This is a genomic window from Steroidobacter sp. (genome assembly GCF_036402275.1).
In the GTDB taxonomy this organism is placed as follows: domain Bacteria; phylum Pseudomonadota; class Gammaproteobacteria; order Steroidobacterales; family Steroidobacteraceae; genus Steroidobacter.
Genome location: NZ_DASWTF010000040.1, coordinates 115,343 through 160,759 on the forward strand (window position 1 = coordinate 115,343; position 45,417 = coordinate 160,759).

Consider the following 45,417-nt stretch of genomic DNA (forward strand, 5'->3'; position numbering starts at 1 on the left):
TGCTGGCCGCGGCGCAGACGGCGCAGGCACAACAGGTCGACTGTCAGTCCGTGCAGTTCAGCGACCGGGTCACTCAGAAATTCCCGCGAGTGCGCGAAGCTTGTCTCGACGTGATCGAGCGTGAAGGCCAGTTGATGGCCGTATTCAAGGCGGATCTGCTGCGAGTGCAGGGAAACAAGGTGCGCATCCGCCCGAAGTTGCCGGGCGGAGAGCAGGCCCCGGCGCAGACCGTGCAAGTCCCCCCGGAGCGACGTGTGCTGGTCGACGGTAAGAAATATCGGGTGGACGAGCTGTCGCTCGGGCAAGAGCTGACGATCTACGCGCGCGTCGACGAGCCGCTCCAGGCGCTCGCGCCAGCAGAGGAGACCGAGCCGGTCGAATTCGTCCCCGTCGAGGTCGAGCCGATGCGCATGGCGGCCGCCGCCGAGCCGGAGATGCCGACCACTGCCAGCGAGTTACCTGCGATTGGGTTGCTCGGCGTGCTGCTGGCGGCTCTCGGCGTGGCGCTCGAATTCGTGCGCCGAGTGCTCAAGCTGCGGTCCTTGATGGCTGCTGGCGTCGCTGGCCCGCGCGGTCAGACTTCCAGAGGAGAGTCTCCATGAACCGATCGCGCGCAGTGGCGTTTGCCATTCTGCTGGGTGCTGTCGGTTGCGCCAGCAAGCCGCCGGAGCCGATCTCTCGCGAGGAAAAGCTGGAGCTCACGGCGCAAGTCGAAGCAATCGACCGCGATAGCCGCATGGTGGCGTTGCGCGGCGCCGAGGGGCGCAAAGCCACTGTGTTCGCCGGACCCGACGTACGTAACTTCGATCAAATCAACGTCGGCGACGAGGTGGCGGTCACATTCTACGCAGCGATCGGCGCCGAGGTCGCGAAGCCGGAACAAGCCACGCAAGGCGTGCAGCAAGAGGGCGCGATGCTCAGGGCGGTCGAGGGCGCGCGACCGGCGGGCGCCATTGCCGAGATGATGACCACGACAGTCGAGATCGATGCGGTGGATACTTCCATGAACACCGTGACGTTTCGACGCCAGGACGGTCTGGTGCGGGTCCTGGCCATCCAGGATCCGAAGGCGCAGGCATTCATTCGCCAGCTGAAGCCGGGCGATCTGGTGAAAGTTTCTTATATGGAAGCGGTCGCGATCTCGGTCCGCCCGCTCGGCAAGTCGGGCCCCTGACGCGGATCACTGTCCGCTGTAGGCGAGCCCGAGCTGAAAGCCGACATCGGGCGTGTTGTTGTAGTTGCCGATGTTCTCGGTGATGGCGAACGTCCAGGTCCAGCGGCGCACGCTCGATTGAAGTCCCAGGCTGACCTGGTACTTGTTATCGCTGAGCTCGTCTATGCTCGTGCCGCGTACGACGCTGCGGCTCACATGGCCTTGCGCGATGATGCTTGCAGCCGGCGTCCAGGCGTAGCTGCCGGCGACGATCAGCGTGGGAATGAGCTCATCGGCGGCGGATTCGAGCCCGCCGCTGTAATGCACGGCGATGGCGCTGGCTTGCAAGGTGGCGCGGCCGAATCTGCGGCGCATCGCGGCCTGCAACCCCACGTCGATTTCCCCGGTCGATAACAGCAAACGTTCTCCGGCGACCGGCAGCTTCGCCGCGCCCTCCAATGCAAACTGCCATCGGCCCGCGAGCGACGACATATATCGCACTCCCACGATCGGATCGCCGAGCCCGCCGGTCACTTCGCGATCCAGCATCTGCAGGCGGGTGTCGCCGAAGTGATAAAGGATCTGAAAGCGATCGCGCGCCACCAGGTCGCGCCCCATCTGACTCAGCCCGGCGGCGTCGTGAAAATCCTCGATGAGCCGGTCCAGCCGACTGTGACCATAGTGAATGTAGGGCACCTCGACAAACGCGGCGAAGCGCTGCGTGAAACGTCGCTGCAGGATGAAGTCGAGCACGCCGACCTCGACATCGACGTAGTACGAATCGTGAGGAGCCATGAGCAGCGCTCGTGCATCCTCGGGTCGCAGCGGCAGCCGACCCTGGTCCCGGTCTTGCAAATAATCGTGCACGTCGTCGCTCATGACGAAGGTGTTCTGATACGCCGCTTGCAGCTCGGCCGTCCATCGGCCGATCGGCCGGTCGCTCATATCCGCCGGCCGCATATCGAGCCGTTGCAAGCCGAAAGGCGTGAGATCGCGAGCCCGCAGGACTGCAGGCTCCGGGCCGACTTGGGCGTGGGCCGTCGCGCAGATCAGAGCAGTGCAGGCGAACACTGGTGCGCGCATCATGAGCCTGGCGAGTGGCATCTGGGGCGGCCAGCGTGCCGCGCGCTATGCGATCGCACTATCTAATATGCGCAGGCCATCGCTGCCGCGGCGGTCCGCTGTTGCTGCTGCGGAATCTTGATAGCGGTGACTCTCGCTCCGTCGGACGATGTCCACCGGCCTGGGTTCGTTTTTTCAGGTCGTGGGAGATGGCGATGAACGAGCGAATGCACATTCTGGCGCAATGGATGCTGTTCTCCCTGATCGTCGCGCTGTCGCCCCCGGCGCTGGCCGAGGAGAACGAAGGCGCTTTCCTGCGCGACTATTCGAAACTCGCGCCGGCCCCGGACAATCCATTCGAGGAGCTGTACATCGCGCCGGACGCCATGAAGCGCGCCGCCCAATACACGGCTGTCATGATCGATCAGCCGGAGATTTTCGTGCATCCGGACTCGAAGTATCAGGGCATCAAGCCGGATGACATGAAGGCGATCGCCGACAGCTTGCGCGAGGCGGTCGCCAACGAGCTGAAGAGCGGCTATCAAGTGGTCGATCAGCCGGCGACCAACGTGCTCTACGTGCGCCTGGCGATCGGCGACGTCATGCTGCAGAAGAAGAAGCGGCCCATTCTCGCCTACACACCCATCGGCGCGGTGGTGCACGCCGGGAAAAACATGGCCAAGGAAGTGACCGAGAAAATCGATCTCAACGACTTCAAGATCGAAGGAGAAGTGCTCGACAGCGGGTCGCTCGAGCAACTCGGCGCCATGACCGCGAGCCGCGGCAGCCTCACCGCCGAGACCGACAAGCCCGTGTCATGGGAGCGGCTGCACGACTTGTTTGCAACGGTGGGCAAACGTCTGCGCTGCCGCCTGGACAACTCGAAAGTGTCCGAAGAGCAATGGACCCATTGCGGCAAGATCGGCCTGTCGAGCTCCGCCGACCTGCAATCCGCCGCCCGATGAGCTATGTGAGAAAGCGAGGCGATCATGACTACTTCCAACTTGGCTCAGCGCGCGGGCGCGTTCGTCGCTCTCGGAGTCATGGCTTTCGCATCGTTGGCGCAGGCGCCGCCGCCGAGCGGTGGGAAATCGCTCGCGGCCTCCGCCGGCGTGTTCGCATATCCCGCCAAAGGCCAGAAGCCCGATAAGCAGGCGCAGGACGAGGGGGAATGTTACAACTGGTCGAAACAACAATCGGGCTACGACCCCATGCAGCCGCCGCCGGCGGCAACGCCGGCTCAGGAGACAGGGCCCGTCCGCGACGGCTCTCGTGCGCGTAGCGCGGCGCGGGGCGCAGTGGCTGGCGCTGTGATCGGCGAAGTGGCGGGAGATGACGCAGGCAAGGGCGCCGCCGTCGGAGCGGTCGCCGGAACTCTGGCTGGGGGACGCCAGAGCCGCATGGCGCAATCACAAAGACAGCAACAAGCGGAACAGGACGCGCGAGCGCAGGAACAGGCATTGAAAGATGCTTTCAAGCGCGGCATGGCGGTTTGTCTGGAGGCGCGCGGCTACACCGTCAAATAAACGGCCGATGACGACTCTATGAGGCGAGGCCGTGACACAGCACGACAGCCGGTCAGTCGCTTCGATCTTGGTGGTGCTTCTCGCATCGTGGGTCGCGACGTTGCATGCAGAGGAAGCACCCGCGACTGCCTCCGCCGATCGTGTCCGGGTCGGTCTGGTGCTCGGTGGCGGTGGAGCACGCGGAGCGGCGCATGTCGGCGTGTTGCGCGTCCTGGAAGAATTTCGTGTCCCGATCGATTGCGTTGCCGGCACCAGCATGGGGGCGCTGGTCGGCGCCGCTTACGCCAGTGGCATGAGCAGCGAGCAGATCGAGGAAGTGATCGTCGACATCGACTGGACCGAAACCTTCGGCGGCAGCGGCATGCGCGAGCTGTTGCCGGTGCATTTGAAGAGCGGGCGCGCGACTTACAGTAACAAGCTCGAGTTCGGCATCGGCCGGCGCGGCTTGCTGGTGCCTGGCGGGCTGGTGCAGAGTCAACAGATCGATTCGCTGTTACGAACCATCGTCGGCCAGGCGCGCTATCACGACAGCTTCGATGAGCTGCCCATTCCATTTCGCGCGGTGGCCACCGACGTGGGATCCGGTGAGATGCTGGTCCTCGGCGGAGGCGATTTGTCCGTGGCGATGCGAGCGAGCATGGCTGTGCCGGGCGCATTCGCGCCGGTGCGAGTGGACGATCGCGTGCTGGTCGATGGGGGGCTGGTGCGCAACCTGCCCGTCGATATCGCCCGGGATATGTGCGCCGACGTGGTCATCGCATCGTCGCTGGTCGAGCCACAACCGACGGTCGAGAATCTGCAGTCGGCGTTGGCCATCGTCGGCCAGATGATCGACGTGATGATCAAGAACAACGAGCGTGCGCAGCTCGCCTCCTTGAACGACGATGACGTGGCCATCCTCATTTCGCTGCCCGGCATGACCTCGGCAGATTTCGAGAAAGCGCCGACGGCGATTCCGCTCGGCGATCGGGCGGCGCGCGAGGTGGCATCGCGACTTGCCCGGTACAGTGTGTCGCCGGAGGAATATGCCCGATGGCGCGACGGGGTTGCTCGCGCAGCTACCGGCGCGCCGAAGATCGTCGCGGTCGACGAGATTCGCGTCGAGGGCTTGCAACGAACCAACGCGGACGTGGTCCGCCGTCATATCAGCAGCCGCGTCGGTGAGCCGCTGAGCGAACAACAGATCGTTGCCGACGCACAGCGGATTTTCGCGCGCGGCGATTACGAGAAGGTCGATTACAACCTGGAGCGGACGGAACAGGGCGCCGTGCTGCAATTTCTCCCGACCGAGAAACCCTGGGGCCCGAACTATCTGCGCTTCGACCTCGGCCTCATGTCCTCGACCGGCGGCGATACTGCATACATATTGCGCGCCGATCACTCGCGAGAGTGGCTCAACTCGCTCGGCGCACGCTGGAGCAACGCGTTGCAGATCGGGCGCACGGCGTTGCTGGAGACCCGGCTGTTTCAGCCGCTGGATCGAGGTGAGTGGCTGTTCGTCGAGCCCAGATTGAGCTGGAGCCGTGAGCAGCAGAACGTGTATCGAGGCAGTGACCGGGTGGCGCGTTACGATCTGAAAGATATCACCGGCGGTCTCGATGTGGGCCTGTCGCTCGGCACCTGGGGCGAGTGGCGCTTTGGCATCGAGCGCTCAGTGACGGATTACACGGTCGATACCGGTACCCTGTTGCTGTCCGAGTTCGAGAACGTCGGGCGCGGCGCCTGGACTTCGCGCTTCACGATCGATACACGCGACTCGGGCTACGTCCCCTCGAAGGGACTGTATGCGAGACTGGATGTGTTGGCCGCCGACGCGGCGCTGGGATCGGATGACGAATACGAGCGCGTCGAGCTGTTCGTGCAACACCCCCGTCAGTTCGGCAACGATCTCATTTATTTCGAAGCGGGCGCGGGCACGGACTTCGATGGCAGCGCGCCCGATTACGATTTGTTTACTCTCGGCGGAGCGGGTCAGCTCTCGGCTTTCCAGGAACAGGAGCTGCGCGGACACGAGTATGCGTACGGGCGCGTCGGCTATCTGCGCAAGGTCACGGATCTGAAGACGCTGCTCGGGCAATCGCTGTATGCGGGTATGAGCATCGAAGCCGGCAACATGTTCGATCGGTTCGATGGCTCGGCGGGCCGGGGCGCCATCCTCGGCGCCAGCATTTTTTTCGGCGGGCGCACGCCGCTCGGGCCGCTGTTGATCTCGCTGGGACACGCCGAGAGCGGACACCAGGCGGCTTACCTGCAACTCGGCCGGCCGATCAAGGAGCGCTGATCGCTGCGGGAATTTGATAGCGCGTCGGAGTACGGTCCGTGACGATTCTCATGACGCAACCGATTGCAAGGTGATGCCATGTCGTTACCCCCGGCTGGAGCGCTGCTCGCGATATTGATGTGCTCGGCGGTGTCGTTTCCAGCCGCGCTGGCCAGGGACCAGCCACCTGCGGTGAGCCATGACGGGCTGAAGCTTGCGAGCAGCAAGAACGTCGCGCTCCTATATATACGCGAGGGCGCGACTCTGGCCGGTTACCGGAAGGTGATCCTCGATCCGGTGCACGTGGCGTTCGACAAGGACTGGAGCAAGGACCGCCGCGATATCGATGCGGACGATCGCGAGCGCATCCTCAACGGCCTGGCGGAGGAGTTTCGCGAGGTGTTCACTGAAGAGCTCGAGCGAAGCGGTGACTATGAAGTCGTGACCGATGCCGCGCCGGATGTGCTGCGGGTGACGGCGGCGATTGTGGACCTGTATGTCACGGCGCCCGATGTCGCCAGGCCCGGCCGAACCTATACGTACACCGTGTCCAGCGGGCGCATGACGCTGATCGCCGAGCTGCGGGACAGTGAGACCCGCGCGATCCTCGCGCGGGTCGCCGACCGCAAAGAAGCTTCGAACCACGTGAACTTCCAATGGAGCAATCGGGCCACCAACACCGCCGATGCCCGGCGCATTCTGAGGTCCTGGGCCGGCGCGCTTCGTAAGGGACTCGATTCCGCGCGTGGCACGTAGGCCGGAGCTTGCGAGACGTCGGTGAACGCCGCTTCCTATCGGCGACCATGGAAACAAGGTGCGTCATTTGTTACGGGACCATACGGACTTTGCATGCGGAGGGACGGGTGCTACGGTGCTTCGGTTTCTCCGGACATCCACGACCAGGGACGATAGCCAGGCCGAACAGGTCGGTGGGGAGCAGGGGGGCTGAGATGGCTGCGACGCCAAGCCGTCAGACCGGCGACGCGACACTGCGCGCCGCCATCTGCGACCAGGCCCCCGTGATGATCTGGCAAGCTCAGCCTGACGGTCTGCTGGATTATTTCAACGAACGGGTCTTTGAATATTCCGGCAACACCTATGAGCAACTCGTGGGTTCGGGCTGGTTGCGCCTGCTGCATCCCGACGATCGGCAGCGAGTCGTGCACCGCTGGGCGTACTCTCTGGCCACTCGCGCCCCCTACGAAATCGAGTTCCGCATTCGCAAGCGTGACAAGGCTTATCGCTGGTTTCTGGCGCAGGCCGTGCCGACGATCTCGGCGGATAAACGGCACTTGCAATGGGTCGGCGCCTGCACCGAAGTGCAAAGATATGTGGCGAGCCTGCCGGGCGCGGACCGCGCGGATTCAAACGCGACGAGAATGTTACATGAGACCACGTGGGCGCCGTGGTTGCACCAGCGGGCGCTCGAAGGTGTCGCACGAAAAGCCACCGCGCGCGAGGCGTCGCGTGCAATCGCCCACCTTCTCAATCAGCCATTGACCGCGATCCTGAGCAATGCTCAGGCTTTGCAGGGAATGCTCAACGGCGCCACGGAGCCCGACGAGCTGAATCATGCAGTGGCGGACATCGTTACCGAGGTACGCCGCGCCATCCAGGTGCTGCGCGACTGGCGTGTGACATTGCAGGGAGCCTCGTTACAGCTCTCCAACGTCCGCATCGACGACCTCGTTCGAGATGCAGCGGCATTGATTCTCGGCGACCTGATCGCCAATCGCTGCGAGCTCGAGTTGCGACTATCGCCGCACTCGCCGGAGGTGAGCGCCGACGCAGGGCAGATGCAGTATGCACTCGCGATGTTGATCATGAATGCCTGCGAGGCGATGACGGACCTGCCGGTGGAAGCCCGCCGCATCCGGGTGCGGACATTCCAGGATTCGGTCCAGCATGCTTGCATCGAAGTCGCCGATCACGGCCCGGGTGTCCGCAGCGCCGTGCTGAGAGTGTTCGAAGCGCCACCGAGCATGCGCCTGCCGGGATCGGGCATGGGAATGTCCATTTGCAAGGGAATCGTGGAAGCGCACGGCGGACGCTTGCAGCTCGCCCGCGGGCTGGCGCCGGAGGAAGCGGTGCTGCGCGTCGAATTGCCTGTCGCAAACTGAAGTGGCCTGGGGGAGCGAGGGCGGGAGGAATCGCCATGAGTACAACAATCTCGACTGTGCACGTCGTGGAGGATGAGCCTGCGGTACTACGCTCGCTAACGCGCCTGTTATCGAACGCCGGACTGCGGGTTCGCGGCTATCAGTCTCCTCACGAGTTTCTGTCGCAATTCGATCGCGAGGCGAGCGGCTGCGTCGTGCTCGATCTGTGCCTGCCGGGCATGACCGGGCTCGACCTTCAGGAGCAACTGACGCGCAAAGGCTGCGTGCAGCCGGTCGTGTTCGTCACGGGTAACGCCGATGTTTCGGCAAGCGTACGTGCGATGCGCGCGGGAGCACTGCATTTCCTCATCAAACCCGTCGAGGCGCAAGCGTTACTCGATTGCGTGCATGAGGCGCTTCGGCGCAGCGCCGTGGACCTGCGCAAACGTATCGATCGGTCGCTCGTGCAGCAGCGTGCCGCCACGTTGACCCCGCGCGAGCGGCAGGTGTTCGAGGGCGTCGTCAACGGCATGATGAACAAGCAGATCGCCGCGAACTTCGGCGTCAGCGAGAAAACCATCAAAGTGCATCGCGGACGGGTCATGCACAAGATGGGAGCGCAGACGGTGGCGCAACTCGTGCGCATGTCGGATCAGATGAGCTCGCCAGCGCCGGAATCGTTAAACGGCTGACTGCGTCCGGTTGAAGCGCAACACCCCTCGACCTCCGGGGCCGGGGTGCATATGGAATTGTCCCTGCAGCCGTGCAGCCAGGTGTTCCACCAGCCTCAGCCCGGAGTGGCGCCCACCGATCTGGCACGGGCGGATGCCCGGGCCATTGTCTTCCACGCGCAGCTCCAGCGCGTCGCCGCTCGTTTTGAGGCTGACGCGGACGCAGCCGCGTTGGGCTGTGACGCCGTGCTTGATGGCGTTGGTGAGCAACTCGTTGACGATCAATCCCAGCGGCAAGGCGGCCGAGCTGGGCAGCTCCACGGGATCGCTGTCGACGATGAGAGCAAAGTTGCAGGGCGAGGCCGCCTGGATGTTCCGGCTCAGCTCGCGTAACAGATCGTCGCAGCGCACCGTCTGCCCGTGTCCAGCCCGTTGCAAGATCGATTGGATCTGCGCGGCGGCATTGAGCTTGCTCGCGACGGCATCGAGCGCGAAGCGCGCCTCCTGGTTGACCGCGCTACGGCGGGCCATGCTGAGCACGCTCAACATCATTTGCGTATTGTTCTTGACCCGATGATCGTATTCTTCGAAGCGTAGCTCGAGCTCCTGGAAACGACGGCAGAGGTCCTCGACGCCGTCTGCCTGGAGCTGAGACTGCTGCCGCCCGCCCGGGCGCATCCGCTTCAACATGGCCAGCATCGTTCGTGGTCTCGTAGTGAATGTTTGCATCGGAGAATCCATGAACACGGCAGCGCCGCCAATGCGACCTTGGTCTCACGGGCAGCGACGAAGCATGCCGATCGCGATCGGGGCGCTGCTGCTCGCCGTGAGTTACTTCCTCGGCGTGCACGCGGGATTCGCGTTGACATCGGATCATGCGCCGGTGGCGCTGCTCTGGCCGCCCAATGCAGTGCTGCTGTCCGCGCTGCTGCTTTCGCCGAAGCGCGCCTGGCCCATTCTCATTGCCGTCACGTTACCTGCCCATCTGCTCGCCGAAATGTCGGCGCAGGTGCCGATGTCGATGGTGTTGCTATGGTTCGTCAGCAATGTCACGGAGGCGCTGATCGGAGCGTTCGTCATCCGTGGTTACTTGCATCGCGCCCCGCAATTCGATCGCTTCCACGACTTGATCGTGTTTCTGATCGGCGCAGTGTTGCTGGGCGCGGTGCTCTCGTCCTTTCTGGACACGGCTTTCGTCGCTGCGATCGGCTGGCGTTACAGCGATTTCTGGACGGTGTATCGCACGCGCCTGCTATCGAACGTTCTTGCGACCTTGACGCTGGCGCCGCTAATTTTGCACCTGGCGCAGGCCGGAGGCCGTTTTACTCGCCGCCGTGGCGTGCGAGACCAGATCGAGATCGCCGTGCTCCTGATCGGTTTGTGGGGCGCCTGCGCGTTGGTTTTTCTACAGCCACATCCCGACGCGAACGACTTCATGCGTCCGTACATGATACTGCCGTTGCTGGTTTGGGCGGCCATGCGGCTAAGTGTCAGCGGCCTGTGCCTGTGCATGCTCAGTGTCGCGGCGTTCGCGATCAGCGGCCTGCTGGACGGGCGCGGCCCGTTCGCCGCCAGCGATCCAGCCGCCGGTGTCGTCGGGTTGCAGTTGTTTCTCATTATCTCGGCGGTGTCGCTGTTATTACATTGCGTCTCCCTGGGCGAGTTGCGTAATGCACAGCAGGTCGCGGTCCAGCATGGCGAGCGGCTGCAACTCGCCCTGAGCGCCGCGCGGATGGGTATTTGGGACTGGGAAGTCGGCTCGCAGCGGCTCATGTGGTCGAATCCTGCATATAACCTCGCCGGACAGGCGCTGCAGTACGAGACCAGCATGACGCGCATGCTCGAACGTATCCATCCGGACGATCGTGCGGCCGTGAGCGCGGCATTCGCCGACGTGGCGAACGGCGCCGATCACCTGGAGGTGGAGTTTCGCTGGTCGGGCGCCGACGATCGCGGCAGCGATTCCGGCTGGGCCTCGGCGATCGGCAAGGTGAGCGAGCGCGACGGCGGGCGGCGCCTGCTCGGCGTGCACGTGAATGTCAGCGAACGCAAGAATCAGGAATTCCAGGTGCAGCAGCAACTCAACCAGATCTCTCACTTGAGCCGCGTGGCGATGCTCGGCGAGCTTTCCGGTGCGCTGGCGCACGAGCTCAGTCAACCTCTGACGGCCATTCTGGCAAATGCGCAGGCGGCTCGCCGCTGGTTGCAGCAGGGCGCGGTCGGTGAAATCCACGAGGTCGTCGACGACATCATCGCGGAAAACAAACGCGCCTCTGAAGTGATCCGGCGGCTGCGCGCGCTGTTCGCACGCGGTACCGCCGATTCAGGGCCCGTGGACGTCAACGAATGTGTGCGCGACGTGCTCTCGCTCGCTCACAGCGATCTGGTTGCTCGAAACATCATGGCGGAGGTGCGGCTCGCAGCGAACCTGCCGGACGTGTGGGCGGACCGGATTCAGTTGCAGCAGGTGCTGCTCAATCTGATACTCAATGCCTGCGATGCGATGCGCGAGAACAATCCGGGAGAGCGTTATCTGCGTATCAGCACACGGCTGACGGAGGAGGGAGAAATCGGCATCGAAGTGTGCGACCGGGGGACTGGCATCGGCGATCTCGAAAAAATCTTCGAGCCGTTCTATACGACCAAGCAGCACGGCTTGGGCTTGGGGCTCGCGATCTGCCAGACCATCGTAGGCGCGCACCGCGGGCGCCTCTGGGCTTCGAACAATAGCGATCGAGGCGCGACCATCCACATCATTCTGCCATTGCTGACATCGATCTCCGATCGCCGGATTGCAGCGGGTAGCGACCATCCTGCGACCTGAAGAGGATTCGTGGCGGGACCAATGTCTAATCGTTGCGCGGCCCCCTTTGTGATATCACAATCGTTGCATCGCTCGACCCATCTTGCATTTATCGGAGCGGCTTACCGAAATGAAGCGTCTGTCTGTCGCGGTGATCGACGATGAGCCGGCAGTGCGCAAAGGATTGTCGCGCCTGCTGAGGACGGCCGAATTCGAGGCGCGGACCTATGAATCCGCACAGCAGTTCCTGGATCGCTTGCCCGCCGAGCGTCCCGACTGTTTGATCATGGACTTGCAGATGCCAGGCGTCTCCGGCATGGAGCTGCAAGCAATTCTCCGGCGCGACGATGTGCGGCTTCCCGTGATCATCATGACGGCGCGCGATGACCCGGAATCCCACGACAAATGCGTGGCGTTAGGCGCCGCGGCGTGCCTCTGCAAACCGTTGGACTGCGACACGCTGGTCGATGTAATCCATTCCGTGACGGCATCGCAGAATTAGAAACCGCTGGCAGACCGGGCTTCCCGCGGCTGCAGCGACGTTTCAGAAAGCGCTCGCCGACGTGTGATCGAGGGGCTTTCGCCAAAAAACTTCTGATAGTCCGCCGCGAACTGGCTGAGGTGCCAGAAGCCGGTGTCCAGCGCGATGGCTGTGATGGTGCGCCGGGCGGCGGCGGACGAACATAACAAACGCCGTACACGATTCAATCGCAACGCTTTGATGTACGACACCGGCGATACGCCGAACAGCTCCCGAAAGCCATATTCCAGGGTTCGCGAGCGGATGCCGGCGGCTTCGCACACGCTCGCGATGCGCAGCGCACCGCCCAGGTTCGCGTGGATATATTGCCGTCCCCGTTCGACACATAGAGCACGATGGTTGCTGGAGGAGCTTTCGGACGGATGTGAGACGAGCGACAGCCCGGTCAGACTGTCGCGCAGCTCGAGGCAGGTGGCATTGTGTGACAGCAGCGCGGAGGGCAGCGTCGCACACTTGTCGAGCGGATCGTGCAAGGATGAGATCATTGCGCGTATTCGCGAGAGCGCGTCCGCGTTACCGGCGAGACGATATGTTCCGCGAGGGGCATGACTCGCAGTGGCTGCTCTCGCGTCGATCCGACACAGGATCGCTTCAGCGGGCGCTCGACAGATCAATGTCAGGTCGGCGTCGCCGGTCACGAGACAGTGCTCCGGGCCGCAGTGGACACCGCTGCAATAGATGGACTCGGCGGTGTTCGACAGTACGAAACATGCACTGCCACGCAGACCGCGCACCCGTATCAAGGCCGGTAAATTACTGCCGATCCGGCACGTCAGCACCGAGTCGAAAGCGACGCTGCTGTCCGAACCGTCCAGCCGGCCCGGCGCCAATTGTTCGATGTCGACGATCTGCTGGTCCATGCCGCACGATAGTGGCAGCGGTTCGACGGCGGGAAGCGTGCGAGCGCGACGCGGGCTTGCCTCTCGTACGGATGGGATGACGTGCTGCCTTGCTGAATATTACCCACGAGGCAACATCACAATCGTGGTGGATGAATCATGCAAGCCGCACGCGCAAGAATTCTCGGCATCGCTCTTCTGATTCTCGCGGCGTGCACGACGGGACCCACAATTCGCAGCCACACGGACCCGTCGGCCAATCTGTCACAATTCCGTTCCTTCGGTTTCATTTCTCAAGGGCAGTCCTATGCGAGTTTCGTGTCCCGGTACATCGAGTCCGCCGTCGCCGATGAAATGGTCGCGCGCGGCTACGTACGCTCCGACACGCCGGACTTGCTGATCAACTTCCACGTGCAGACCCAGGACAAGCTGCAGGTCACACAGACGCCGACGCATTACTACGGCTGGCGCCGCGGTTATACCTGGGCCGGCCCGCACGGCGGATATGAAACAGACGTTCGCCAGTACAAGGAAGGCACGCTGAACATCGACATCGTGGATCGCACGCGCAATCAGCTCGTCTGGGAGGGCATCGCCGTCGGCCGCATCCAGACCAAATCCATGGACGATCCAGAGCCGGCGATCAAGGCGGTGGTCGCGCAGGTCTTCGCGAAATACCCGGGCAGAGCGGCGCCGGGCGGCGCCTGAAGAAAGTCACAAGAACATCCTCGAAGATCATCCTCGCAGGTCATCGCCATGAGCGCGAATGGCGGGACCGAAAAATTCCAGGCCGATCCGCACTGGCGCGATCATCTGCTGTTCTTCGAATACTTCGCCGCGCCGCGACGCTGAGCCGAAACTTCCTCGCGCTGTTGCTTTCTCGTCGAAACGTTCGGGCGGGTGTCGGCGCTTCTGCCCTTCGCGCGGATGGTTTGAGCGCAGACGCAGCGTACCGTTTCAGCCATCGCGGAGCGCGACACGGGAGTAAACATGAGCTGGCAAATCAAAGCGGCAGTTGCTGTCGCAACCGGTCTTGCGTTGGGCAGCCCGGCTGCATTCGCGCAAGAGACTCCATGGGGTTTCGAGGTCACGCCCTATCTGTGGGGTGGAGGCATCGATGGCGATGTGACGCTGCGCGGTCACAAGGTCGAGGTGGATCGCGGCTTCGACGATCTGGTCGATCGGCTCGACTTCAGCGGCTCGTTGCTGAGCATCGGGTATCGCGATCATTTCGTCGTCTATACGCAGCTCGACTACATCTCCACCGACACCGACGAGCTCGATGCGGACGAGCAACCCGCCAGCGGCCAGGTGCGCCTGGAATCGGATTTCTTCGCCGGCACGCTCGGGCTCGGTTATATCTTCGGCGACGCCAACTCGCGTCGCCACTTCGACCTGCTGCTGGGCGCGAAGTATCTCAGCGTGGAGAACGATCTCACGCTGGGCAACATCGGTCAGTTCAAGCGTGACAAGGATTATCTGGACCCGGTGCTGATCGGCCGTCCGAGCTTTCGTCTCACGGAGCGCTGGCTGTTCAATCCGACGTTCCAGATCGGCGGCGGCGTGGATGCGGACCTGATCTGGGAGTTGCAGCCGCAGTTCCAGTTCCAGATCAACGACAACGTCGGTCTGCGCATCGGCTATCGCAACATGTACTACGATCTGGAATCCGAGAACGGGGCGAACAAGTTCGACGGCTCGTATCGAGGGTTTGTCATCGGCCTGGGCGGCACGTTCGGTAACCGGCCGTATTACTTGTCGAAGAGCGAGCCTGAGCCAGCGCCGGCGCCCGCGATGGCGGCCACCACGCCGCCTCCGCCAGCGCCGATGGTCGCGCCGGAGCCGCCGGGCGATGGCGATGGCGATGGCGTTGCCGACCACATCGATAAATGCAAGAGCACCGCGTCCGGAGTGGTCGTCGATGCACTCGGCTGCGGTTTCAACACGACCTTGGCGGTGCAGTTCGAGACCAACTCCGCGACGCTGACACCCGAGTCCAATGCCGAGCTGGATCGCATCGTCGAAGTGATGCGTGCTTCGCCGACGATCGCGGGCTACGTCGAGGGCTACACGGATTCCACCGGCACGGCTGCTTACAACAAACAGCTGTCGGCGAAGCGGGCCAAAGCCGTCGCCGATTATCTGATCGCGCAAGGCATCAGCCGCGATCGAGTCATTCCGCGCGGCCACGGTCAGGCGGATCCAGTCGCAAGTAACGGCACGGAAGAAGGACGGGCGCAGAATCGGCGCGTCCTGTTACGGCGCGTGGATGCGGATGAGGATTCGGATCAGGTGCGATACACCTCGGATCAAGAGTAAGGCCGGAGCGAGAGTCAGCCACGACCAGTCACGGGTCGACATGCGTAAGAACAAAAACAAACGCACGTATGTGCAGCGCCGGGCCGAGTTCAGGTACTTGGCCATACTCGCAACGCCGCTGCTGCTCCCAGTGGGAGTAGCAGCGGCGGAGAGCGGCCTGAGCGACTCCACCATGGACATTTCGAGCTGCTGCCGAATTCGCTCGAGTACTGGCGCCCGACCGGAATGGTCTTGTTTTCGGCGGCGGCTGAGCAGTAAGTGCAAGAGGCACGCACTGCGGGCCTGGGCACGACTTCAGGGCGCGCAGCGGCCAGTGTTTATTGAACCCATGAGGCGATCGGTACTGTGCGCGGCGCTGTTGATGTTCGCGATGTCCGCGATCGGCGGATGCGCGAGCAGTCCGCAGTATTTCTACAACGTCGATAGTGCGGCCAACCTCGCCAACTATCGCACTTTCGGATTTTTTGACGAGCGCGAGCCGGGGATGGCCGCCTATCAATCGGTGGCGCACCGTCATCTCAAGTCGGCCATCGTCCGGGAACTGCTGGCGCGCGGCTATCGGCGTTCGGAACAGCCCGAGTTGCTGGTCAACATTCACGTGCAGCGTCGCGACCAGGCGCCGGCTGCTCGAGAGGGCGGCGGGTCGGATTACTACACCTATCGCGGCGATCATTACGCCTGGCGCGCCGGCGTGCCGACTGTGGCGAGCGACTACTCCGATGGAACCCTCAACATCGATGTGATCGATCCCGCTTCCCGCGCGCTGCTATGGGAAGGCATCGCCGTCGGCAGCGTCAGTCAACGGATGTATGAAAGCCTGGAAGCGACCATCGACTCGGTGGTCGCGAAACTGTTCGAACGCTTTCCCAAACAATCGCCGTCCCAGGCGTCAACCTAGCGTGCGGTCATGGCCAGTGCAGATGCCAGCTCTTTCCAGGATTCCGCGGCGGACGTGATCGCGATCATCGTCCTGATCATCGTTCCCGTGGTGGTCATCGGGTTGTTCTGGCTGGTGCACATTCTTCCCGAGAAGATCGCCGAGCAGCGCCACCACCCGCAAAAGGAAGCCATCAAGGTGCTGTGCCTGCTGTCGCTGGCCTTCGGCGGCATGCTGTGGCCGCTTGCCTGGTTGTGGGCCTACTCCAAACCGGTGTTGCACAAGCTCGCTTACGGTCGCGACAAACACGACGACTACTTTCTCGAGCTCGAGCGTCAGGCTCAGGGCGACGCGGTTGCCACGAGCGACACAGCCACGTTGCGCGCCGAGCTCGAGAGCCTTCGCATGGAGATGCGGATGCTCGCCTCTCGCGGCACCTCGGCGACCGAGTTGCAGCCGTTGCAACAACGGCTCGACGTCGTCGAACGCACGATGCAGGAGCGTGAGCCGCTGAAGGTGCGCGAGCCGATGGAAGCGCCCGAGCGGCTGGAGGCGCGGCACTGATGGAAGTCCTGATCCTGTCGATCTACGCCTTCTTCGTCTGGCTGATTTTCATCAAGCTGAAGTGGCTGCCGTGGACCACGGTGTCGCAGGTGATCGTGGTCGTGATCCCGATCGTGGGTCTCACGGCGACGATCCTGCTGCTGAACGTCTATGCACCTTCGTCGCCGGACGTGCGAGTCATCAACTATGTGGTGCAGGTCGTCCCGCAAGTCCGCGGCCGGGTCATCGACGTTCCCGTCGAGGGCAACCGGCCGGTCAAGGAAGGCGACGTGCTGTTTCGCATCGACCCGACGCCGTTCCAGCTGGAGGTGCGTGTGCTGGAAGCCAAGCTCGCCAACGCCGAAGGCGGGCTGGTGAGTCAGAACGAGCAACTGCGCTCGGCCGTGAGTCAGACAGCATCGATCCGCCCCAAGCTGGCGTTGGCCCGCGACCGCGTGCGGCAGACCCGGGAGCTGGCGCAAACCGGCGCGGGCGATCGTTTCAGTCTCGAGGAGGCCACCACCAATTTGCAGCAGCTCGAAGCGCAGCTTGCCGCGAGCCTGGCACAGGAAGCGCAGATTCGCGCACAGCTCGCGGCGGTCGTCGGCCAGGACCAGGCGGAGATCGCGGAGATCAAAGCAAACCTGGAACGCGCGCGCTGGGAGCTGACGCAAACGATGTTCTATGCGCCCACCGACGGCACGGTGATCAACCTGCAACTGCGCCCCGGCCAGATGGCCACGGCGCTGGGGGCGTTGCCGGTCATGACGTTCGTGGAAGAGAAGTTTCAGGTGATCGCACTGTTCCAGCAGAACGAGTTGCACCAGGTCCGGCCGGGCGATGAAGCGGAGATCGCGCTGAAGACCTATCCGGGACGCATCATCAAAGCCAAAGTGAATTCCATCGTGTGGGCCCAGGGACAGGGCCAGCTGCCGATGAGTGGGCAGGTGCCGCAGACCGGCGTCGCCAAACTGCCCCCGGGGCGCTTCGCCGTGCGGCTGGATATCGCTCCACGCGACCATGAATTGTTCCTGGCCGCGGGCGCCATGGGCGACGGCGCCATCTACACGCAACACGGACATCACATTCACATCATTCGCAAAGTGATCTTGCGGGTGGGCTCGTATCTGAACTGGCTGATCCTGAAACTGCATTGACAAGGACAAACATATGGGCAGCAGGCATGTCTTTGCTCTGCTCGTGACAGTGGGCGCGGCTGGTTGTGCTCTGGCCCCGCCACCCGGCCGCGAGCAGATCGCGAGCAAAGCTCTGCCCAATATGAATGTTCCGTCGAACTGGTCGTCGCCGGCGGCGGCCGGTGCGGTGGCAAGCGGCTGGGTCACTCAGTTCGACGAGCCGCGGTTGCAGGCGTTGATCGCCGACGCGCTCGAGTTCAATACCGACCTTCGAGCGGCTGCGGCGCGCGTCGAAGCTGCCGCCGCCTACATACGGATCGCCGGTGGGGAGCTGTATCCAGCAGTCACCGGACTCTATCGTGAAGGGGACGAGTCGGGCGCCGGCATCGACGCCACATATGTGCGTGCGGCATGGGAGCTCGATGTGTGGGGGCGCATCCGCTATGGCGTGCGCAGCGCTCGCGACGAGCACGCGGCCGCGCAGGAAGAATATGACTTTGCGCGTTCTTCGTTGGCGGCTCTCGTCATCAAGTCGTGGTTTCTGGTCACGGAAGCGACGCTGCAGAGGCAGCTGCTCACCGAAATCGTGAATTCTTCGACGTCACTGGTGCAGTTCTCGGAAGAACGGGCTCGTATCGGGATTGGCAGCGACTTCGATGTTTCCTCGGCGCGCGTCAGCCTGGAAAGCTACCGCGACAGCCTGGCGCAAGTGGAGCTTTCGCGTCAGCAGGCGATCCGCGCTCTGGAACTGCTGGTCGGCCGTTACCCGGCGGCGGAGCTCGAAGCGGCGCAAAGCTTGCCAGAGATCGCCGGCAGCACTCCCGCCGGGTTGCCATCGGAGCTGCTGGAGCGACGACCTGACATCGTCGCCGCGCAACGCCGCGTCGACGCCGCCTTCAACCTGGTGCAGGAAGCGCGTGCCGCCCGATTGCCCAGCATATCCATCAGCGGTACAGGCTCGCATCTGTCGAGCGATTTATTCATCCTGCAGGATCGCGACGACGTCGAATGGAGCGCGGGCGGCACGATACTGGCGCCGCTGTTCAGGGGCGGCGCGCTGGCGGCCCAGGTGAGAGTGCGGACCGCCGAGCAGGACGCGGCTATCGCAGCCTTCGGCACCACGGTGCTCAAGGCGTTCAGCGAAGTGGAAGATGCGCTGTCGAGTGAGCGATCCATGCAGCAGCGCGAAGCCATTCTGACGACTGCGGCGACGGAGGCCGAGCGTGCCGTCGGTTTCGCGCAAACCCGCTATCGCGTCGGCGCCGGTGACCTGCGAGCCGTGCAACAACAACAGCTGTCTTATCACTCCACTCGCATGAGCCTGCTGCGCGTGCAGAGCGAACGTCGCGTACAGCGAGTGAATCTGCACCTCGCTTTGGGCGGCGACTTCGAACCCAGCTGATCGACGGCGCCGATCGACGGGCGGCGTGTTATTCCTGCATGCGCTCGCTCATCTTCTTCTCCGGCTTGGGCACGGTGTTGCATTTGCCGAAGACCACATACGCGCCTTCCCGATCGGCGACTGCTACTTTGATGACGCCGGTCTGCTTGTGGATCAGCGCGCTCCAGGCGAACAACAGGTCGGCGCCTTGCAGCACCAGCGCCTCCGCATTGGTGGTGGTGTGGGCAACCTTCAGCAGCTGCGTGCGATAAGGCGAGCGCACTTGTTTGTTAGCAAAGTCGACACGGAACAACGGCTCCTTCTTGGTCACCGGTTGCAGCGGACCGCAGCTCGGCTTGCCCGGCAGGCAGTCATAGCCATTGTCCACCAGGCATTCCAGCGGCTCGGAGCCGTCGAACGGTCCCGCCAGTGCGGCGCCGGCCGCGAACGAGGCTACTGCCAAGACAACTAGTCGCAGGCTACTCATAGCTTTGGTCCTGTCGTGTTTCAATGTGCCGGCTTTCGCGGCGGTACGCCAGTTTGCCGGCGACGTACGTGGCGAGAATCGCGCGTTCGTCGGCAAGCGCCATCTGCACGAACAGCGCTTCCTCCAGGTCTTCGCATTCCCGCATCCGGTACTCGATCACGGGCGTCGATTTGAGATCGAGCACGATGACATCGGCTTCGTGACCGACCGCGATGCTGCCGATTTTGTCTTCCAGATACAGGGCGCGCGCGCCGCCGCGAGTCGCCAGATAGAACGCCAGGGCGGCCGAAAGATCGTAACCGTTGAGCTTCGCCGCCTCGTACGTTCTCTTCAGTGTTCGCAGCATCGAGAACGAAGCGCCGGCCCCGATATCGGTCGCGAGACCGACCCGTACCGGGCGTTCGCTGGTCAGCGCGCTCTTCAGATTGAAGACCCCGCTGCCCAGGAATGCGTTGGCGCTCGGGCAATGAGCGATCGCGGCGCCTGTTTCGTGACAGCGCCGGAGCTCGGCTTCGCTGAGCCAGACACCGTGCGCGTAAATCGAGCGTGGCCCCAGCTGTTTGTAGTAGTCGTGCACATCGAGGCAGCCGTGGCGCTGCGGATAAAAATCCTTGACCCAGCCGGCCTCGGCGCGATTCTCCGCCACATGTGACTGCAGATACGTTCCAGGATGTTCCGCCCACAGCAGGCCAGCCATTTCCATCTGCGCCGGGGTGCTGGTGAGAGAGAACTTCGGCGTCACGCAATACAGCTGGCGACCTCTGTCGTGCCACCGCAGGATGAGCGATTTGGAATCGTCATAGCCGCGACGAGGCGTGTCTGTGAGCGCCTGTGGCGCGTGTCGGTCCATGAGTATCTTGCCGGCGATCATGCGCATGTCGAGCGCGTTCGCTTCCTCGAAAAACGCGTCGACCGCCTGCGGATGCACCGTGCAGCACACACAGGCCGTCGTCGTGCCGGCGCGCAGGCACTCGCGCAAAAATACTTTCGCCACTTCGCGGGCATGCGCCTTCGAGGCGAACTTCTGCTCGGCGAGGAACGTGTATCCGTTGAGCCAGTCGGTCAATTGCTCGCCGCAGTCGCCGATACACTCGGTCTGTGGATAGTGCGCGTGACAGTCGATGAAGCCCGCCAGCATCAGCGTGTCCTTGCCCGTTCGCTCCACGAGCGTGTCGGCAGGCAGCTGAAATAAAACGCGCCGCGCCGGCCCGAAGTGCGTGATCTTGCCTTCGGACATGCAGACGATGGCGTCGGAATCGTAGCGCATCGACAAATGGGCGCCGACGCGGAAGGGGTCGTCCGTGTATGTCAGCGCGGCTCCGCGCAATGCGTGATATTTGTAATCGATGCTGATCATCGCGGACCGTTCAGGCACCAGACCCGGGCATATCACTACTCGACAGCCTAGCGACACCGCTGTTGCCATGGATCCGCAGTGGGTGCAAAAACGCTGCACCGCTTCTCAAGTGTGGCTGCGTGCTCCGGTTTGCAGATCTCGAATCAAGCTGCCGGTGTCGGGCGGCTGAGCGGGCGGCGAGAACCAGTGTTCGTTGCCGACCACCTTGGGTTGCTTGGGATCGGTCTCGTAGGCCGGCGTCATGATCTGTACGCCATATTCGTTGAAGACGTCGAGGATGTTCCGGTGCAACTCGCTGAGCGCGCGAGCTCGAAACGAAGCGTCGTTGCAATAGACATTCAGCTCGTACTCGACGGCGAAGTTGCCGAGGTTTCGTTGCAGGACGAAGGGCGGCGGCTCGCGCGCCGCGTGTTGAGTGCGCTGTGCCGCCATGAGCAGCATCGCTTCCACCTGGCGCCAGGGAGTTTCGTAGCCGATGCCCACCGACGTATGCAGTATCAAGCCCCGCTCACGGGCCAGTTTGCTGTAGTTGGTCACCGGGCTGGTCAGGATGGTCGAGTTCGGAATGATGACCTCTTCGTTCTTGGGCGTGCGCAGGTGCGTGACCTGCATTCGGGTCTGCATGACCTCGCCATAGGTGCCGCCGAGCTCGATCCATTCCCCAGTGGCGAACGCCCGACGATAGGTGAGCGCGTAACCCGCGATCATGTTGGCGACGAACGACGACGAACCGATGGAGATCATCAGGCCGACCAGGATGGACAATCCCTTGAACGCTTCCGACTGCGAGCCGGGGATGTGCGGGTAGGCGATCACCACCGCGATCAGCACGATGAGCACTCGCACGCCGCGATAAGTCGGCGCCGCCCAATCCGGATAGAAGTTGCGGAACGCGATTTTGCCGCTGCCGACGGAATCGAAGAACAGGCGCGTGAGCCGCAGCAGGTAGCGGACGATGAAGTAGAGCACGGCGATGAATATCACATCCGGCAGCTTCTGCCAGATCGCGCCGGCCATGGTCTGCAAGGGATCCAGCACCGCCTGCAACAGGTGCTGCGAGAACTCCCGCGTCCAGGGGAACAGACTCAGCACGTACTCTACATAAATATATGTGACGATGCCGACCGCGAGCCAGGAGGACCAGCGCAGCACCGCCGTGACGCCGCTCCAGATCTGCGCCGCGTTGACGATCCGGAACGACTGGATGGCCACGTCGTGCACGTGAGTTTTGTAGCGCGCCTCGGCGAAACGCCGGAAGCGTCTCATGAGCATCGATACCAGCCATAGCGCGGCGACGAACGCGACAGTGGCGGCTCCGGCGCTCACCCCCGACGCACGGAGGTAGGAAGCGCTGCGCTCATGGCGATACGTTTCGATGGCGCGGCGAATCTGGCGCGCGTATGCCTCCGCAAGTACTTCTCGCTGGATGCCTTCCGCCGTGGCGTCTGCTTCGAGCGCCGATACGATGGCGCGGGACCCGGCAACCACGTCCGCCGAGGCGGGGCGGGGGACGACCTGTATCGCGGCAGGCGCGATCGCCGGATCGTTCGCGACAGCGAGGATACGACTCTGTACTTCCGCTACCCGCCGCTGTGCCGGATAAGTCGGAATGCCGCGTAAGCCAATGACAGGCCGGCCATCGATGCGCACCCAGCTGACCGCGTCAATCGCGGGCGCGGCCTCGGGTGGACCGGTCGATTGTTGCGCGATCGCGGGGCAGCTTGCGAACACCCACGCGACGACCACGCTGGCGGCAAGAGGACGCATCAGTAGACCTCTCTGATGAAATTGAGATCGCGTGTGCTCTCGATGCGGTCGGTCGAGGCCTTGCGTTTGGGCAGGATGATCTTCTCGCGCGGCAGCTCCTTATATGGAATGCTCTTCAGCAAATGACGAATGAGATTCAAGCGGCCGCGGCGTTTGTCTTCGGTGCGCACCACGTGCCAGGGCGCGAAAGTGGTGCTGGTCGCATCGAACATCTCGTCCCGGGCGCGTGAATAGTCGTCCCAGCGGCCATAGGATTTCAGATCCATGGGCGAGAGCTTCCACAGTTTGCGCCCGTCGTCGATGCGGGCGCGCAGCCGGCGCGTCTGCTCTTCCGCACTGACTTCGAGCCAATATTTCAACAGCACGATGCCGGACTCGACCATGGCCTTCTCGACCAGCGGCACCGCTTCCAGGAAGCGCTTGCACTGCTCGTCGGTGCAGAACCCCATCACCTTTTCGACGCCGGCGCGGTTGTACCAACTGCGATCGAAAATGACGATCTCGCCGGCGGCCGGCAGATGCGGCACATAACGCTGCATATACATCTGCGATTTGTCGCGCTCGGTCGGCGCCGGCAAGGCGACGACGCGAAACACCCGCGGGCTGACCCGCTCGGTGATGGCTTTGATGGTGCCGCCTTTACCCGCGGTGTCGCGGCCCTCGAAGACCACGCAGACCTTCAGACCCTTGTGCACCACCCACTGTTGCAGCTTGACCAGCTCGACGTGCAGCTTTCTCAGCTCCTCGTCGTAGTCCTTGCGCTTCATCGCCTGCTCGGACAACGTCGCGCCGGCGCGCTTGGCCTGATGCTGACTTTGCTTGCTTCGCTTTGACATACAAGAACTCCCGCGCCACCCCCCTCGTCGGCTCAGTACGCATCGAGTCCTCGGCGATCGACGGCGGCTGCACATGTTGAAGCGCATAGCGCAGTTTCAGACGCTCCCATTTGTAACGGCCCATCTGGTGGAAGGGCAGAACATCCACCCGTTCGACATTGCCGAGCTCGGCGCCAGAGATCGCCGGCAGCACTCCCGCCGGGTTGCCATCCCTGCCAGCTGTCGGGCATGTCGTGAGTCATCTGTACCGCGGTTGCCGCCATGATGCTTCCCCTTCAAAACAATGCCAGCAAAGCTCCAGTGTGACGGGCGATCATCAGCTCTTCGTTGGTCGGAATGGCCCACGCCGATACCCTGCTGCCGGCTCGCGAGATGCGCAGACCGCCTATGTTATTGGCGGGCTCGTCCAGCTCGATGCCGAGCCACGCGGACGCTTCGCAGATGCGCTTGCGGATGGGCGCCGACTTCTCACCGATGCCGGCCGTGAATATCAGCGCGTCGAGCCCACCGAGCGTGGCCGTGAGCGCGCCGATCTCTTTGGCCGCGCGATAGACGAAATAGTCGATCGCAAGGCGCGCGGCGGGGGCCGCGCTTGCGAGCAGGTCGCGCATGTCATTGCTGATGCCCGAGATGCCGAGCAACCCGGATTTTTTATAGAGCAGCGTTTCGACATCGTGGGCGGTCATGGCGAGCCCCTGAAACAAATGCAGCACGACGCCTGGATCGAGCGAGCCCGGACGCGTGCCCATGCACAATCCATCCAGCGCAGTGAAGCCGAGCGTGCAATCGATACTGCGTCGATTCTTGAGAGCGCACATGCTCGCGCCGCTGCCCAGATGTGCGACGATCACCCGACCCTCGGCGACGGCCGGCGCGATTCGAGGCAGCACCCAGGCGATGTATTCGTAAGACAGCCCGTGAAATCCGTAGCGCTGCACTCCCTGTGCACGGATCTCTGCGGGCAATGGCACGAGCTCGGCCACGGCTGGCTGACCGCGGTGGAAACTGGTGTCGAAACACGCTACCTGCGGCACGTGCGGCATGCGCTGGGTGACGGCTTCGATCGCGGCGAGATTGTGGGGTTGATGCAGCGGAGCGAGCGGGGCCAGCGCGCGCAGGTCGTTCATCACCTGTGGCGTGACGATTGTAGGCTTGTGATATTGCGAGCCGCCGTGCACGACGCGGTGCCCGACACCGAGCACGCGAATGCCGCCGAACATCGATCTTAGCCAGCGCGCCAGGGAGTCCAGCGCGCCGCCGAGGTTTTTGACGGTGTCGTCGAGACGTTCATCCATCAGTTTTTCACCGGCGCCATTGCGAGCTTTGAAGCGAGGCGTGGCGCCGATGCCTTCGATCTGCCCGGTGGCTGCGACATCGGCATTGGCGGCCGTGAGGTTGCTATAGACGGTGAACTTCAGGCTGGAAGAGCCTGCGTTCACCACCAACACGCATGCGTCGTTCATGATCGTCACCTGCGGCGTCGTGCATGCGCCGCCAGCATGGCGACGGCGCAACTTGCGATACGTGCGCGCACACTGTCGGCACGGCTGGTGAGAATGATCGGGACCCGGGCGCCAAGTACCAGACCCGCACTGTCGGCGCCTCCCAGAAAACTGAGCTGCTTCGCGAGGATGTTGCCGGCCTCCAGATCAGGCGCGAGCAGAATGTCCGGATCGCCCGCGACTTCCGAGACAATACCCTTGGTCCGAGCCGCGTCGACACTGATCGCATTGTCGAACGCCAACGGGCCATCGATCACGCCACCCACGATCTGGCCGCGCTCGGACATCTTGCACAGGCACGCGGCGTCGATGGTCGCTGGCATCTTCGAATTCACCGTTTCGACCGCCGCGAGCACCGCCACCTTGGGACGCTGCACGTCCAGGGTCACCGCCAGGTCGATGGCGTTCTGGCAAATATCGACTTTGTCTTCCAGGCTCGGCGCGATGTTGATCGCCGCATCGGTGATCACGAGCACTTTGTGATAGCCGGGCACGTCCATGAGAAACACATGACTGATGCGCCTGCCGGTGCGAAGTCCCCCCTCGCGCGCCACGACGGCGCCCAGCAACTCATCGGTGTGCAGACTGCCCTTCATCAACAGCTCGGCGCGGCCCTCGCGCACCAGGTCCACTGCGGTGTTGGCCGCTGCGTGGCTATGAGGCACGTCGACGATCTGCGTCGCTCCCAGATCGAGGTCGCCGCGTTCCGCGATCTCCACGATCTTCGCTTTCGGGCCCACCAGGATCGGAGCGATCAGTTTGTCGGCGGCTGCCTGCAAGGGGCCGGCGAGCGCCGAGGCATCGCACGGATGCGCGACCGCTGTCGGAACAGGCTCGAGGCCGCGGCAGCGATCGAGAAGCGCTTCGTACTTGCCAGTGCCGGTGCGTGTCATGGCTTTACGTCCGCTGCGAGCGGAGTGGGTGAACGATGCGTCGCCGGTCCCGTCTCCTTCAGCAAGCCGCGGTGATCACGGCGCTGCGCATCAGAAACGTCCTGCGATCGACGCTGGGTTGCATGTCCGCTCTCCTGACGAGATATACAAAATGCTAGGAGGCGGCTGCGCCACTGCTAATACGTACGGGGGGCGCGCGATGGGCATTTCGATGCGCACGACAGTTCCGTGCCCGCCGTGCTTATTGCCCGTTGTGTGCATCGTGCCAGCATGGAATCCCACCACTGGAGAAGCGTCGTGGTAGATCTCTCACGAGAAGAGCGGCGAGTCCGCGGTACCGCGTACGTATTGTTGATGAGACTCAACAACGAGCGTCTGCCGCGAGCTCTCGAGCTCAAGGCCATCGTCGATCGGGGCGAGCGCTTGTCGGACTACGACAAAGAATATCTCAAGCGCGTGCTGAGCGAGGCGGGCGAGGTCACCCGCGCCGCGAACAAGCTGCCGGAGTATCGGGACCTGGTGAAGAAGATGCGCGAGCTGTACGACGAGATCACGCGCAAGGCGCTCGAGAACGAGCAGAAACCGGAATCGAAGCCCAAGCCGCGGAAGATCTGGCCGGACGAATGATTGCCGGACGGTCGCTTATTGCTGGAGTTGCATATGGCCCTGATCACATTGCGTCAACTGCTGGATCACGCCGCCGAGCACGACTACGGCGTGCCGTCGTTCAATGTGAACAACCTCGAACAGGTGCGCGCCATCATGGAGGCGGCGGATGAAACCGACAGCCCGGCGATCCTGCAGGCCTCGGCGGGCGCGCGTAAATACGCCGGAGCGTCGTTCCTGCGGCATCTGATTCAAGCGGCGGTGGAGGAGTGGCCGCACGTGCCGCTCGTGATGCATCAGGATCATGGCGCGAGCCCCGCGGTGTGCCAGCGCTCGATTCAACTCGGGTTCACCTCCGTCATGATGGATGGCTCGCTGGAAGCTGACATGAAGACGCCGGCTTCCTACGAATACAATGTCGAGACCACGCGGCGCGTGGTGGAGATGGCGCACGCCTGCGGCGTTTCCGTCGAGGGCGAGCTGGGTTGCCTGGGTTCGTTGGAGACGGGCATGGCGGGCGAGGAGGATGGCTCCGGCGCCGAGGGGCATCTGGATCGCTCGCAACTGCTCACCGATCCCGAACAGGCGGTGGACTTCGTGCGCAAGACCCACGTCGATGCGCTGGCCATTGCCATCGGCACTTCGCACGGCGCTTACAAGTTCAGCCGTCCGCCGAGCGGCGACATCCTCGCCATCGATCGCATCGAGGAGATTCATCGCCGCATCCCCGATACTCATCTGGTGATGCACGGCTCCAGCTCGGTGCCGCAGGACTGGCTCGAGATCATCAATATGTACGGCGGCAACATGGGCGAGACCTACGGCGTGCCGGTCGAGGAAATCCGCAGAGGCATCCAGCACGGCGTGCGCAAGGTGAACATCGATACCGACCTGCGCATGGCCGCGACCGGCGCCGTCCGGAAATTCCTGGTGGAGCACCGGCAAGAGTTCGATCCACGCAAGTGGCTGCAAGCTTCGTCGCGCGCCATGAGGAAGATCTGCAAGGAGCGCTTCGAAGCGTTCGGCAGCGCCGGGCATGGATCGAGCATCGTGCCGGTCTCGCTGGAGCGGATGACCAGGTTCTACGAGACCGCAGAGCTCGAACGCATCGCCGCCTGACGTTTCAGGCTCCGAGCACCTCATCGACCAGCGCCTGCGCTTCCCATTGCACTCGCTGCAAATGTTCCGGGCCCAGGAAACTCTCGGCGTAGATCTTGTAAACGTCTTCGGTGCCTGAGGGGCGCGCGGCGAACCAAGCGTTCTTCGTCATCACCTTGATGCCGCCGAGCGGGTTGTCGTCGCCCGGCGCGTTGGTGAGGATGCGCTCGATCTTCTCGCCGGCGAAGGTGGCCCGGTGAACCTGCTGCGGCTTGACCTTGCCCAGTCGCGCCTTCTGTTCACGCGTGGCAGGCGCGTCGGTTCGTGCGTAGTACGGCGTGCCATGCTGCTGCGTCAGCTCCTCATACAACTTGCCCGGGTCCTTGCCCGTCACGGCGCGGATCTCCGCCGCGAGCAGGCCCAGCAACATGCCATCCTTGTCCGTGGTCCAGACGCTGCCGTCACGTCGCAGGAACGACGCTCCGGCGCTTTCCTCGCCGGCGAATCCCAGTTTGCCGGCATGCAATCCAGCGACGAACCATTTGAAACCCACCGGCACTTCCATCAGCGTGCGCCCGCGCGCCGCGACCACGCGATCGATGAGACTCGAGCTCACCATTGTCTTGCCGACCGCCGGCGCTGCGGACCACTGCGCTCGATGCGTGAACAGATAATCGATGGCGACGGCCAGATAGTGGTTGGGGTTCATCAAGCCCACGGACGGCGTGACGATGCCGTGTCGGTCGTGGTCCGCGTCATTGCCGAACGCGACGTCGTAGTCCTGTCGCATGGCGATGAGATTGGCCATGGCGTGCGGGGACGAGCAGTCCATGCGAATCCGGCCGTCCCAGTCGAGCGGCATGAAGCGGAAGGTCGCATCGACCTCGCGATTCACCACTTCGATGTTCAGCCCGTAGCGCTCGACCACTGGATCCCAGTAGTCGACGCCGGCGCCGCCCAGTGGATCGATGCCGATGCGAATCCCGGCCGCGCGAATCGCGTCCATGTCGAGGACATTGGCCAGATCGGCCACATAAGCGCTGACGTAGTCGTGCAGATGGGTCGTCGACAATTTGCGGGCTTGCTCGGCGGTGATCCGGCCGATCTCGTCGGTCGCGCACGGCAGGAACTCGTTGGCCGTCGCTTCGATGGCGTGCGAGAGGGCGGTTTCCGACGGTCCGCCATGCGGCGGGTTGTATTTGATGCCGCCATCCTCGGGCGGATTGTGTGAGGGCGTGATGACGATGCCATCTGCCAGGCCAGTGGTTCGTCCCCGGTTGTAAGTCAAAATGGCATGCGACACCGCGGGAGTCGGCGTGTAACCGTTGTTGGGCGCGATCATGATGTCGACGTGGTTGTTCGCGAGCACCTCGAGCACCGAGCCGAAGGCGGGTACCGACAGGGCATGTGTATCCATGCCGAGGAACAACGGGCCATTGACGCCATGACGCTTACGATGCACACAGATCGAATAGGCGATGGCGAGGATGTGTGCTTCGTTGAAGGAGCGCTTCAACGAGGAGCCTCGATGGCCGGAGGTGCCGAACGCGACCCGCTGAGCGGGATCGTCGGTGTCGGGACGCGCGTCGAAGTAAGCCGTGATCAGCTCGGGAATGTTTGCCAGCATCGTGGCGGTCGGTCGCGTTCCCGCTAATGGATGAATGGCCATATCGATCCCGTCTGAAGAGTGGGGGTCAGTGGGTGGCGATGTGCTCGAGCACCACGACGCTGCGGGCAGCAGCATCGTAGCGGTCAGAGGAGATTATTTCCTGTTGGCCGGGCGGCGCAATATCGTTGGGCGCAGCGAGCGCGGTGTTCACCGCGCATCGCCACTCGCCCCGCGGCAGCACGGGCAACCGAAACGTGCGCCGCTCCCATCCCATGTTCAAAATGACGTGCAGCGTCGGCTCCTCAGGATCGACCCCGGCCAGCGTGAACGCGAGTTGCCGGGCATTGGGATCGAACCAAGGCGGCTCATCCAGCCGCTCGCCGTGCCACACGATGTCAGGCAACACGGCGCCTTGCGCCGGACGGCCCCTGAGAAATGTCTTACGACGCAGGCTTCGATGTCGGCGACGCAAGGCGATCAACTCGCGGGTGAAGCGCAGCATCGAATATTCGGACTCGACCCGACGCCAGTCGAACCACGAGATCTCGTTATCCTGACAATAAGCATTGTTATTGCCGCGTTGGGTGTGCAGCACCTCGTCGCCGGCGAGAATCATGGGCGTGCCCTGGCTCAGCAACAGGATAGCCATCAGGTTGCGCGCCTGCCGGCTGCGCAGCGCGAGTATCTCCGGATCGTCGGTCGGACCTTCGTAGCCGCAATTCCAGGACAGGTTTTGGTTGCAGCCGTCGCGATTGCCATCGCCATTGGCTTCGTTGTGCTTGTCGTTGTAGCTCACCAGGTCGCGCAAGGTGAAGCCGTCATGGCAGGTGATGAAGTTCACGCTGTGTAACGGCGAGCGGCGGCCGTACATGTCGGGCGAGCCGCACAGGCGAGTGGCGACTTCGCCCACCATGCCAGGCTCGCCGCGCACGAACGAGCGCATCACATCCCGATACCGCCCGTTCCATTCCGCCCAGCGCATGCCGGGGAACGCGCCCACTTGATACAAGCCGACCGCATCCCAGGCTTCGGCGATCACCGGTTTGCGGGTGAGGGAGGGCGACAATTCGATCGCCCACGTCAGCGGCGGATCTGCCAGCGGTGCGCCGTCGGGGCCGCGAGCGAATACACTAGCCAGGTCGAAGCGAAAGCCGTCCACGCCGAGTTGTTCGGTCCAGTATTCCAGACAATGCAAGATGAAATTGGCGACCAACGGGTGATTGCAGTTGAGCGTGTTGCCGCAGCCGGTGTAATCGCGATGCCGGCGCGGGTCGTTGGCCTCGTGCTGGTAGAAAACATCGTTGGCGAGCGCCTTGAAGTTGATGGTCGGGCCGTCGGCGCCCGCTTCGGCCGTGTGATTGAACACCACATCGAGCAGCACCCCGATGCCAGCGGCGTGCAGCGCTTCGACACAGGCGAGAAATTCATGTGACGCATGCGCTGAGCTCACGCAATACCCGGGATGCGGCGCATAGAAACCATAGGTGTTGTAGCCCCAGTAGTTGCGCAGGCCGCGTGCAAACGTTTCGTCCGGCACGCTGTCCTCGTCGAAGGCCATGACGGGAAGGAACTCGACGTGTGTGACGCCGAGTTGTTTCAGGTACGGAATCTTCTCGGTAACGGCCTCGAAGGTTCCCGGATGGCGCACGCCAGCCGACGCATGTCGAGTGAAGCCGCCGACATGCATTTCGTAGATGACGTTGTCCGCGATATCGCGTGGCGCGAGCGGAGTCGTCGGTTCATCGATACGATCGCATACGATGGCGCGGAAACTGTTGCCGACGGTGGGGCTCGCAATCGCAGCCCGGCGATCCCACAGTGCATCGCTCGTGGCGCGGGCCCAGGGATCGAGCAATTCGGGCGCCTGATCGAGACCGCGATCCGCCGTGGCAATTCGCCAGGTGTAGTGAGTGCCCACGGGCAGCTCATCGATATACACGTGCCAGAAGGAGAACGTGCGATGGGCTTCGGGTGTGAGATGAACGACCTGGAAGGGCTCGGCGCTGTCCGCTCGTGCGTACAGCCTCAGTTCCGCTTCGGTCGCATCGCGCGCGAAGATGGAGAAGTTCACGCCGGCTCCGTCATGGGTCGCTCCGGGCGGTGCGTGCGTGCCGGCTTGAATCGAGTAGTCGTGTCCCGTGCCGGTAAGGATTTCAGCAGTGGTCGATATCGCGCTGCTCATGATTGCTCCGCGCGCATCTGTCGATAGCGGCGGATCAAGGCGTTGGTGGAACTGTCGTGGCTCAGCCTGGCGGACAGCGGTGCGGTCAACTCCGGCACGATGCGCCCTGCAAGCACCTTGCCGAGCTCGACGCCCCATTGGTCGAACGGGTTGACGTTCCAGATCGCTCCCTGCGTGAACACCATGTGCTCATACAGCGCGATGAGCTTGCCAAGCGCCGCGGGCGTCAACCGCTCCAGCATCAACAGATTGGAGGGGCGGTTGCCCGCGAACGTCCGGTGCGGCACCAGCCGTTCCTCGCAGCCTTCGTTGCGCAACTCCTCCGGTGTTTTGCCGAACGCCAGCGCTTCGCCCTGCGCGAGCACATTGGCGATCAACAGATCGTGATGATCGCCGAGTGCGTGCAACGGACGGGCGAACGCGATGAAGTCACACGGGATGAGCTGCGTCCCCTGATGCAGCAGCTGATAGAAGGAATGCTGACCGTTGGTGCCCGGCTCGCCCCAGTAGATCGGACTGGTCGGCACGCCGACGGCGTCGCCGTTGAGCGTGACCTGCTTGCCGTTGCTCTCCATGATGAGCTGTTGCAGGTACGCGGGGAAGCGTTTGAGGTACTGCTCGTAAGGCAGCACCGCGACGGCCCGTGCATCGAAGAAGTCCGCGTACCAGATGCCGAGCAGGCCCATCAGCACCGGCAAATTACGCTCGAACGGCGCGGTCCGGAAATGCTCGTCCATTTCGTGCGAGCCCGCGAGCAGCGCGCGGAAGTGCTCGGGGCCGACAGCGAGCAGCGTCGAGAGGCCGATCGCCGACTGCATCGAGTAGCGTCCGCCCACCCAGTCCCAGAAGCCGAACATGTTGTCCACGTCGATGCCGAATCTGGCCACTTCGTCGGCGTTGGTGGAGACGGCGACGAAGTGCCGCGCCACCGATCGTTCGTCGCCGCCATAGGCGGCCAGCGACCAGGCCCGGGCCGTTCTCGCGTTGGTCATCGTCTCGAGCGTCGTGAACGTCTTCGAGGCCACGATGAACAATGTCTCGCGCGCATCGAGCGCGTCGAGCGCTTCGGCGATGTCGCTGCCATCCACGTTGGATACGAAGTGGAAGGTCAGGCTGCGATCGCTGTAGTGTTGCAGCGCCTGGTACGCCATGGCGGGGCCGAGGTCCGAGCCGCCGATCCCGATGTTCACGATGTTTCGTATGCGTTTACCGCCATGACCGTGCCACTCGCCACTGCGGACGCGCTGCGCGAACGTCGTCATGCGATCGAGCACGGCATGCACCTTCGGCACGACGTTCTGACCGTCAACGTCGATCGACGCGCCGAGTGGCGCACGCAGCGCCACGTGCAGGACCGCACGCTGCTCGGTCTCGTTGATCTTGTCGCCCCGGAACATGGCCTCGATGCGGCCGCCGAGGTTGCACTCGTTCGCGAGCTTTATCAGCAGCGCGAGTGTCTCATCGGTGATCCGGTTCTTCGAGTAGTCGAGGTAGATGCCCATGGCTTCGAGCGTCAGTCGCTCGCCGCGCTCGGGATCGTTGGCAAACAGAGTACGCAGGTGTTCGTGGCGAATCGCCTCGAAATGCGTCGATAAAGCTTTCCATGCAGGCCGCCCGGTGAGTGGCGCCTGCGTGTCACCGGCACGTCGACGGTTAGTGGCGCTCACGTGATGCCTCGCTCACCTGGACTGGCACGGCCCGCGTGTCCCAGATTTGCTCGCAGTATTCTTGAATCGAGCGGTCCGCCGAGAATTTTCCTGCGCGCGCGACGTTGAGGATCGACATGCGTGTCCAGCGCGCCGTGTCGCGGAACGCACGATCCACTTCGGCCTGCACGTCCACATAGGGACGATAGTCCGCCAGCAGCAGATAGGTGTCGTGGTTGAGCAGGTGATCCAGGAGCGGCGCGAACAAATGCGGGTCGCCGTTGGAGAAGGTGCCGTCGGCCAGCATGTCCAGCACCCCGCGGAGCTCCCCGTCGTTTTCGTAGTAGTCACGAGGACGATAGCCGCGGCCTTTCAGGTCCTGCACTTGTTCCGCCGCCAGGCCGAACAGGAAGAAGTTCTCCGCACCCACTTCCTCACGGATCTCGACGTTCGCGCCATCGAGGGTGCCGACCGTCAGCGCACCGTTCAATGTGAACTTCATGTTGCCAGTGCCGGAGGCTTCCTTGCCGGCGGTCGAAATCTGTTCCGACAGATTGGCGGCGGGGTAGATCGCGTGCGCATTCTTGACATTGAAGTCCGGGAAGAACACCACCTGCAGCTTGTCACGCGTCGCCGGATCGTTGTTGACGACGTCGGCGATGCCGTTGATGAGCCGGATGATGAGCTTGGCCATGTGATAGCCCGGCGCGGCCTTGCCGCCGAAGATGAAGCAGCGCGGGGCGATGTCCAGCTGCGGGTTCGCGAGCAGGCGCCGATACAGCGTGACGATGTGCAGCGCGTTCAGGTGCTGACGCTTGTACTCGTGGATCCGTTTGACCTGAATGTCGAACAGCGCCTGCGGGTTCGGGCGGATGCCGGTGCGCTCGTGGACGAGCCGCGCCAGCCGCTCCTTGTTCTGCAGTTTGATGCGGTTCCATTCGTTGTGGAACGTGAGGTCGTCCGCCCGCATCTCGAGCGTTCTGAGCTGCGACAGATCGGTGGCCCAGGAGGGACCGACCGCATCGTCCAGCAACTGCGCGAGCGATGGATTGCTGAGCACCATGAACCGTCGGGGTGTCACACCGTTGGTCACGTTGTGGAAACGTTCTGGCCAGAGCTCGGCGAAATCCCGCAGCACCGTTTCGCGCAACAGTCTCGAGTGCAGGGCCGCGACGCCGTTGACAGCATGACAGCCGACGGTGGCGAGATTGGCCATGCGCACACGTTTATCCCCGGACTCGTCTATCAACGACAGGCGCGCCAGGCGGGCGTCGTCGTCCGGATAGCGCTGCCGGACTTCGCGCATGAAGCGGTCGTTGATCTCATAAATGATTTCGAGCGGACGCGGCAGCAGGTTGCGGAACAGGGGCAGGCCCCACGTTTCCAGCGCTTCGGGCAGCAGTGTGTGATTCGTGTAGGCAAGCGCGCGCCGTGTGATCTCCCACGCCTGATCCCATGGCAACAGCCGCTCATCCACCAGCAGGCGCATGAGCTCGGCGACCGCGATGGCCGGATGCGTGTCGTTCAACTGTACCGCGAACAGGTCCGCGAAGCGGTCGATGGGCAGGCCCTTGAAATCCAGCAGTCGGAGCATGTCCTGCAGCGAGCAGGAGACGAAGAAGTACTGCTGCGCCAGTCGCAGCCGCTTGCCGATCTCCGGCTCGTCGTTCGGATACAGCACCTTGCTGAGCGTTTCCGAAATGGTTTTTTCTTGCACGGCTCCGTAGTAGTCGCCGGTGTTGAAGTCCGCGAAGTCGAAGGATTCGACGGCTTCGCTCTTCCATAAGCGCAAAGTGTTACAGGTATTCACGCGGTAGCCGAGCACGGGTATATCGCAAGCGACGCCTTTGACTTCGCGGTTGGGTTGCCAGCGCACGCGGTAGCGGCCGCTGTCGTCGTGGAAGCTTTCGGTGTGACCGCCGAACTTCACGTGGTAGCTGATCTCCGGGCGGATCAGCTCCCAGGGATTGCCCTTGTGCAACCATTCATCGGTGATCTCCACCTGCCAGCCGTCGCGCAGTCGCTGATCGAAGATGCCGAATTCGTAGCGGATGCCGTAGCCGATAGCGGGAATCTGCAGGGTCGCGAGCGAATCGAGAAAACAAGCCGCCAGCCTGCCCAGCCCGCCGTTGCCGAGCCCGGGCTCTTCCTCCACGGCTTCCAGCACGTCCAGATTCTGGCCGAGCGATCGCATGGCCTCGCGCGCGGCCGGCTCGATGCCGAGATTGATCAGGTTGTTGCCCAGTTGCGGGCCGATCAGGAATTCGGCGGAGAGATAGCAGGCCACCTTTACGTCGTCGCGTAAGTACGTCGCTCCGGTCGCGAGCCAGCGTGCGAGCAGACGATCGCGGATGCTATACGCGAGCGCCATGTACCAATCGTTCTGTGACGCGGTTTCCGGCGTGCGCGCCACCAGATAGGCAAGGTTGTCCAGGACAGCGGCGCTCAATTCGTTGGGCGCGAGCCCGGTGCGGATCGCGCCGTGTGCCGGCGCTCGACGCGTGACTGGATGTGTCGTAGCCATGAGTTCGTTGCTCCTGAAGATTCCTTGCGCCGAGGTTAGTTGTCGATCGCGTCGTTCCAACGCTCGATGGCGGGAACGCCGTGGTAGTCACTGAGAACACAGAGCGTGGCGGTATCCAGTCGAAAGCGGCTGCCCTCCGGCACGGGCAGCCCGATCCAGCGGGCGCCGAGCACTCGCAGGAGGTGCCCGTGAGCGAACACCGCGACGTTGCCGGGAATCGCACGGACTTTGGCGATCACACGATCGACGCGCTGCCCGACCTGCTCGGGACTCTCGCCGCCGGGACAGCCATCGCGAAACAGCAGCCAGTCAGGCGCGAGCGCGCGAATTTCCTGTGGCGTCTTGCCTTCGTACGAGCCGTAATCCCACTCGTACAGGTTTTCGTCCGGGCTCGCGTAACTGAAGCCTGCGAGCGCGCAGGTTTCCCTCGCGCGCCCGAGTGGGCTCACCAGCACGAGCTCGAAGCGCTGGCGTTGCAGGATCGGCGCCAGCCGTTCGGCGGTCTCGCGGCCCCGCTCGGTGAGCGGAATATCGGTGCGGCCGGTGTGCCGGCCGTTCGCGCTCCATTCCGTCTCGCCATGGCGGACCAGATAAACCCGCTGCTTGTGGTGCATGCCCGGCATATCAATAGGGCCATACCCAATCGGTGATCTCGGCGCGATCGGTTCCCTCGCGGTGCGCGTAGTTGAGATGGTCGATGATGGCGTTCTGCATCTCATCCTTCAGATGCGCCGCGCGCCCGAGCAGACCCGGCACGCGATCGATGACATCCATCACCAGATGGAAGCGATCGATCTGGTTCAAGATCGCAAGCTCCAGTGGCGTGTTGATGTTGCCGCGCTCGCGGTAGCCGTGCACGTACAGGTTCTGGTGCTGGTGGAATGCGAGCTTGTGGATCAACCACGGGTAGCCGTGGAAATTGAAGATCACTGGCTTGTCGACCGTGAACAGGCTGTCGAAATCGCAGGCCGTCAAACCGTGCGGATGGTCCTCCGCGCGCTGCATCTTGAACAGATCGACCACGTTGACGAAGCGAACCTTCAAGTCGGGCAGGCGTTCGCGCAGGATGGCCGTGGCCGCCAGCGCTTCGAGCGTCGCCACGTCGCCGCACGAGGCCATCACGACGTCGGGTTCGACGCCGGCATCGCTACTGGCGCGCCGCCAGATGCCGATGCCTTTTTCACAATGGATGATCGCCTCGTCGATGGTGGTGAACTGCATGTGTTTCTGCTTGTCGGCGACGATCACGTTGATGCAATCGGTCGAGCGCAGACAGCGATCGGCGACCGCGAGCAGGGTGTTGGCGTCGGGCGGCAGATAGACGCGCGTCACCGACGGGCTCTTGTTGGTCACCAGGTCGATGAAGCCTGGATCCTGATGCGAGAAGCCGTTGTGATCCTGACGCCAGACGGTGGAGGACAACAGGATATTTTGCGAGGCCACCGCCGCGCGCCACGGCACGTGGTTCTTGCAGATGTCCAGCCACTTCGCGTGCTGATTGAACATCGAGTCGATCACGTGCGCGAACGCCTCGTACGTGTGGAAGAACCCGTGTCGGCCGGTGAGCAGATAACCTTCGAGCCAGCCGATCAGCGTGTGCTCCGACAGCAGCTCCATGACGCGTCCGTCGCGCGCCAGCTCGCCGCCGTCGGCGTCCTCCGGCAGCAGATCCGCCATCCAGGTTTTCTTGGTGACTTCGTACAAGGCCTGCAGACGATTGGAAGCCGTCTCGTCCGGACCGAACACGCGGAAGCTCGTCATGTTCTGACGCATGATGTCGCGCAGGAACGCGCCGAGCGGCTTGGTGTTCTCGTGACGGATCGCGCCGCCGCTGGGCACGTCCACCGCGTAGTCGCGAAAATCAGGCAGCTTCAGATCTTTACGTAACAAACCGCCATTGGCGTGCGGATTGGCGCTCATTCGACGCGCGCCGGTCGGCGCGAGCTCGCGCAGGTCGGGGATCAATCTACCCTCAGCATCGAACAACTCCTCGGGTCGATAGCTCTTCAGCCAGCTTTCCAGCAAGGCGAGGCTGTCCGGATTGTCGCGCACGTCGGCGAACGGCACCTGATGCGAGCGCCACGAGCCCTCGGCCTTGTGGCCTTTGATCTCTTTCGGTCCGGTCCAGCCCTTGGGCGAGCGCAGGACGATCATGGGCCAGCGCGGCCGTTCCGCTTTGTTGCTGGCGCGGGCGGCGCGCTGCGTGGCGCGGATGCGGCCGATTGTTTCATCGAGCGTCGAAGCCATCTTCTGATGCATGGTGTTCGGATCGTCGCCCTCGACGAAGTAAGGCGTGTAACCGTAGCCCACGAACAGCGATTCGAGCTCGTCGTGACTGATGCGCGAGAGCACCGTGGGGTTGGCGATCTTGTAGCCGTTCAAATTCAGGATCGGCAGCACGGCGCCGTCGCAAAGCGGATTGATGAACTTATTGGAGTGCCATGCGGTCGCGAGCGGACCGGTTTCCGCCTCGCCGTCTCCGACCACGCAGGCCACGATCAGATCGGGGTTGTCCAGCACGGCGCCGTAGGCGTGCGACAGCGAGTAACCCAGCTCGCCGCCTTCGTGAATGGAGCCCGGACTTTCCGGCGTCACGTGACTGCCGATGTGACCTGGAAAGGAAAACTGCTTGAAGAATTTCCGCATGCCTTCCAGATCCTGACTCTTGTCGGGATACACCTCGGAGTAGGTGCCTTCCAGATAAGCAGGCCCGAGCACGCCCGGCGCGCCGTGGCCCGGTCCCGCCATGAATACCATGTCGAGATCGTCGCGCTTGATGATCCGGTTCAAGTGCGCCCAGAGGAACGACAACGCCGGGCTCGCGCCCCAGTGGCCGAGCAGGCGATGCTTGACGTGCTCGACGCCGAGCGGCTCTTTCAGCAGCGGGTTGTCGCGCAAATAGATCATGCCCACCGACAGATAGTTGCAAGCGCGCCACCAGGCGTCGATGCGTTGCAGCTCCTCGTCGGTCAGGCGGGTCGCTTTGGATCCGGTGCGGGGCTTGGAGGGCGCGGTGACTGCGGCTGACATGCAAATCTCCTGACGATGGCGGCGCGGCGGCGAGGCTCGCGCTCGCTTGGGGGGAGCTCAAACTCTAAAATCTTTTGTTCGGACTACGATGCGCAGAAGGGGCAGCGGGCTTGCTCCCGATTGCATCAGGGCCCCCGGATCTAACGAAGTAAGCGCGTGAGAATGTCTCGTTCGTTGTCGTGTCCCGCGGCGCCGAGCAGCTCGATCACGGCGGGCGCGAACTGTTCGGCGATCGGGTGTGCGATGCCCAGGCTGGCCAGCGACGCCTCGTAATCCCCGATATCGTCCAGCGGCCGCGTCACGACGCCTCGCGCCTTCACCTGATCGATGATGTGGTACGCATCGGGAATGGCTTGCGCGAATTCGTCGAACTCGGGTTTGGGCAGCCGTTCGCGCGCATATAAAAGAAGTGCGCCGAGCGCTCCTCGAACCTGCGGCTCCTGCAATCCGAAGCGCTGCTGCAGCTCCTCGATCATGCCCTGACGCGCTTGCTGAGCGAATGTGTAGTCGTTGCTTGCGCAAACGACGAATGCACAACTCACCAGCGCGGTGCATGCGCGGCGCCATCGGAGTTGCAGCGTCGTGTACACGAGTCACCTCGGCGAGCGATGGCGGACTCGCGATCATTTTCGCGACGACCGCCCAGGTGCAATAGCGGCGTAGGGCAGAGGTCGTGCGATTATGGTCTCGCCTGCATTTGCCCTCGCTGCGTATGTTTCCGGCGCAGCGCGCGGCCCAGAGTCGCTCATCGACATTGGTATGGGGCGGAAGCCCATGAGCACTCGTGCCTGGCCGCGGCCTTTCCTTCTCGCGCTGCTGCCGATGTTGGTCCTCGCAGCCTGCGGATCCGATCAGAAGCAGCCAGTCAAAACCCAAGCTGCGCCCAACACGGATGCAACATCGACGTCCAGGCCCGCGACGCCGCCGCCGCCCGCTGTGACACAAGCCTCATGGGCTCCCGATGCGCTCGAAGAGCTGCTCGCGCCCATCGCGCTCTATCCAGATCAGTTGCTCACGCAGATCCTGGCGGCGTCGATCAACGCCCAGGAGGTGCTCGATGGCGGTAACTGGTTGTTGGATCATCAACAGCTGCAGGGCGAGGCGCTCGACGCGGCTGCCAGGCAGGCCGGTTTCGGCGCAGCGATGCGCTCGCTGCTGCAGTTTCCGACCGTGGTGGACATGCTGTGTCAGCAGATCGACTGGACTCGTCAGCTGGGTTCGGCTTTCAGCTCCGATCAGAAGAGCGTGCTGGATGCCGTACAGAGGCTGAGACTACAGGCGGCGCAGGTGGGCAATCTGCAATCCACGCCGGAACAGACCGTCGAAACCAAGACTGAAACGAACCACACCATCATCGAGGTGAAACCGGCGAATCCGCAGGTCGTGTACGTGCCGCAGTACAATCCTCAGGTTGTCTATACAACGCCGCCGCCTGCGCCGGCGCCCGCCACCACGGCCAGTGACGATGACACAGTCAGTACCGAGACTGCCGTGGCGGCTGGCCTGATTGGATTCGGGGTGGGCGCGTTGATCGGCCATGCACTGGACGATGACGACGACTATTGCTGCTACCCGAACTGGGGACACAGCACTGTCATCGTCGGTGCACGGCCGTTCTATCCGCCAGCCTATGCCTACCGGCCTGCTTATGGCGCGGGATTCCGCCCGGCGTATCGCTATGCTCCGCCGGCGGGCTATCGCTACAACTCCGCGAATTATCAAGGCGACCGTTATGGCAGAGCGACCAATATCAACGTCGACAACACGAACTACTTCAATCGCTTCGAAAACAATCAGAACCTGCGCGCGGGCACGGCCGAGAGTCCGTTGAGCACGGCGACGGGAGAGCGCCGGGCGCAACGGATGGAGGGCGGTCGCGAGGAGAGTTGGAAGGGACAGTCGAGTTATCGCGGAGCGCGAGACGACGCCACGACGCAACGACTGAATCAGGCGGCCGGCGTGCGCGGCGCGTCGGACCGGGCTTACGCACAGTCTTCTGGTGCGCTCCGGGATACATCCACCGAGCGAGTTTCATCGACTTCATATTCCCCGGGCGAACGTGCACGTGGAAGCTCGCAATCGGCCAGTCGACCGGATCGCAGCCCGAACGTGGATCGTGGCTATGGCGATCAGGAGTCGCTGCAATCGCGACAACAGGACATCCCGCGCTCCGCACCCGATATTCAGCGCGCGGCTCCAGAAATGCAGCGCTCCATGCCTGAAACGCGAACGGTGGCTGACATTCAGCGACCGGAGCCGAGCACGCAGCGAGCGGACACCGCGGCGCGTGCCCAGGAACGTTCGGGGGACAGCGCTTTCTCTGGCGCTCGTGACAGCGGCTCCTTCGAGCGATCCGCCAGTGCTCGCGGGCGCGCCAGTGGCGGCCGAGCCGGCGGCGGCCGCCGACGTTGAGGATCGTCATGAGCATCACTCCTAAAGCGGCAGTACTCCCGGTCACGATGATGCTCGCGTGCGCCTGCTCGAAGCCCGAGCAGCCCCCCGCTGCCGAAAACAGATATTTCTCTACACCCGAGCAGGCAGTGTCGGCGCTAGTGAGTGCGTTGGAGGCCAACGAGATCGATCGAGTCGAACGATTGCTCGGCATGCAGGGCCTGCTGTCCTCGGGTGATGAGATCGCCGACGGCGCGGCGCGCGAACGTTTCCTGAGTCGCTATCGCGAAAGGAACGAGCTGGTCGCGGGCGGCCCCGACGATCTGGTGTTGCAAGTGGGCGAGGATCCCTGGCCCTTGCCGATCCCCCTGATTCGTCGTGATGGAACCTGGAGCTTCGACGGTCCAGCGGGCGCGGAGGAACTGATACTGCGCCGGATCGGACGCAACGAACTGCGGGCGATCCAGGTCATGCGCGGTTATGTCGAAGCCCAGCGGGAATACGCGTCGGCCAGCCATGATGGGCTCCAGGCGGGAATTTACGCGCAGCGTGTGAACAGCACGCCGGGCAAGCACGATGGGCTGTACTGGCCCGACACCACGGGCGAACCACGCAGTCCTCTTGGGCCGCTCATTGCCGCCGCCGCAGCGGAGGGCTACGCAGGCACGAATCCTGGTGGCACTTATCACGGCTATCACTACCGCATGTTGTTTGCGCAAGGATCGTCGGCGCCGGGCGGCGCGCGCGACTATCTCGCAGGAGGCAAGCTCGTCGACGGTTTCGCTCTGCTGGCCTATCCCGAAAAGTACGGTGTCAGCGGCATCATGACTCTAATGATCAATCACGACGGGGTCGTCTGGCAGAGCGATCTCGGCGAGCAGACGACGCAACTTGCCGAAGGCATGCGAGCCTTCGATCCCGATGACGGCTGGGTTCCTGTGCCCCGAGAGGGATAGCATCACACCGCCTCGATGGCGCGGCTGACGGCGTCGAGCAGGGCGTCACGGGCAAACGGTTTGGTGAGATATGCGATGGCGCGAACGTCGCTCGCGGCGCGTCGATGCAATGGATCGTCATAAGCCGTGATCACGACGATCGGGCTCTTCGCACCGAGCTGGCACATCAGCTCGAACCCCGTCATGTCGGGCAGATGCACGTCGAGCACGAAACAATCGGCGATGTGTCCCTGAGCGGCGAGCACTTCCTGTCCGCAGCGGAAGCTGCGCGTACGAAACCCCGCCGCGCGTAACTGGCGCAGGATGGCCATGTTCAAGCTCGAATCGTCCTCGATGACAGCCACCAGGCCGCGATGTTCCTTTGGAGACTCGGATCCGCGTGGCACGGGCAGCCACCTCGGCATTGCGTCGGTCTGCAATGAGAGACGAAAAGCGCCTCGATGGGCAATCAGTAGTGCGGACGTTGCTTTTGCAACTGATGAACAAATGTTAAGCCGTGCGCACTGGCAGCGTGAACAGGAACGTGGCTCCGCCGACTTCCGAGCTCTCCGCCCAGATGGCGCCGCCATGCATGGTCACGATCGAACGCGCCACCGACAAACCGAGTCCCATGCCGTCCGGTTTGGTCGTGAAGAACGATTCGAACAGCTTGTCGGCCCGGCCGGCGCCCAGACCGCGCCCGTTGTCCGCGACCGCCACCTGGACATGTTCGGGATCGCAGCGTTCGGTACGTATTTCCAGCCACCGTGCCGCCGCCGGCGTGTCATCCATCGCATCCATCGCATTGATGATGAGATTCAGCAGCACCTGTTGCAAATGGACCGGGTCCGCCGGCACCTTCGGGAGCGCTGGATCGAGCGCGGTGTGGATCACTACGTTGCGACGTAGGGCATCGGGCAGGATCAGCGTGAGCACACTCGAAGCGAGCGCGTTCACGTCGACATGCTCGAACTGCAGCTCGCGCTTGCGCAAGAGCATCCTCAGCTTGCGCACGATCCCGTGCGCCCTCAGGTCGTCCTTTCTCACATCCTCGAGGATCTCGACCACCGTGCTCAGATCCGGCGTCGGCTTTCTCAGTAGCGTCTCGGCGGTCTCCACGTTGCTCAGAATGGCGCTCAGCGGCTGCGTCACCTCATGCACGATCGATGCGGATATCTCACCCGTGAGGGCCAGCCTCGCCGCGTGCGTGATTTCTGCATACTGGCGCTGTGAGTCGGCGCGGGCGCGACGGTGACGCCGGTGCTCGACGATCAACATGACCAGAAAAATGGCTTGCACCAGGATCAGGACGCCGAGCGCATAGTGCAGATGATTCGCAGGTGAGAACGGTTCGCCGGCCGTGCCTGCGATCGCGGTCGACAGGCAGAGATCCGCTGTAACAGCGAGCATCGCTAGAAACATTCGGCCAATCCAGCCAGCCATACCGCGCAGCCGCACGTCACGCATACCTCTGACCGGCATGGTGCTCCATCCGGAGCGTCCCGCATATACACCCAAGTGCCAATTGAGCCGGTCCGCCGGGCCAAACGATCCTTCGCGTGTCGCGGGTTTGTCGGGGAGGACGGGTCATGGAAACGAACACTCAGTGGCCGCGCAACGCGACCGTGTATGCGATCGATGACGACGACAGTTTCCGGCACAGCATTCTGCGAATGCTGACTGTCGCGGGCCTGCAGAGCGCAGGCTACGCCAGCGCCGGCGACTTCCTGATCCATCGTTTGAAAGACGAGCGGCACGCCGTCCCGGCATGCATCCTGCTGGACATCGCGATGCCCGGGCCGAGCGGCATCGAATTGATGAAAGCGCTGGCGTCGCAAGAGTCCGCGCCGCCCATCGTGTTCGTCACCGGGCGCGACGATATCTACACCAGCGTCGATGTGATGAAGTGCGGCGCGGTCGACTATCTGCTGAAACCGGTGAACTCGCAGCGCTTGCTGCTCTCCATCGCTCGCGCGCTGAGAATCGATATGGAGCGGCATGCGGTTCGCAGCGAACGTGACGAGTTGATGCGCAGAATGAAGCTGCTGACTCACGAGGAGCGACTGGTCTTCCAGGGCGTGGTCAAGCATCGGCTCAACAAGCAGATGGCCGTGCAGTTGAACGTCTGCGAGCGCACGGTCAAGACCCTGCGTTCGCGAATGATGGATAAACTGCAGTTGAACACGGTGCCGGAACTGGTGCGCGCCGAGACTTTGATCGAAATGTCGCAGCCAGAGATCAAGCCCTCGCCGCTGTGCCCGAGGATCCACTCCGCGATCCCGGCGGTGTAGCCCGTTTCGATGCAGCGATCCAAAACATCGCGCTTTCTGCGCGCTCCAAGCGATGCGCAGAAAGCGCTGAGGTCAATGCGCATTCCATAGGGAGGCTGGTAGCGCCTCCGACCTCCAATTGGGGGACGGCCTCATGGAACAGCGCGGGAATGTTTCAAACAATAGGTGCGCGGGGAACCATGACGGTCCGCGGACGAACCCGGGTGAGAGACATCGTTCGCTCGGCGAGCGCGCCTGCTTGATATATTTGTTCCGGCAGAGTAAACATTCGTTGCGGCAAAGCAGGGGCGTCGAGAGCAACGTGGGGCAGGGGGTTTGTCTGTACAGCGCGATGACAGCGGATGTCCAATCTATCCCCAGAAAAAGCACAGCGTGTTCGCACCAAACGTCCTAAGTCCCGCGCCACCATCGACAGGGACTCCGCCCGGGCATTGGCCAGGGCCGCCAGGCTCGCGGCCGTTGGAGAAATCACGGCCTCGATCACGCATGAGGTGAATCAGCCGCTCGCCGCGATCCTCAACAATGCGCCATGCGTCGTCGCGATTCATGCGTACTATGTGACGAGCATGCCGCGAACGACGCCATACGCAGTCGGGCCCGTGCGATGTGCCCTGGCACGGCTGGCTTCGTTGCGCCAGGACCCTGGAGCGCAACGCGAGCTATGGTCGGATCTTCCGCAGTTTCTCGATCGCCTTGATCTGCGCGACGGCGCGGGCGAGCTCGGCTTGGGCTTCGGCGAGTTCGATCTGGCTGCCGCGGTCCCGGAGGGCTTCTTCGGCGCGCTGCTTGGCTTGCAGGGCGGCGGCTTCGTCGATGTCCTTGGCGCGCAGAGCGGTGTCGGCGAGGACGGTGACGAGGTGGGGTTGGATTTCGATGGCGCCGCCGCCGACGAAGAACAGTTGTTCTTCACCGCCGGGCAGCTGCACGCGGACTTCGCCCGGCTTGAGCGTCGTCAGCAAAGGCGCGTGACGAGGCGCGATGCCGAGCTCGCCCATGGAGGCCGGAGCGAACACCATGGCGGCTTCGCCCGAGAAAATCTGGCCTTCGGCGCTG

General features: G+C 63.2%; 40 protein-coding genes (1 of these 40 running past the window's edge). 21 read left to right on the forward strand and 19 right to left on the reverse strand.

What is annotated here, in order from left to right:
• Together VGD45_RS25135 and VGD45_RS25140 are read left to right on the forward strand one after the other, a co-directional pair.
• On the forward strand, positions 1-602 hold the 3' portion of the coding sequence (locus VGD45_RS25135) for a hypothetical protein (protein ID WP_331158127.1). 37 nt of this gene lie to the left of the window's left edge; only the last 602 of its 639 coding nucleotides appear in the window; the start codon falls outside the window, past its left edge; its stop codon occupies positions 600-602.
• Positions 599-1,174 (forward strand): hypothetical protein, encoded by a 576-nt coding sequence (locus tag VGD45_RS25140; RefSeq protein WP_331158128.1) that lies wholly within the window; start codon positions 599-601, stop codon positions 1,172-1,174. The genes VGD45_RS25135 and VGD45_RS25140 overlap by 4 nt, the downstream gene beginning before the upstream one ends.
• Before the next feature lie 6 nt (positions 1,175-1,180).
• On the opposite strand, the gene VGD45_RS25145 is transcribed toward VGD45_RS25140, so the two are convergent.
• Positions 1,181-2,239, reverse strand: coding sequence for a DUF3187 family protein (locus VGD45_RS25145; RefSeq protein ID WP_331158129.1), 1,059 nt, complete (start codon positions 2,237-2,239; stop codon positions 1,181-1,183).
• A 191-nt stretch (positions 2,240-2,430) separates the two neighbouring features.
• Here VGD45_RS25145 and VGD45_RS25150 point away from each other — a divergent pair, with 191 nt between their 5' ends.
• The 6 genes from VGD45_RS25150 (at position 2,431) to VGD45_RS25175 (ending at position 8,792) form a co-directional block, all read left to right on the forward strand.
• Positions 2,431-3,180 carry a DUF3313 domain-containing protein gene (locus VGD45_RS25150; protein ID WP_331158130.1) on the forward strand — a complete coding sequence of 250 codons (750 nt, stop codon included), beginning with the start codon at positions 2,431-2,433 and terminating at the stop codon, positions 3,178-3,180.
• 24 nt (positions 3,181-3,204) lie between these two features.
• Positions 3,205-3,741, forward strand: a complete 537-nt coding sequence (locus tag VGD45_RS25155) for a YMGG-like glycine zipper-containing protein (protein ID WP_331158131.1) — start codon at positions 3,205-3,207, stop codon at positions 3,739-3,741.
• A 31-nt stretch (positions 3,742-3,772) separates the two neighbouring features.
• Positions 3,773-6,022 (forward strand): patatin-like phospholipase family protein, encoded by a 2,250-nt coding sequence (locus VGD45_RS25160; RefSeq protein WP_331158132.1) that lies wholly within the window; start codon positions 3,773-3,775, stop codon positions 6,020-6,022.
• A 78-nt stretch (positions 6,023-6,100) separates the two neighbouring features.
• Positions 6,101-6,757: a DUF3313 family protein gene (locus tag VGD45_RS25165; RefSeq protein ID WP_331158133.1), complete on the forward strand. Its 657-nt coding sequence runs from the start codon at positions 6,101-6,103 to the stop codon at positions 6,755-6,757.
• A 194-nt stretch (positions 6,758-6,951) separates the two neighbouring features.
• Positions 6,952-8,121, forward strand: a complete 1,170-nt coding sequence (locus VGD45_RS25170; protein WP_331158134.1) for a PAS domain-containing sensor histidine kinase — start codon at positions 6,952-6,954, stop codon at positions 8,119-8,121.
• A 35-nt stretch (positions 8,122-8,156) separates the two neighbouring features.
• Positions 8,157-8,792, forward strand: a complete 636-nt coding sequence (locus VGD45_RS25175) for a response regulator transcription factor (protein ID WP_331158135.1) — start codon at positions 8,157-8,159, stop codon at positions 8,790-8,792.
• On the opposite strand, the gene VGD45_RS25180 is transcribed toward VGD45_RS25175, so the two are convergent.
• Positions 8,781-9,500, reverse strand: a complete 720-nt coding sequence (locus tag VGD45_RS25180) for a sensor histidine kinase (RefSeq protein WP_331158136.1) — start codon at positions 9,498-9,500, stop codon at positions 8,781-8,783. The two genes, VGD45_RS25175 and VGD45_RS25180, sit on opposite strands and share 12 nt — an antisense overlap.
• 64 nt (positions 9,501-9,564) lie before the next feature.
• Between VGD45_RS25180 and VGD45_RS25185 the strand changes: the two genes are divergently transcribed.
• Together VGD45_RS25185 and VGD45_RS25190 are read left to right on the forward strand one after the other, a co-directional pair.
• On the forward strand, positions 9,565-11,595 hold the full coding sequence (locus VGD45_RS25185) for an MASE1 domain-containing protein (protein WP_331158137.1): 2,031 nt from the start codon (positions 9,565-9,567) through the stop codon (positions 11,593-11,595).
• Positions 11,596-11,704: 109 nt separating this feature from the next.
• Positions 11,705-12,076 carry a response regulator gene (locus VGD45_RS25190; RefSeq protein WP_331158138.1) on the forward strand — a complete coding sequence of 124 codons (372 nt, stop codon included), beginning with the start codon at positions 11,705-11,707 and terminating at the stop codon, positions 12,074-12,076.
• On the opposite strand, the gene VGD45_RS25195 is transcribed toward VGD45_RS25190, so the two are convergent.
• Complete coding sequence (locus tag VGD45_RS25195) at positions 12,073-12,975, reverse strand: helix-turn-helix domain-containing protein (RefSeq protein WP_331158139.1); 903 nt, start codon at positions 12,973-12,975, stop codon at positions 12,073-12,075. The genes VGD45_RS25190 and VGD45_RS25195 overlap by 4 nt on opposite strands.
• A 138-nt stretch (positions 12,976-13,113) precedes the next feature.
• On the opposite strand from VGD45_RS25195, the gene VGD45_RS25200 reads away from it, so the two are divergent.
• From VGD45_RS25200 to VGD45_RS25225, 6 genes are all read left to right on the forward strand, one after another.
• Positions 13,114-13,662 (forward strand): DUF4136 domain-containing protein, encoded by a 549-nt coding sequence (locus tag VGD45_RS25200; protein WP_331158140.1) that lies wholly within the window; start codon positions 13,114-13,116, stop codon positions 13,660-13,662.
• 282 nt (positions 13,663-13,944) lie between these two features.
• Positions 13,945-15,273 (forward strand): OmpA family protein, encoded by a 1,329-nt coding sequence (locus tag VGD45_RS25205; protein WP_331158141.1) that lies wholly within the window; start codon positions 13,945-13,947, stop codon positions 15,271-15,273.
• A 328-nt stretch (positions 15,274-15,601) separates the two neighbouring features.
• Positions 15,602-16,171, forward strand: a complete 570-nt coding sequence (locus VGD45_RS25210; protein WP_331158142.1) for a DUF4136 domain-containing protein — start codon at positions 15,602-15,604, stop codon at positions 16,169-16,171.
• A gap of 9 nt (positions 16,172-16,180) precedes the next feature.
• Positions 16,181-16,714 carry a DUF3302 domain-containing protein gene (locus tag VGD45_RS25215; protein ID WP_331158143.1) on the forward strand — a complete coding sequence of 178 codons (534 nt, stop codon included), beginning with the start codon at positions 16,181-16,183 and terminating at the stop codon, positions 16,712-16,714.
• On the forward strand, positions 16,714-17,850 hold the full coding sequence (locus VGD45_RS25220) for an HlyD family secretion protein (RefSeq protein WP_331158144.1): 1,137 nt from the start codon (positions 16,714-16,716) through the stop codon (positions 17,848-17,850). The genes VGD45_RS25215 and VGD45_RS25220 overlap by 1 nt, the downstream gene beginning before the upstream one ends.
• A 13-nt stretch (positions 17,851-17,863) precedes the next feature.
• On the forward strand, positions 17,864-19,231 hold the full coding sequence (locus VGD45_RS25225) for an efflux transporter outer membrane subunit (protein ID WP_331158145.1): 1,368 nt from the start codon (positions 17,864-17,866) through the stop codon (positions 19,229-19,231).
• Between the two features lie 28 nt (positions 19,232-19,259).
• Here VGD45_RS25225 and VGD45_RS25230 read toward each other — a convergent pair whose 3' ends face one another.
• The 6 genes from VGD45_RS25230 to VGD45_RS25255 form a co-directional block, all read right to left on the reverse strand.
• Positions 19,260-19,697: a hypothetical protein gene (locus tag VGD45_RS25230; protein ID WP_331158146.1), complete on the reverse strand. Its 438-nt coding sequence runs from the start codon at positions 19,695-19,697 to the stop codon at positions 19,260-19,262.
• Positions 19,690-21,054 carry a guanine deaminase gene (gene guaD / locus VGD45_RS25235; protein WP_331158147.1) on the reverse strand — a complete coding sequence of 455 codons (1,365 nt, stop codon included), beginning with the start codon at positions 21,052-21,054 and terminating at the stop codon, positions 19,690-19,692. Before guaD ends, VGD45_RS25230 begins: the two co-directional genes overlap by 8 nt.
• A gap of 105 nt (positions 21,055-21,159) precedes the next feature.
• On the reverse strand, positions 21,160-22,821 hold the full coding sequence (locus VGD45_RS25240) for a mechanosensitive ion channel family protein (RefSeq protein ID WP_331158148.1): 1,662 nt from the start codon (positions 22,819-22,821) through the stop codon (positions 21,160-21,162).
• On the reverse strand, positions 22,821-23,657 hold the full coding sequence (ppk2, locus tag VGD45_RS25245; protein ID WP_331158149.1) for a polyphosphate kinase 2: 837 nt from the start codon (positions 23,655-23,657) through the stop codon (positions 22,821-22,823). The genes VGD45_RS25240 and ppk2 overlap by 1 nt, the downstream gene beginning before the upstream one ends.
• Positions 23,658-23,932: 275 nt before the next feature.
• Positions 23,933-25,120: an acetate/propionate family kinase gene (locus VGD45_RS25250; protein ID WP_331158150.1), complete on the reverse strand. Its 1,188-nt coding sequence runs from the start codon at positions 25,118-25,120 to the stop codon at positions 23,933-23,935.
• A gap of 5 nt (positions 25,121-25,125) precedes the next feature.
• A complete protein-coding gene (locus VGD45_RS25255) occupies positions 25,126-26,052 on the reverse strand; it encodes a phosphate acetyltransferase (protein WP_331158151.1) in 927 nt (308 codons plus the stop codon).
• A 354-nt stretch (positions 26,053-26,406) separates the two neighbouring features.
• On the opposite strand from VGD45_RS25255, the gene VGD45_RS25260 reads away from it, so the two are divergent.
• Entirely contained in the window at positions 26,407-26,679 is a 273-nt protein-coding gene (locus VGD45_RS25260; protein ID WP_331158152.1) for a hypothetical protein, read from the forward strand.
• A 33-nt stretch (positions 26,680-26,712) separates the two neighbouring features.
• A complete protein-coding gene (gene fba / locus VGD45_RS25265) occupies positions 26,713-27,777 on the forward strand; it encodes a class II fructose-bisphosphate aldolase (RefSeq protein ID WP_331158153.1) in 1,065 nt (354 codons plus the stop codon).
• Between the two features lie 4 nt (positions 27,778-27,781).
• Here the strand turns inward: fba and pgm are convergent, their stop codons facing one another.
• From pgm to VGD45_RS25300, 7 genes are all read right to left on the reverse strand, one after another.
• Positions 27,782-29,425, reverse strand: a complete 1,644-nt coding sequence (gene pgm, locus VGD45_RS25270; RefSeq protein WP_331158154.1) for a phosphoglucomutase (alpha-D-glucose-1,6-bisphosphate-dependent) — start codon at positions 29,423-29,425, stop codon at positions 27,782-27,784.
• Positions 29,426-29,450: 25 nt separating this feature from the next.
• Positions 29,451-31,547: an isoamylase gene (locus VGD45_RS25275; protein ID WP_331158155.1), complete on the reverse strand. Its 2,097-nt coding sequence runs from the start codon at positions 31,545-31,547 to the stop codon at positions 29,451-29,453.
• On the reverse strand, positions 31,544-33,214 hold the full coding sequence (gene pgi, locus VGD45_RS25280; protein ID WP_331158156.1) for a glucose-6-phosphate isomerase: 1,671 nt from the start codon (positions 33,212-33,214) through the stop codon (positions 31,544-31,546). The genes VGD45_RS25275 and pgi overlap by 4 nt, the downstream gene beginning before the upstream one ends.
• Positions 33,201-35,717: a glycogen/starch/alpha-glucan phosphorylase gene (locus tag VGD45_RS25285; protein WP_331158157.1), complete on the reverse strand. Its 2,517-nt coding sequence runs from the start codon at positions 35,715-35,717 to the stop codon at positions 33,201-33,203. Before VGD45_RS25285 ends, pgi begins: the two co-directional genes overlap by 14 nt.
• Before the next feature lie 35 nt (positions 35,718-35,752).
• Complete coding sequence (locus tag VGD45_RS25290) at positions 35,753-36,331, reverse strand: histidine phosphatase family protein (RefSeq protein WP_331158158.1); 579 nt, start codon at positions 36,329-36,331, stop codon at positions 35,753-35,755.
• Between the two features lie 10 nt (positions 36,332-36,341).
• Complete coding sequence (locus tag VGD45_RS25295) at positions 36,342-38,747, reverse strand: phosphoketolase family protein (RefSeq protein WP_331158159.1); 2,406 nt, start codon at positions 38,745-38,747, stop codon at positions 36,342-36,344.
• 140 nt (positions 38,748-38,887) lie between these two features.
• Positions 38,888-39,337 (reverse strand): DUF2780 domain-containing protein, encoded by a 450-nt coding sequence (locus VGD45_RS25300; RefSeq protein WP_331158160.1) that lies wholly within the window; start codon positions 39,335-39,337, stop codon positions 38,888-38,890.
• 184 nt (positions 39,338-39,521) lie between these two features.
• Between VGD45_RS25300 and VGD45_RS25305 the strand changes: the two genes are divergently transcribed.
• Together VGD45_RS25305 and VGD45_RS25310 are read left to right on the forward strand one after the other, a co-directional pair.
• Positions 39,522-41,159, forward strand: a complete 1,638-nt coding sequence (locus VGD45_RS25305; protein WP_331158161.1) for a DUF3300 domain-containing protein — start codon at positions 39,522-39,524, stop codon at positions 41,157-41,159.
• An 8-nt stretch (positions 41,160-41,167) separates the two neighbouring features.
• Positions 41,168-42,094: a DUF2950 domain-containing protein gene (locus VGD45_RS25310; protein WP_331158162.1), complete on the forward strand. Its 927-nt coding sequence runs from the start codon at positions 41,168-41,170 to the stop codon at positions 42,092-42,094.
• A 2-nt stretch (positions 42,095-42,096) separates the two neighbouring features.
• Here VGD45_RS25310 and VGD45_RS25315 read toward each other — a convergent pair whose 3' ends face one another.
• On the reverse strand, positions 42,097-42,480 hold the full coding sequence (locus tag VGD45_RS25315) for a response regulator transcription factor (protein ID WP_331158163.1): 384 nt from the start codon (positions 42,478-42,480) through the stop codon (positions 42,097-42,099).
• A 103-nt stretch (positions 42,481-42,583) separates the two neighbouring features.
• Positions 42,584-43,555, reverse strand: coding sequence for a sensor histidine kinase (locus VGD45_RS25320; protein ID WP_331158164.1), 972 nt, complete (start codon positions 43,553-43,555; stop codon positions 42,584-42,586).
• 107 nt (positions 43,556-43,662) lie between these two features.
• Between VGD45_RS25320 and VGD45_RS25325 the strand changes: the two genes are divergently transcribed.
• A complete protein-coding gene (locus VGD45_RS25325) occupies positions 43,663-44,364 on the forward strand; it encodes a response regulator transcription factor (RefSeq protein WP_331158165.1) in 702 nt (233 codons plus the stop codon).
• A gap of 659 nt (positions 44,365-45,023) precedes the next feature.
• On the opposite strand, the gene VGD45_RS25330 is transcribed toward VGD45_RS25325, so the two are convergent.
• Positions 45,024-45,417 (reverse strand): F0F1 ATP synthase subunit epsilon (locus VGD45_RS25330; RefSeq protein ID WP_331158166.1); only part of this gene is annotated, 394 nt, incomplete at its 5' end.

Excerpts from the sequence above, each read along its gene's own strand:
- VGD45_RS25200 (WP_331158140.1), top strand. The coding sequence starts at position 13,114 with ATGCAAGCCGCACGCGCAAGAATTCTCGGCATCGCTCTTCTGATTCTC.
- VGD45_RS25145 (WP_331158129.1), bottom strand. The coding sequence starts at position 2,239 with ATGATGCGCGCACCAGTGTTCGCCTGCACTGCTCTGATCTGCGCGACG.
- VGD45_RS25310 (WP_331158162.1), top strand. The coding sequence starts at position 41,168 with ATGAGCATCACTCCTAAAGCGGCAGTACTCCCGGTCACGATGATGCTC.
- ppk2 (WP_331158149.1), bottom strand. The coding sequence starts at position 23,657 with ATGTCAAAGCGAAGCAAGCAAAGTCAGCATCAGGCCAAGCGCGCCGGC.
- VGD45_RS25250 (WP_331158150.1), bottom strand. The coding sequence starts at position 25,120 with ATGAACGACGCATGCGTGTTGGTGGTGAACGCAGGCTCTTCCAGCCTG.
- VGD45_RS25155 (WP_331158131.1), top strand. The coding sequence starts at position 3,205 with ATGACTACTTCCAACTTGGCTCAGCGCGCGGGCGCGTTCGTCGCTCTC.
- VGD45_RS25150 (WP_331158130.1), top strand. The coding sequence starts at position 2,431 with ATGAACGAGCGAATGCACATTCTGGCGCAATGGATGCTGTTCTCCCTG.
- VGD45_RS25320 (WP_331158164.1), bottom strand. The coding sequence starts at position 43,555 with ATGCCGGTCAGAGGTATGCGTGACGTGCGGCTGCGCGGTATGGCTGGC.
- VGD45_RS25220 (WP_331158144.1), top strand. The coding sequence starts at position 16,714 with ATGGAAGTCCTGATCCTGTCGATCTACGCCTTCTTCGTCTGGCTGATT.
- VGD45_RS25255 (WP_331158151.1), bottom strand. The coding sequence starts at position 26,052 with ATGACACGCACCGGCACTGGCAAGTACGAAGCGCTTCTCGATCGCTGC.
- VGD45_RS25170 (WP_331158134.1), top strand. The coding sequence starts at position 6,952 with ATGGCTGCGACGCCAAGCCGTCAGACCGGCGACGCGACACTGCGCGCC.
- VGD45_RS25240 (WP_331158148.1), bottom strand. The coding sequence starts at position 22,821 with ATGCGTCCTCTTGCCGCCAGCGTGGTCGTCGCGTGGGTGTTCGCAAGC.
- VGD45_RS25190 (WP_331158138.1), top strand. The coding sequence starts at position 11,705 with ATGAAGCGTCTGTCTGTCGCGGTGATCGACGATGAGCCGGCAGTGCGC.
- fba (WP_331158153.1), top strand. The coding sequence starts at position 26,713 with ATGGCCCTGATCACATTGCGTCAACTGCTGGATCACGCCGCCGAGCAC.
- VGD45_RS25260 (WP_331158152.1), top strand. The coding sequence starts at position 26,407 with ATGAGACTCAACAACGAGCGTCTGCCGCGAGCTCTCGAGCTCAAGGCC.
- VGD45_RS25205 (WP_331158141.1), top strand. The coding sequence starts at position 13,945 with ATGAGCTGGCAAATCAAAGCGGCAGTTGCTGTCGCAACCGGTCTTGCG.
- VGD45_RS25165 (WP_331158133.1), top strand. The coding sequence starts at position 6,101 with ATGTCGTTACCCCCGGCTGGAGCGCTGCTCGCGATATTGATGTGCTCG.
- VGD45_RS25295 (WP_331158159.1), bottom strand. The coding sequence starts at position 38,747 with ATGTCAGCCGCAGTCACCGCGCCCTCCAAGCCCCGCACCGGATCCAAA.
- VGD45_RS25285 (WP_331158157.1), bottom strand. The coding sequence starts at position 35,717 with ATGGCTACGACACATCCAGTCACGCGTCGAGCGCCGGCACACGGCGCG.
- VGD45_RS25185 (WP_331158137.1), top strand. The coding sequence starts at position 9,565 with ATGCCGATCGCGATCGGGGCGCTGCTGCTCGCCGTGAGTTACTTCCTC.
- VGD45_RS25305 (WP_331158161.1), top strand. The coding sequence starts at position 39,522 with ATGAGCACTCGTGCCTGGCCGCGGCCTTTCCTTCTCGCGCTGCTGCCG.
- VGD45_RS25225 (WP_331158145.1), top strand. The coding sequence starts at position 17,864 with ATGGGCAGCAGGCATGTCTTTGCTCTGCTCGTGACAGTGGGCGCGGCT.
- VGD45_RS25325 (WP_331158165.1), top strand. The coding sequence starts at position 43,663 with ATGGAAACGAACACTCAGTGGCCGCGCAACGCGACCGTGTATGCGATC.
- VGD45_RS25140 (WP_331158128.1), top strand. The coding sequence starts at position 599 with ATGAACCGATCGCGCGCAGTGGCGTTTGCCATTCTGCTGGGTGCTGTC.
- VGD45_RS25180 (WP_331158136.1), bottom strand. The coding sequence starts at position 9,500 with ATGCAAACATTCACTACGAGACCACGAACGATGCTGGCCATGTTGAAG.
- VGD45_RS25215 (WP_331158143.1), top strand. The coding sequence starts at position 16,181 with ATGGCCAGTGCAGATGCCAGCTCTTTCCAGGATTCCGCGGCGGACGTG.
- guaD (WP_331158147.1), bottom strand. The coding sequence starts at position 21,054 with ATGATCAGCATCGATTACAAATATCACGCATTGCGCGGAGCCGCGCTG.
- VGD45_RS25275 (WP_331158155.1), bottom strand. The coding sequence starts at position 31,547 with ATGAGCAGCGCGATATCGACCACTGCTGAAATCCTTACCGGCACGGGA.
- VGD45_RS25175 (WP_331158135.1), top strand. The coding sequence starts at position 8,157 with ATGAGTACAACAATCTCGACTGTGCACGTCGTGGAGGATGAGCCTGCG.
- pgm (WP_331158154.1), bottom strand. The coding sequence starts at position 29,425 with ATGGCCATTCATCCATTAGCGGGAACGCGACCGACCGCCACGATGCTG.
- VGD45_RS25230 (WP_331158146.1), bottom strand. The coding sequence starts at position 19,697 with ATGAGTAGCCTGCGACTAGTTGTCTTGGCAGTAGCCTCGTTCGCGGCC.
- VGD45_RS25290 (WP_331158158.1), bottom strand. The coding sequence starts at position 36,331 with ATGCACCACAAGCAGCGGGTTTATCTGGTCCGCCATGGCGAGACGGAA.
- VGD45_RS25195 (WP_331158139.1), bottom strand. The coding sequence starts at position 12,975 with ATGGACCAGCAGATCGTCGACATCGAACAATTGGCGCCGGGCCGGCTG.
- VGD45_RS25210 (WP_331158142.1), top strand. The coding sequence starts at position 15,602 with ATGAGGCGATCGGTACTGTGCGCGGCGCTGTTGATGTTCGCGATGTCC.